Raw genomic sequence first — 45804 nt, 5'->3', positions numbered from 1 at the left:
ATTTAGCACCACAATGAGCTTGCGCATGCAGGCAATGATGGCCACTTTGGGCAGTTTGCCTTGGGCTTTCAGGTGCTTCACCGGACTAGCCGGTGAGCACAGCGTTAGATTTCTGAGTTACCCACGAACAGTAGACACCTTTTATAGTTAGGTTTACCCCTGACGAGGAGGTGCAAGATGGCCAGAAAGCGACGACGCTATTTACTCCCGAATTCAAGCAGGAAGTGGCTGGCTTGGCGGCGGGCCAGGGTTGCATATTCAATGGAAATATTTCGCCTGTGCCTGTTGAGGAAAACTACAAAAGACGGCTCGGGATTGGTTGACAGCAACATTCTGGCCTTGTCGCTGTTAACCGAAGGACACCTTGTAACGGGTGTCCTTCCTATGGGCGGGGGAGTTAAAAATCAGACAGAGGCTTCATCAAGGGCCTCCAGCGGGCCAAAGAACTCATAGTGAATTTGTTCTTCGGGAATGTTGAGCTTCTTAAGATCCCGGTAGCAGTTCTGCATGAAGGCCTTTGGTCCGAGAAAATAGACGTCGGGGTTCTTGTCCAGAGGGATAAGCGCTTCAAGCCGAGTGTGGTCAAAGAAGCCCCTGGGCATATCCTTGTCGTCAGAAAGTGGCTCGCTGTAACAGTAGCTGACATGCAGGTTTTCATGCTCGGATGCCAGCTGGTCGACTGTCTCCCTGAAGGCGTGAGTTGAGCTATTGAGAGCGCCATGAGCGAAATGTACCTCCCGTCCGGAAGCGAGCGCGGGCTGCAGCATACTGATCGTGGGGGTGATGCCAACGCCCCCGGTAAGAAGCACCAGTGGACGTTCACTTTCAGTCAGGACAAAATTCCCGCAGGGCGGCGTCAGTCTGACGGTGTCGCCTTCCTTGAGGCTGTCGTGAAGGTAGTTTGACACCTTGCCATTAGGTTCGCGCTTAACGCTGATCCGGTAGTGAGGCTTTAACGGGCTGTCGGACAGTGAGTAGTTGCGCCGGGTGGTTTCACCCTCGATTTCAAGAATAAGTGTTGTGAACTGCCCCGGCTGAAAATCGGAAACAGGCTTGCCATCAGTGGGTACGAAGTAAAAGGAGGTAATAACCTCGCTCTCGCGCACTTTGCGCACAAGTCGGAATTCACGCTCCCCCCGCCAGCCGCCTGTTTTCTCTTCATTGTTGCGATATACCCCTTCTTCCGCCGTGATCAGGATATCGGCCAATTGTTGGTACGCCTCACCCCATGCATTTAGCACCTCGTCAGTGGCGATATCACCGAATACCTCTTTAATGGCTGCCAAAAGGCATTCACCCACAATGGGATAGTGTTCTGGCAGAATGTTCAACGAAGCGTGCTTATGTACGATGAGTGACACGGTATCGCCTAATAGCTCCAGACGATCCAAGTTGCTGGCGTAAGCGACCACTGCATTAGCCAGAGCCTGGCGTTGGGTGCCTTGAGCCTGGTGCGCCTGGTTGAAGTAGGCTTTGACTTGGGGGTAGCGGCTAAACATTAATGGGTAGAACACCTCGGTAATAGCGCGCGAATTCTCTTTCACAGCAGGCAGTGTTGCGGCGATGATTTCCCGAGTTTGATTCGACAGCATAGTTTCTCCTCGTTGTCTGGCATTGAGCCATCTGTGTTTGCTGCCCTCTATGCGGGAATTGTGCCAACCCTGAAAAGATTGATTTTGTTTACATGTTTTAGGTTTTGTTGTTTAAATGACATCGAAGATGATTGTTTAAATGATGGTGTGATTGTTGAAATGACTTCTCCCTCCATGGCAGGTTCGATGCTGTCGATTGCGTCAGACCTCTCTCGTCAGATTCCAGCGACTGCTCGGTACAAGCGTTTGTTGGAGTCCATACAGTGTCATTTCCACTGCGATGCCGTGGCACTTCTCAAGCTGCGCGGCACAGCTCTCCACCCCTTGGCTGCATGCGGTCTTTCGGACGATACACTGGGGCGCACTTTTCGTGTTGATGATCATCCTCGACTGGCTCGAATTCTGCTGAGCCGGGAGCCGGTGCGGTTTGAAGCCGATTCGGAGTTGCCGGACCCTTATGACGGACTCGTTAACGCGCCTGAGGCAACGCTTCATGTGCATGACTGCATGGGTATTGCTTTGTATGTCGAAGAGAAGCCCTGGGGAGTATTGACGCTTGATGCTCTTGAGCCCGGGGTGTTTGACGGTATCGACCCAATGGAGCTGCGTGCCTTCATTCGCTTGGCTGAGGCTTCAATCAAGGTGGCCGGGCTAATACAGTCTCTCGAGGTTCAGGTTAGAAAAGAGCACGAGGTGGCCAGACTCCTGTCGGAGGATGTGAGGCGGAGTGAGTTGATAGGGGGCAGCCCTGTTATCAAATCGCTGATTGAAGAACTGGACCTGGTTGCAGGGTCCGACTTGTCGGTGCTTATCAGTGGTGAGACAGGGGTCGGGAAGGAGCTTGTGGCCCGACATATACATGTGGCTTCATCGCGTTCCGAAGCGCCTCTGGTCTATGTCAACTGTGCAGCACTGCCGGACAACCTGATAGAGAGCGAGCTGTTCGGACATACCAAGGGCGCTTTTTCGGGCGCGACAGGGGCGCGTACCGGGAAATTTGAGCTGGCCGATGGCGGTACTCTCTTCTTGGACGAGATAGGCGAGTTGCCCTTGGCCATGCAGCCCAAATTGCTACGCGCGCTGCAAACAGGAGAAGTGCAGCGTGTTGGCAGTGATCGTTTTCATCGGGCAGATGTGCGTATTGTCGCCGCCACCAACAGAGAGTTGAAGCAAGAAGTCGTAGCGGGCCGGTTTCGAGCTGATTTATATCACCGGCTGAGTGTTTTCCCTGTTTTGGTGCCGCCTTTGCGTGAGCGAGGGCGGGATGTCTTGCTTCTGGCCGGTCATTTTCTGGAGCTAAACCGCCGTAAGTTTGGGCTGGGTTCGCTGCGGCTCGGCCGCAGCGCTTGTTCAGCGCTGTTGGAATACAGTTGGCCGGGAAACGTGCGTGAGCTGGAGCACCTGATCAGTCGGGCCGTGCTCAGATTATCGGCTTCAAAAAAACAGTCCGGCAGAGTGCTGACTCTCGACGCCGAACTGCTGGAACTGCCAAGAAGCATCGACTTGCAGGGGGCTTCCAGAGAGACAGTCCAAACACCGTGGGAAGGTGCCGGTTCCAATAGAGGGCAGAGCCTCAAGGAGGCGACAGACCAGTTTCAATCCGACTTGGTTACGGCCGTTTTACACAGAACGTCCTGTAACAGGGCTGCTGCGGCACGAGAGTTGGGCGTCGATCCCGGTAATTTTAACCGCTTGCTTAAAAGACTGGGCATTGATGTAGCGGCAATTAAAAGCGGCATTTGACGGCCGGTAGTCGACCTTCAAACCATCAAACAACCCATCAAGGCCTTCTCAACCCGCTGATACTCCAACGGCTGGCGCGTCAGTATTTCCAGCCGTGAATCCCGCCGCCAGGCTGATTCGTTGATGTGGGCAGGCTGGCCGGCGTTGCGGTTATAGCTGACCCAGGCGTGGCCGATTCTGAGTACGGCCTTGAGCCGTACAATACCTTCCATTTCATCCAGCAGGGGCTGGACCCTGTGCCAGTCGAAACGGTCATCGGCATGGAATATCCAGCCGTAGCTGTAGTAGCTGTCATGACTGCCGCTTTGGCGCAGGGGCTTGCCCGGTGCGGCTGTTGCCGGAGGTGTGACCGGGGCGAGCAGATTAGGGCGCAGAGTCTCTGGCGCGTGTGCCTGTGGATAACGTGCCTGGTGGTGGGGCTGGTGATTCAGATCCAGCCACTCGCTGGCCAGCTGTCCCTGAGTGGTGGTGTGGATCGCTGCCTTGGGCGGAAACAGGTTGGCAGACAGTTCTCGGGCTTCGGTGATATCGGCGGCGTCTGCTAGGTCGGTTCGGTTGAGGACGATGATATCTGCCAGGTTGAGCTGGTCGATAAAGCTGGGGTGGCGCAGCACGTCCGGCTGGTGCAGTACGGCGGGGTCGAGCAGGCAGATAATGCTGTGCAGGGCCAGTACCGGTTTGAATTGTTCGTTCTGCAGGGTATCGATGATACGCGCCGGATGGCCGAGCCCGGTCGGCTCGATCAGCACGCGGTCCGGGCGGAAGCGGCGCAACAGGGTGGCGAGCGTGATCGGCAGGCTGGGGCCCAGGGCGCAGCAGAGACAGCCACCGGCCAGCTCTTTTACCTCGATGCCGTCCTGCTGCTCGATCAGGCTACCATCGATGCCGACCTGACCGAACTCATTCACGATTACGGCCCAGCGTTCACCTTCGGGGCGGTTGCGCAGCAGGTGGTTGATGGCGGTGGTTTTCCCGCTGCCGAGAAAGCCGGTAATGATGTTGGTGGGAATGGCACGCAGAGGTCGCTGGCTCACAATCCTGATTCCTTGCAGTTACAGGGATGCGATTGTGAGCCACGGCTTCTGCGGGATCAAGCCAGGACTCAGGCGCAGACTTTTTCGTGCTTGCGCTTGGCTTCCAGGTATCGCGGCGTAGGCCCGATATCTTCGTAGATCGGCTCGTCATCCTCGACCCGAATCACGCGCTTCCCCGCCTTGTAGGGCATATGGGCTTCGATATCGGTCAGAATGGCGTGCAGCAGGATCGGGGTCAGCTCCACAATGTCCATGCCGTAGACTTCCGCCAGTGCCTGTAGCCGGACCATGTCTTCACGGTCGATCGGCAGGGTGACAGTCTGTTGGTGGGCACGCTTGCGGGAGTGCTGTTCCAGTTGCTCAAGCAGAGCAGTGATTTTACGTTCTGGCATGTTGGTACTTCCTCTCACGGGAACAGGACCGCCCCCCTTGGGGGCACTCCCGTTCAGCATAGTTGAGAGTCTGCCGCTCTGCATGCCTCAGCGTTTGAGGAAACCTTTTCCGTTCAGGAAGGGCAGCATGTGCGGGCGTGCTTCCTTGATCAGCATGCCGGAGATCTGCTCGCTCCAGGTCATGTCCTTGGTACCGCCGGTGCGGGTACGGTAATACTCTTTAACGTCCTTGTCGTACTCGGCAATACGTTCGGCATCGGCGCTGTCGTCATAGCGGTCCTGTTTCAGGACCACGTCCAGCGGCAGGCGCGGCTTGATTTCCGGGTTCTGGTCCGGGTGGCCCAGACACATGCCGAATACCGGGTAGACCAGCTCGGGCAACTCCAGCAGGTCGGCAACGGCTTCGATGTTGTTGCGCAGCCCGCCGATGTAGACGCCGCCGAGCCCCAGAGATTCAGCGGCCACGATCACGTTCTGAGCGAACAGGCCGCAATCCAGAGACGCGGTCAGGAACTGTTCGGTGAAGCCGGATTTCATCTCCGCATCATGCATGCCACAGGCGAGCTGGTGGCGCTTCATGTCGGCACAGAACACCAGAAATACCGGTGCTTCCGCCACGTATGCCTGGTTCCCGGCCATCTCGGCCAGCTTATTGCGGCGCTCGCCGGGGCTGACCTGAATGACGGTGCAGGCCTGGATAAAGCTTGAGGTGGCAGCGGCCTGACCGGCCTGTACCAGAGTCTCGACCGTGGCCTGGTCTACCGGCTGGTCAGTGAATTTGCGAATGGAGCGGTGGGACTTCAACAGTTCAATGGTTGGGTTCATCAAGTCGTCTCCGGTCGTTTGTTGGGCACGATTATACATGGATGAAACGGAAGGTCAGGTTGATCCGCGGGGACTGACAGCGCCGTGTACGGGGCAGGCAATGCTGCCAGTGGTGCTGGGTAGGCCCCTGCATCAGCAGCAGCGAACCGGATGTCAGTTCCAGTGCATGGGTCTGGCGCCGTTCGTTGTGCCGCAGTCGAAAGCGGCGCGTGGCACCGAGGCTGACCGATGCGATGGTCGGGTTATGACCCAGCTCCGGCTCATTATCGGCATGCCAGCCCATGGCGTCCTGTCCGTTTCGGTAAAGGTTCAGCAGCACCGCGTTGAAAGGGTGTTCGCACAGCTCTCCAAGCTGCTGCTTAAGGGGCAGAAGTGCCGGCAGCCAGTTGTCCCCCTGCATGGGCAGGCCCGAGTAGGTGTAATGCACACCGGGGTCTGACTGAAATGCCTGCAGTCTTGGAATCAGATGCTCCTTGCCAAACAGGCGAATACGGTCCTGGCGCCAGTGCACAGCCTGCTCCAGCTGATCAAATAACATCCCGGCTTCCTGGCGGGGCAGGAAGTCGGGGTCAAACAGAAGGTCGGCGTCCGGCAGGTCAAGACGGGTCAGCATGGTGCGCTTGCAGCAGCTCGCGGACGGCATCGGCCAAGGGCGCGGCGATGTCGATCTGGTTGCTCAGGTGGGGGATGCAGGCGGTGGTGACCACGTCGGCTACTTCGGTCAGGCGGTTGTAGGCGTCGCCGGCAAAGATGCCGTGTACGCCGATGGCGACTGCACGGGGCAGGCCGGCCGTCTGAAGGTGTCGCAATGTTTCCAGCATGGTGTGACCGCTTGAGATGATGTCGTCGACCAGTACAGGGGTACGCCCGGCGGCTTCATCCAGATCAGGCAGGGAGATACTGACGTCGTAGTCGCCACGGCGTTCCTTTTGCAGCACCTGGAAGGGGGCGCCTGCCAGCTCGGCTACGTGGGACACCCATTGTTCGCTTTCGCTGTCCGGCCCGATCAGCAGGGGCGAAGGGATGCGCTCCTGAATCCACTGGGCGATCAGTGGAGCGGCCTGCACCACCCGTGAGCGCAGATCGTAGAGCTCATCCAGTGAATGGTAGCGGTGCAGGTGTGGATCGACTGTCACCAGGTAGTCGAATGCGCCGGAGAGAAGGCGGGCAAAGGGACGTGAGCTGACACATTCACCGGGCTTGAAGCGCTTGTCCTGTCGCATGTAGGCAAGGTAGGGCGTGATCAGCCCCACGCTGCGAGCGCCGCAGTCTCGCAGGGTGTCTGCCAGAAACAGCAGGCGCAGAATACGGTCGTCCGGGTGAAACAGGTTGCACAGAATGACGCAGTCCTGATCCTGGCAGTCGGAGTGTACCCGCAGGTAGGACTCGCCATCGGGAAAACGGCGCTGCTCCAGCGCCCCGGCCTGAGCGTTCAGCAGCCGGTTGAGTTGGGCCGCCAGTGCGGGGTCCGAGTCTGGGTTGAATAACAGCATGGTACGGCAGCGCCTCCCTGTTAATGGTTGCTCAGTTCAATCACGTGCGGGTGCTCATTCAGATATTCAACGGCGTAGTTGAGTTCCCCGGCATTCTCGGCGTGGATCATCAGCAGCACATCCTGGCACTCCACGCGGTCTCCCAACTTGACGTTGATCTCGACGCCGGCGGCCGGGTCAGCCGGCGCACCGGCCAGCTTGGCGATCTTGGCCAGAATGCGGTTGTCGATCCGGCTCACGGAGCCCGTGTGCTCGGCCACCAGAGCGTAGCGGTAGTGGGCGACGGGTGGCAGTCTAAAGCCGCCCTGTGCATTGCAAATGGCACGGAATTTCTCCCAGGCGCTGCCGTTGGCGAGCGTCTCTCGGGCCAGCCGGGTGCCTTCCTCCAGTGAAATCTGCTTGACCATCGCCAGCATGGCACCGGCTACTTCGGCAGAGCGGTCGCGCAGGTCGGGCGGGGCGCTGTTGTCGTTTTGCAGTACCGCCAGAATGTCATGGGCTTCCAGTGCGGGCCCGATGCCTCGACCCACTGGCTGCGAGCCGTCGGTGAACAGAACCTGAAGCTCGAGCCCCAGGTTGCTGCCCACGGCGCGAAAGCTCGAGGCCAGCCGTTCGGCGGCTTCCTGGCTGCGCACCTTGGCGGTGGGGCCGACGGGAATATCGATCAGAACATGGGTGGCACCGGCGGCGATCTTTTTCGACAGTACCGAGGCGATGAGCTGGCCTTCGCTGTCGATATCCAGCGCGCGCTCCACTTGGATCAGCATGTCGTCCGCGGGGCTCAGGCGCATGGCCCCGCCCCAGGCCAGGCAGCCACCCTGCTGGCTCACCACATCGCGCATTTTCTCCAGCGAGAGGCTGACTTCGGTGAGGGTTTCCATGGTGTCAGCGGTTCCGGCCGGCGAGGTGATGGCGCGGGAGGAGGTCTTGGGTACCGTCAGTCCGCAGGCGGTCAGAATGGAGACCACAATGGGGGTGGTGCGGTTGCCGGGCAGGCCTCCGACACAGTGCTTGTCTACCACCAGGGGCAGTTTCCAGTCCAGCGTACTGCCCGATTTCACCATGGCTTCGGTCAGCGCGGTGATTTCGGTGTCGTTCAGGTTGTCGTCGCCGCAGGCCGTGATGAAGGCCGCCAGGTGTACATCGGCATAGCGGCCTTCCACGATATCGTTGATGATGCTCTGAAACTGCAGGTCACTGAGCGCATGTCCGTAGACCTTGGCACGCACGTGGGACAGGGACTGAACCGGCTTGGGGTGTGACAGCCAGATCGGGTCTTCCGCATTCAGGCTCAGGCGCAGCCAGGCCGACTCGGAGAAACCGACTTCGTCATCGCCCAGCAGTTCACTGGTGACGATGTTGAGCGAGGCGATCAGGTGGCCCCCCTGGTGCGTGGTGACCTGAACCCGCGACAGGCTTTCGAACCCTTCCGAGCGACAGACATGGCTTTGAGCCGGGAGGTACAGAGTCGGCTCGTGATGGGTGTCGATGCCGAGCCGGCGTGCCTTCAGCGGTGCCATGCGCTCGGGAGTCAGCATCATCATTGGGGTCTCTCCTCGTGGTACTGCGGTACTTCAGTGTAACCCATGCCGACGCAGGCGGATAATACGGATTACAGCTGCATGCTGTCAGCCTGCAGCTGCCTTCTGCTAGAATGCGGGATTCGATTTTGATCTAGTTCAGGAAACGAGCAGAGTCTATGGAACGCCGTTATCGTTTGGTTCTTTCCTGCCCCGACCGTGTGGGCATAGTGGCAATGGTCAGTAACTTCATCTCCAGCCATGGCGGCTCCATTGCCGAAGCCAACCAGCATTCGGACCCGATGACGGGGCACTTTTTCATGCGGGTTGAGATCAGTGCCAATACCCTGCAGTTCTCGCTGGAACAGTTGCGCGAAGCCTTCAGCCCGATTGCATCCTCCTTCAACATGGAGTGGCAGATTGAAGACTCGTCACGGCCCAAGCGTGTGGTGCTGATGGCCAGCCGTGAATCCCACTGTCTGGCAGACCTGCTGTACCGTTTTCACAGCAAGGAGCTGTTCTGCGAGATTCCATGTGTGATTTCCAACCATGACGACCTGCGTTCCATGGTCGAGTGGCACGGCATTCCCTATCATCATGTACCGGTCGATCCTTCGGACAAGACGCCGCACTTTCAGAAGGTGAATGAGCTGATTGAGTCGCACGAGGCCGATGCCGTGGTGCTGGCGCGTTACATGCAGATTCTGCCGCCGGATCTCTGTGATCGTTATCCACACCGGATCATCAACATCCATCACAGCTTTCTGCCGTCGTTTGCCGGGGCCAAGCCCTACCATCAGGCGCATGAGCGTGGCGTGAAGCTGATTGGTGCCACCTGTCATTACGTGACTCAGGACCTGGATGCCGGGCCGATCATCGATCAGGATGTGACCCGTATCAGCCACCGTGATCTGCCCGAGGATATGGTACGTCTGGGGCGTGATGTGGAGAAAACGGTTCTGGCCCGCGGCCTGCGCTGGCATCTGGAAGACCGGGTGCTGGTGCACGGCAACAAAACCGTTGTTTTTGCCTGATTGTGTCGCCAGGTTGGACTAGTATCAAGGCAGGGATAACGCCCCCTTTCCAAGCATTTGAACAGGAGTGATCCTAATGCTGAGATCCGTAACCGTTCAGGACTACATGGCTACGAACCTTATTTCGTTCAGCCCGGAAACCGGGCTGTTCGATGCGATCCGGGCCTTTCAGGAGTACGGTATTTCCGGTGCCCCGGTGGTGGATTCAGAGGGGATGCTGGTCGGGATACTGTCCGAGCTGGATTGTCTGCGTGCCATCCTGACCCAGACCTACCATGAAGAGGAAATGGGCAGTGGTGGCCATGTGGGGCAGTACATGTCGTGCTCCGTGGATACCATTCCACACGATGCCGATCTGACTCAGGCGGCCCGTGCTTTCATTGACAAGGGGCGTCGCCGTCTGCCGGTTGTCCACGGCAGCAAACTGGTCGGGCAGATCAGCCGCCGCGATGTGCTGAGGGCGGTTGAGGAGTTTGCGAAAGATGGCTGAGCAATCAGCAGGAGCCGGTAAATGAGTGACTGGCTGCCTGAAACGCCGCTGCTGTTTTATCCGTCACTGGCATACAAGCTGGGCAGTGACGAGGCGTTGCTGCTCTATATTTATCGCGACTACGCACGCCATGCGGGCATGCAGGCCGATGATGGCAGCGTGGAGTGTATTCTGCCGCGCGCTCGCTGGCTGCAGCTGGCCGGCTTCTGGTCGGAAGCGCGCCTGCTGGCGGCAACTGAAAGTCTGGCGCAGCAGGGGTGTCTGAATTTCAGTGCCAATCAGGGCGGCAGTGTTCGCCTGCGTCTGCTGCCGGAACCTGCCGAGCAGCCGGCCGAAGAAGCAGCGCCTGCGGAAGCACCTCCCAAGGTGGATCGACTGCCGGTATATGATGCGCCACCCCCGCCTCCGCCGCCGCCCTCAAACGGCAGCAACATGATTGATCGCAAGGGCCCCGCGCCCACGTTCGGCGGCAGTATCGGCTGGCGACGGCACAAGGATGAACTTCAGGCGATCTTTGAACAGGCCGAGGAGCGCAACCAGCAGTTGCAACCCATGCAGCTGGGCTGGCAGCCATCCGACATGTTTCATGCCATGCTGCCCCGGCACTCGATTCCGGGTGAATTCGCGCAGGCGTGTCTGGATGAGTTCGTGCTGTACTGGCTGGACAAGGACCGCAAGGAAAGCAATTGGGATCAGAAGTTTCTGGCCTGGGTGAAGCGTGAGTGGGTGAAGAAGCAGACCCGCGAAGCGCGCGAACAGCGATATGAACAGGAGCGTGTATCCACGACAGGGGGCAGTAATGAAGACACCCGGAGAGATTCTAGGGAAAACCGCAAGCGGACTTCCCGACTCATCATGGACTTCACCAACACGGACGACTTCTGATACACGCAAGGCTCAGGATGCACCGATCAGCCAGGAAACCAAGCTGACCGTCAACAAGCTGTTCCTGCGCTTCATGGCGATCTACGGCCACAAGTTCAAAAGTCGCTTCGAGAGTGAGGAAGAACTGCGCTTCACCAAGCGTGAGTGGGCCTTGAGTCTGCGCAACTTCAGCGAGAATGAAGTAATGGCCGCCGTTGAGCGCTGCAAGGAAGCCAAGGCCTGGATGCCGGAAATCGCCGAGTTTCTGGATATGCTGCATGATGCCAACGGCGATTTCGGCTTGCCCGGTGTACGCGATGCCTACACTGAAGCCTGCCTGCATGCGGACCACCCCGTGCGCCACCACTGGAGCCATCCGGCGGTGTACCATGCCGGGCGTGAAACCGGCTGGTTTTTGCTGCGTACCGAAGAGGAAAGCCGAGCGCTGCCGGCCTTTCGTTATCACTATGAAGTGATGTGCAGACGGGTGCGGGAAGGAGAAACTCTGGATCAACCGGTGGCACCGGCGCTGGAAGACAAGCAGGCCAACACCGTGGCGGAGTTTATCCAGTGGTTTACCGAGACCCATGAGCTGGCGCCGGAAGAAGGGGCCAGCCTGCTGTATTACCTGACCCTGCCGGAAGGGACGCGTACCCGCACCCGGCTGTATCATCAGGCTCAGGCCAAGGCCGATCAGCGCGGACTGGGCATTCGGCTGCCCGAGTCCACGCGTGACAGGTCAGTGTGAGGTCGGGGCCGTAAAGCTCTGGCCGAACATCTCGCCAATGGCCTGCTCCAGCTGAGGGCTGCGTTCGTTCTGCCGGAACGCCTGCAGAATCAGGGCACGGTGAACCGGCATGAACATCAGTTCAGCCAGAATGCGGCTGAAACCGGTTTGTCCCGCCTCGCCCTGTGCCAGCTGCTCCAGAAACGACTGAAGGACACGCGGTTCAAGCAGAGCCGACTCACAGCGTGTAGCAATGACCGTGATCACTTCTGCCCGTGTCGCATGGTGTGAGTTCAGTACCTCCATAACCCAGTCCTGCTTGGCGGGCTCGTCGGCAATATTGGACAGCGCCCGTGCCAGTGCGGCAACCCGGTTGCTGTCGTCAGAGCTCAGCGCCTGTCGCAGCAGGTCTGTCAGCGCCTGCTGCAGGCGGGGTGAGGGCTGCACGTTTTCCAGCAGCGGACACAGGTTCTCAAGCACGGGCGCCGGCATGTCACCCAGTCGGTTGACCAGTGCATCGGTATTGCCGTCCTGATCCAGTCGCATCACCAGATCCGCCAGCCCCTGATAGGCCAGAGTGGGCCACTCATCAACTGGCAACTGGCCATGCATCCAGGCCTGGGCGCGCTCATAGTGAGCCGATGCGGCGGCTTTCATCTCGCGTGCGGCCAGGGCATGGAAAGCGGCCATGCGGTCCTGCTCGGGGGTAAAGGAGTAGGGGTTGTCCTTGAGTGCATCTTCGTCCAGTTGTCCGCTTTTGCTGTTGACGACGTTCTGAATCAAACGCTTGAGGATGTCATCGCGGGCCGCCGGTGCAACCAGCCCCTGTTCGTCCAGCGGCAGTCGCAAAAACCAGACCGCATTTTCGTCCTTGCGTTTGGGGTTCCAGATCAGCAGGGCGACCCAGGCCAGGTGCTGGAAGGGGCTCGGGTAGGGAAGCTCGGAGTCTTCGATTCGGCGGAACTGATCGAGTGACAGTTTGCCGATACGACGCCCCATATCGAAGACACGCAGTGCCGCTCCGGTTGAGCGCAGCAGTTCAGTCAGGGATTGGGGCAGGGCGTTTTCAGCAGACATAGGGTTCCGGTTGTAAGGCTGTTGACAGAAGGCGCAATGGTATCAGCTTTTGCCCCCGAGCGGCATGCCACTTGAGGCGGGCAGGAGGCGGGCGGGCTATGGTAAATTAGTCCCGAACCCCAAGGAAAGGACAGAACACCGGATGATTCTGACGCTGCTCTTTGCCAGTGCCATGCTGCTGATCAGTATCGTACTGAGCCCTCTATCCAATCGAATCGGCATGCCGGTGCTGTTGCTGTTCCTTGTGGTGGGTCTGGTTGCCGGTCAGTCCGAGCTGGGGCAGCTGGTCTCTACTGATGTGTCCAGCACCTTTCTGGTTGGCAACCTGGCGCTGGCGATCATCCTGCTGGACGGCGGGATGCGCACGCGCATCGAAACCTTCCGGGTGGGGCTGAAGCCGGCCCTGACGCTGGCGACAGCGGGTGTTCTGGTCACTGCGGCCTTAACAGGGCTTGCTGCCTACTGGATTCTCGAGCTGCCCCTGCTGCATGCCCTGTTGATCGGGACCATCATTTCATCCACCGATGCGGCCGCGGTCTTTGCCCTGTTGCAAAACCATGGCCTGCGTCTGAATCAGCGTGTCAGTGCAACGCTGGAGATCGAGTCGGGCAGTAACGACCCGATGGCGATCTTTCTGACCATTATTCTGCTGGAGTTGATTACCCGTGATACGCCGCCCGGGCTGCCGGAAGCACTGGGGCTGCTGATCAAACAGCTGGCGCTGGGCGGGCTGGGTGGACTGGCCGGTGGCTGGCTGCTGTCAAGGCTGCTGTCTCACCTGGAGCTTCAGCCGGCCTTTTATCCACTGCTGGTAACCGCGACCGGCTTGAGTGTGTTTGCGGGCGTAACGCTGCTTGATGGCAGCGGCTTTCTGGCCATCTACCTGATGGGCATCTGGGTGGGGAACCGTGGCCTGCGCAAAATGGATGATATCCTGCAGGTGCATGACGGGCTGGCCTGGCTGGCTCAGCTCAGCCTGTTCCTCATGCTGGGGCTGCTGCTGTCGCCGCATGAACAGCTGACCCTGATACCGGAAGCGATGGCGCTGGGCGTAGTGCTGATTCTGATTGCTCGCCCGCTGGCGATTGGCCTGTGCCTCTGGCCGTTCAAGTTTCGCTGGCGCGAGCAGCTCTTTATCGCCTGGGTCGGGCTGCGTGGCGCGGTACCGATTGTGCTGGCGCTTTTCCCGCTGATGGCCGATGTGGATAACGCGGCCATTTTCCCGACCATCGCCTTTATCGTGGTGGTGCTCTCGCTGTTGTTGCAGGGCACGACGCTGGCGCCCGTGGCTCGCTGGCTGAAACTGGAGCTGCCGGCGGAGCCCTCGGCGCTGCAGCGACTGTCGCTGGACTGGTCCCTGACCCATAACCACCGCCTGATGATTTTTGAGCTGGATGGCGAACACTGGTCACCGCCGCGTACACTGAAGGGCATTCGTCTGCCGCCGGATGTGGTGGTCACGGCTGTACTGCGCAAGGAGTTGCTCCTGCCCTATGAAGATGATCTGGAGCTGCAGGCGGGTGACCGTCTGGCCGTGATCGGCGCGGATGACACCGAGACTCGGCTGGCACGTCTGTTCAGCTCGGTTGAATCGATTCCGGCACTGAAGGAAAGCACATTCTTTGGTGCCTTTGAGCTGAACGGCGCCATCGAACTGGATGCGCTGGCACAGAACTTCGGTGTTCAGGTGGATCCCGGGGTGCGTGAGCAGACGCTTGATGCGTATATCAAGTCTCGCCTCAAGGCACCGCCGGTGGAAGGGGATCGCGTCGGGCTGGGGTCAATCGTGCTGGTGGTGAAATCGGTTGAAGGGGGGCAGGTGACCCGAGTTGGTCTAAAGTTCTGACGCGACTCACTGACACCTGCGGTCTTAAATGGTTTAATGCCTTCGCGTGAAACATGTAAAAAGGAGAGTGCGCGTTGATTGAAGCGGTCTGGATCGTCTTTGCCTACGGCCTGGGTATGGCTGTGAAACTGGCGGGACTGCCCCCCTTGATTGGTTATCTTGCGGCAGGTTTTGCCATTGTGGCTGCCGGTGATTTGGCAGGCATACCGGTTGAAGGAACGGATGTACTGGCCCATCTGGCTCATTTGGGGGTTCTGCTGCTGCTGTTTACTGTAGGGCTGAAATTGAAGGTGCGTAACCTGGTTCGGCCTGAAGTGATCGGTGGAGGTCTATTGCACTTTACGATCTCCGTGCTCTTGTTTATGCCCGGGATTCATTTTTTTATGGATCTGGACTGGCAAACGTCCTTGATGCTGGGTATCGCGCTATCATTTTCAAGCACGGTACTGGCCGCCAAAGTGCTGGAGTCCAAGCGTGAGCTGCGCGCCTTTCATGGCCGCGTTGCTATCGGTATCCTGATTGTTCAGGACCTGATTGCTCTACTCGTCCTGGCGCTGGCCAGCGGTAAAACCCCCTCCATGTGGGCCCTGGTCGTGTTTGGTATCCCGTTGTTGCGCCCGCTCCTGTACAAGGTACTGGATATCAGTGGCCACGATGAACTCCTGGTTCTGCTGGGACTGTTGTTGGCACTCGTGGTGGGCGGACACGGTTTTGAAACCATCGGCCTCAGTTCTGAACTCGGGGCGCTCGCCTTTGGTGCGCTGCTGGCCAACCACAAGCGTGCCGGTGAGCTGTCGCAGTCACTATGGAGCATCAAGGAAGTTTTCCTCGTCGGTTTCTTCCTCCAGATCGGTATGGGCGGGCTTCCGGATATGGACGCGCTCATATTTGCCGTTGTCATGGGCGCCCTTTTACCGCTCAAGGGCATCCTGTTCTTTTTCCTGCTGCTGCTCTTCAAATTGCGTGCTCGCAGTGCCTTTTTATCCGGTCTGAGCCTGACCAACTACAGTGAGTTTGGCTTGATCGTGGCCAGCATTGTGCTGCCCCAGTGGCTAGTGCCTCTGGCCATTGCGGTTTCAGTTTCATTCCTGATTTCGGCGCCTCTATATCGCCTGGCCCATCCTCTGTACGATCGTTTAGGGGCATGGCTTAGCCGCTTTGAGCGTCAGGGTTTTCATCCCGACGAGCAGCCGCTTTCAGTGGGGGATGCGCGTATTCTTGTGATCGGCATGGGACGTACGGGCACTGCGGCATATGATCATTTGAAGCAGCGCAACATCCCCATGGTAGGTCTGGATTCTGACCCGGCCAAGGTGAACCTGCACCAGCAGAATGGGCGCAATGTTGTATTCGCGGATGCAGAAGATGTACAGCTCTGGAAAAACCTGCAGGCACCCGCTCTGGAATACGTGATTCTGGCGGCCAATGATGTTGAGGCCAAGGTCATCGCTGCCCGTCAGTTGCGCCAATCAGGGTTTGATGGCGTGATCGTGGCACACAGTATGTTTGCTGATCACGCAGACGCCATCACCCGTGCTGGCGCAGATCATACCTACCAGACCATGGCAGAAACCGGCGTCGGTCTGGCTGAGCATATTTTCAGCGCCGGTGAGCGCAAGCGTCAGCAAGTGCTTTGATTGAGTTGCATTGAAGCACCTGTCTGGCAGGTGCTTCAATCAATCTCCTTCAGCAAGGTATCGACCATGTCATCCATGGTTACCAGCCCGATAAGGGTGTTATCCTCCAGCACCAGAATACGCTTGATGCGGTGTTGTGCCATAAGCTCCGCTACATGACGTACCGCCAGGCTTTTACCTACGGTAAGAGCTGGCTTGACACAGACGTCGTACACATTCAGCAGATCGATATCACCGCTTTCAGCAATTACGGTCTTGACGATATTCGTGTAGGTAATCAAACCATAGGCATCATGGTCGTGGTTCTTGTCTACCACCAGTGATTTGAGTCCTTTGCGCTTCATCAGGCTTAACGCATCGCGCAACGTCGCAAAGGGGGAAATGGTGACCACATCGCGCACCATTACATCTTGTACCAGCATGTCCTTCTCCTGTCAGAGTGAGTCCTTTAGATGCTGTTCAAACTTCTGAATTTGAGCCATGTCCATGCCGCGAAGGTGCTCCAGGGGCAGGCTGAATACCAGTCCGCGTGAGCCGTCCTTGCCATCGACTTGTAACAGTTTTTCGAATGCTTTCAGAACCTCCAGCGACAATTTGCGCTCCAGGACCATCAGCAGCACGGACTGGTTGCCGTCATAGGCAAACCCGAAAAACGTTTTACGGGTTTCGTTGCTGATGCCTCGCCCCTGGATGATGGTGATGCCGCCTGCGCCCAGGTCGCGGGCCTGATCCACACACTGCTGTTCCATATCTTCGGGCACAATCCCGACTACAACTGTGAACTTCATACGCCCTCCTGTTTGACTATGCGATTGCGCCTGTCGGCCCAGATCGCGTATAGCATGACGGTCACAATGGGAAAGATCGAGGCGAAAGCGATCAGTCCAAAGCCGTCGATCAACACATTGCGCCCTTCGATCTGACTGGCCAGACCAATGCCAAGCGCGGTCACCAGGGGTACGGTGACTTCGGAAGTGGTGACGCCGCCCAGGTCATACGCCAGTGCCACTATGTAGCCTGGGGCAATGAGCGTCAGCACAATCACAAACAGATAGCTGACAATGATGTAATAGTGTAGCGGGTCACCGTGTATCAGGCGCCATACTCCCAGCGTGATACCGATGGCCACTCCAATAGCGACAAGCAGCCGGATCGCGGCCGCATTGATTTGCCCGGAAGCTGCCTCCTCGGCCTGTTTGCCGATGGCCAGGAGAGCGGGTTCTGCCATGGTAGTCGCAAAGCCGATCAGGAAGGCGAACAGATATATCAGGAGATAGCCTTCACGCGCTATCAGTTGTTCTGCCATGCTGGTGCCAATGGGGAATAGCCCCATTTTCAGGCCGATGACAAATGCATACAAACCGACAATGACCAGTATAAAACCCAATACTACCTGCCGTGGGTTGGCCAGAGGGTGACGCAATATCACGTATTGAAAAAACAGAATGGTAATGATGATGGGCAGGACATCCCTCACCATGGTTGCCAGGTCGAGCAGCCCCGTGAGGATTGGGTGAGGGGCGCTGCTTTGCTCGCTGGCAGATGAACTCAACAGCGTGAGTGCCGGGTCCGGTTGAGCATAGACCCAGGCCCCGTAAAGTTGCACGCTGATCATGGGCACCATAACGGCCATGGCCACCAGACCAAATCCATCCTTTAGGGGGCTGCGACCACGGATGGATGCAGCAAGGCCAATCCCCAGGGCGGCTATCAGCGGCACGGTTACCACATTTGTGGTAACGCCACCGGAGTCATACGCCAGGCCGACAATCTCGGGCGGGGCAAAAAAAGTCACTACAACCACCAGAATATATCCGATGATCATATAGTGATGGATGGGGTGGCCAAAAATGATGCGAAATACGCCCAGAGCCGTTACGGTACCTACGGATGCAGCGACCAGCAGGCGAAGCGTCGTGGCATCTATTCGACCCGCGCTGATGACTTCAGCCTGGCTTGCAACAGCAATTAAGGCCGGTTCGGCGACAACGGCAGAAAACCCCAGGCAGAAGCCAAAGCCAAGCAGTACCGGCAGGGAGCCCTGGCGGGCGAACTGGTTGGACAGACTCTTGCCAACCGGGAAAATGCCCAGTTCCAGCCCCTGCAGAAAGAGAGCGACACCCAAGGCAACGATGAGCAGGCCAGCAGCCATGCTGATACTGTTCTCGGGTACTTGCTGCAAGATAATCAACTTGAACAACAGCACCACTGACACGATCGGCAGCAGGTTTTTCAACGCATGCAGCAAGTGCCGCCCAATAGAGTGCAAGTAGCTCAAGGGCTAGTCTCCCTGAGATGAGTCTTCTTTCCGGGATTCGACCGTTCGGGGTGGTGATTGTTCCCTTTCGAGCAGATTTAATGCGCGTTCAAGCTGGGTTTCGATTCGCTCCAGTCGACTTTCCAGCCGCGTGATACGGTTCAGGTTCTGACGTTCACGTTCGGCAATCTGGCCCTCGTCCTTTTCGATAAAGAACACGGAAAAACTGGCAGTGAGCAGTGAAAACATGCATATGCCGATCAGTATCAGCAGGGAGCCGAACAGGCGGCCCTCATTGGTGCTCGGGACAATATCACCGTAGCCCACGGTCGTCATCGTGACCCAGGCCCACCAGATACCATCCAGTGGCCCATCAAAGGCCGGGTCCAATGCAGCGATAAGGAAGCCGGAAATAAACAGGAACAGCAGGCAGACCAGCAGAGTGGTGCCGAGGTTATGTCTTGCCAGGATCAGGCGCAGGTCCCGCGAAACCTTGAACAGGATGCCCAGCATCACCAACAACCGCAGTGAGCGGATGGCACCGGCATAAAAACTGTGTGCGCCCCAGAGGGCGGGCAGTCCACCCAATATGATCACCAGACTCATCCAGTTGGACCTGAGATAACGCTTGCGGTCATCGACCACGTACAGCATCAGGCACAGCTCTGTGGTGAAGCCCAGCCAAATGACCCAATCCGTGACTTGATGGGTGAAGGCAGATCCGAATCCGTCTGCCCGCATATACCAGTCCACCAGTATCCACAGGGCCAGCAGGAGCATGGGCCACTCTAGGCGATTGCTCCAGCGTTTGGCGCGCGGGTTTTCCAGAGGGCTGACACCGCCGAAGCCGAGCCGGAACATCAGCGAGTGGTGTCGTTCATAGCTCATGGCGGTAGTCCCGGTCAGTGGTGAAGGCTGAGCAACTGGTCCAGTTGTGCCAGCAGGTCCAGCAGACGGTCGGTGTCTTCGTCCATCTGCTTGAACACTTCCTCGGCCATCGGATGGATCTGGCTGTTCTGCGGCAGCGGAAGATCGCGTGCGATCATCTCTTCAAGACGCGGAATCAGCAGCCACTGTACCCACTCGGTGAAATCCAGTGTATCGACACAGAAGGGCTGGGTGCTGGCCAGCGCTTCGGGCTTGGGCGGCTGGGCGGACCAGACGCCCAGCTCATCCATCTCGGTGCGAATGTCGATCAGCAGTGCGCTGACATGTTCTACACGAGACATCAGTTCTCCTTGCGTGCTGCTTTCAGGGTATCGGCAATCAGGAAGGCCAGTTCCAGTGACTGGTCTGCATTCAGACGCGGGTCGCACTGGGTATGGTAACGGTCGGCCAGACCCTCTTCCGTGATGCGGTAGGCACCACCGATGCACTCGGTCACATCGTTGCCGGTCATTTCAAAGTGAACACCACCGGCGTGTGTGCCCTCGGCGTTATGGACTTCGAAGAAGCCCTTCATCTCCGCCAGAATGGCGTCCACACTGCGGGTCTTGTAGCCGCTGGATGCCTTGATGGTGTTGCCGTGCATCGGATCTGAGCTCCACACCACATGGTGGCCACTGGCCTTCACGGCACGTACCAGCGGCGGCAGCAGTTCGGTGATCTTGTCGGCGCCCATGCGCGCGATCAGCGTGATGCGGCCGGGGATCTGGGCCGGGTTCAGGATATCCAGCAGGCGCAGCAGGTCATCCACCTGAGTGCTGGGGCCGACCTTGATGCCGATCGGGTTGCGTACACCGCGCAGGAACTCCACGTGGGCATGGTCCGGCTGGCGAGTACGGTCGCCGATCCAGAGCATGTGGGCTGAGCAGTCGTACCAGTCGCCGGTCAGGCTGTCCTGACGGGTCAGTGCCTGTTCGTATCCCAGCAGCAGGGCTTCATGCGAGGTGTACAGGCTGGTTTCCTTCAGCTGCGGAGTGTTGTCGGAGCTGATGCCGCAGGCCTCGATAAACGCCATGGTTTGATCGATCTGGTCGGCCAGGTGCTGGTATTTTTCCCCCTGCGGGCTCTGCTGTACGAAGCCCTGAGTCCACTGGTGGACCTTGTGCAGGTCGGCAAAGCCGCCGGTGGCGAAGGCGCGCAGCAGGTTCAGCGTGGCCGCTGACTGGTGGTAGGCCGACAGCAGGCGCTGCGGGTCCGGTGTACGCGCTTCTGAGGTGAAAGCGATATCGTTGATGATGTCGCCTCGGTAGCTGGGCAGTTCGATGCCGTTAATCGTTTCCGTATCGGCAGAGCGAGGTTTGGCGAACTGGCCGGCCATGCGCCCGATCTTGACCACCGGACAGCTGCCGGCGAAGGTCATGACGACCGCCATCTGCAACAGTACCCGGAAGGTATCGCGAATCTTGTTGGCGTTGAATTCAGCAAAGCTCTCGGCGCAGTCACCGCCCTGCAGCAGGAAGGCCTTGCCCTCTGCTACCTGAGCCAGATCATCGGTCAGAGAGCGGATCTCGCCGGCAAAGACCAGCGGCGGATACTCCCCCAGCACCTTTTCTACCTGAAACAGGGCATCCTGATCGGGGTAGTGGGGGTGCTGTTTGATCGGCTTGCTGCGCCAGCTGTCGGGAGTCCAGTTTTCCATCGTGCTCTCACTGCTTGTTTAACGGTTAGGGTTAGCCTGATGGTACCGCAAAAAGACGGCTTTCGGCAGCCTGCAGGCGGTTCCGGGCAAAGGAAACAGAGTTGTCGGCTTGATTCACCGGTGAAGACTCGCGCAGGATGCTCGGCATCTGATCCAGTGGGCCGGTATACTGGCTTCCTTGACCTCTCATGACTTGCACGGAGACCGAATGTCCACACGCGTTTTCAAGGTGTCCCCTTCCTACAGGCGTCGCCAGCAGGCACGCCAGCTGGCCTGGCTGCTGGCCATGCTGGGGCTGGTGGCCCTCAGTTTGTACTATCTGGTTCAGTCCTTGAGTGGCCCCGTTGAAGTGGCCGAGTTGCTGTTACCCGTGCTGGGTGTTCTGTCCTGCTCCGCTTATGCCGCCAAACTGGTGATGCAGTTGAGGGTCGGCAAGCGCGCCTATCCGGACGTGTGCTGGGATATGGAGCAGGAAGTTCTGCAGTTGCAACAGCCGGAAGGGACGGTGCGAATGGCGCTGGCAGATATGCTCAGTGCACGAGTGCAGGTCGGGCTTGGGCGAGTGCTGTCGCTGACGCTGACCAGCACCACGGGTGAGCAGCTTCGCCTTGAGGGGTACAAGGGGCTGGACGAACTGGTGGATTTGCTGGAAAACCGCATGCCCGAGGGTCAGGTGGTGCGAACACGCCTGCGCTTTTAGTTCCCGGACAGGCAGGCTCAGGCGCTGCGGACCCCGTTGAGGTTCTTGAACGTGATTTCGCGCGCGGTGTTCAGGAAATCGACCATGAAATCGGCATCCTTCTGGTCTTCACGCATGGCCGCGTAAAGGGTGCACCAGAGGCCTTTTTCACCCAGTGGGCGAGACGCAATGTAGTTGCGCTGCAGGTACTCATAGGCAGCCCAGTTGGGCAGGGCGGCGACGCCGCGGCCGCTGGCGACCAGTTGCATGATCATAACCGTCAGTTCTGCCGTGCGAATCTCCTGGGGCTCAACGTCGGCCGGGTCCAGGAAACGGGTAAACACATCGAGCCGGTCCTGTTCTACCGGATAGATGATCAGGGTTTCACTGGACAGGTCTTCCGGGCGCACATAGCGCTGCCCCACCAGACGATGCTGCCGCCCCATCACCAGTACGGACTCGTAGCTGAACAGGGGCACATAGTGAATGCCGGTACGCGGCTCGGGATCCGAGGTGATCACCAGGTCCAGATCGCCACGGCTCAGTGCCGGCAGCGGCTGAAAGCTGAAGCCGGTCGACAGGTCCAGCTCCACTTCGGGCCAGTGTTGCCGGAAGTGATCGATGGTGGGCATCAGCCAGTCAAAGCAGCTGTGGCATTCGATACAGATGTTGAGGCGGCCTGCTTCGCCACCAGCGAGACGCGAGATGTCACGCTCGGCACTGCGGACCATCGGCAGCAGCTCATCGGCCAGTGCCAGCAGCCGTTGACCAGCACTGGTGAAGCAGATGGGGCGTGTCTTGCGGATAAACAGGGAGCAGTTGAGGCGCTCTTCCAGATCCTTGATCTGGTGCGAAAGCGCTGACTGGGTCAGATGAATGCGTTCTGCAGCTTCCACCAGACTGCCTGCATCGCGCAGGGCTGCCAGCGTTTTCAAGTGACGAATCTCAATCATGCCAAGGGTCCTGATCCCGAATTGATGCCAGTATAGTCTCCACTCACGCCCTGTGGCGAGTCCGGCGGCATGCCGTGCCTGCCGCCGGGTCGATCAGGATTTGACCAGCAGGAACTCCAGCAGGGCCTTCTGGGCGTGCAGGCGGTTTTCGGCTTCGTCGAAGACAACCGCGCGCGGATCTTCAAGCATGTCTTCGCTGACTTCTTCACCGCGGTGAGCCGGCAGGCAGTGCATGAAGATGGCGTCCTCTTCGGCCAGATCCATCAGGGCCGGGCTGACCTGGTAGCCGCGGAACTCACGCACGCGCTCTTTCTGCTCGTCTTCCTGACCCATGGATGCCCATACATCGGTCACTACCAGGTGAGCGCCTTTGACAGCCGCTTCGGGGCTCTCAAACAGGCTCACCCGGTCGCTGTTGCGGTTGACCAGATCAGCGTTGGGCGCGAACTCTTCCGGGCAGGCAACGTTCAGGTGGAAATCAAACTGGCGCGCTGCGTTGATGTAGGAGTTGCACATGTTGTTGCCGTCGCCGACCCAGGCAACTGTTTTGCCCTTGATGGAGCCGCGGTGTTCGATGAACGTCTGCATGTCGGCCAGCAGCTGGCAAGGGTGGTAGTCATCGGTCAGGGCATTGATCACCGGGACGCGGGAATAGCGCGCAAAGGTCTCCACCAGCTCATGGCTGAAAGTGCGGATCATGACCACGTCGACCATGCTGGAAATGACGCGTGCGCTGTCTTCAACCGGCTCACCACGACCCAGCTGGGTATCACGCGGTGACAGGAACATGGCATGGCCGCCGAACTGTGCCATGCCGGCTTCGAAGGACACGCGGGTGCGGGTGGATGCCTTTTCGAAGATCATGGCCATGACCTTGTTCTTCAGCGGCTCGTAAGTCTCACCGGCATTGCGCATCTGCTTGAGAATGATGGCGCGCTGAACGATCTGTTGCAGTTCGTCCGGCGTCATGTCCATCAGGGTTAGAAAGTGTCTAGTGCTCATAGGTTGGCTTGGTCGGTGGCTTTGGGGCCACCGGCTCCCGTTCAAAGTGACTGTTTAATTGTCTGTTGCCGAGTCCAGCTCTTCACCGGCATATACGCGAATCAGTTGGGAAACGGTGCTGACCAGCAGGTCCGCTTCCTGGTCGCTCATGATCAGCGGCGGCAGCAGGCGGATCACGCGGCCACCTCCGGTGATGTTGAGCAGAATGCCTTTTACCTTGGCCAGTACGGCCAGCTCGGTTCCGGCTTCGGTCAGTTCGATACCGATCATCAGGCCCTTGTTGCGGACCTCCTGCACATAAGAGGCTTCGCCGATTTCGGCTTCAAACGCGGCACGAATGCGGTTGCCGAGTGCTTCGGCGCGGGCGCAGAGGCCGTCCTGAACAATGGTGTCGACCACGGCGATGCCGACCGCGCAGGCCAGCGGGTTGCCGCCATAGGTGGTGCCATGTGCGCCGGGGGTGAAGACTTCTGCGGCGACACCGCGGGCCAGGCAGGCGCCAATCGGGAACCCGTTGCCAAGCCCTTTGGCAGTGGTGACCACATCCGGCAGGATATCGGTGTGCTGATAGGCAAAGTACTGGCCGGTGCGTCCGTTGCCGGTTTGCACTTCGTCCAGCATCAGCAGGAGATCGTGTTCGTCGCAGATGGCACGAAGCTGGTTCAGGTAGTCGTCGGCGGGAATGTGGACACCGCCTTCGCCCTGGATCGGCTCAACAAGAACGGCCACGACATTGCTGTTGTTGGCCGCGACCTGGCGAACCGCTTCAGCGTCGTCAAAGGGGACGCGCACAAAGCCGCTGACCAGTGGTTCAAACCCCTGCTGCGCGCTGCGGCTGCCGGTGGCACTCAGCGTGGCCAGGGTGCGACCGTGGAAGGACTGTTCCATGACAATGATGGTGGGGGTGTCGATGCCGCGGGCATGACCGTATCGGCGTGCCAGCTTGATCGCCGCTTCATTGGCTTCGGCGCCGGAATTGGCAAAGAAGACGTTTTCCATGCCCGAGATACGTGTCAGGCGCTCAGCCAGCTCTTCCTGCAGCGGGATTGTATACAGATTGGAGCAGTGGATCAGCTTGCCGGCCTGCTCGCTGATGGCACGGGTAACGGCCGGATGGGCGTGGCCTAGGCCGGTTACGGCGATGCCGCAGAGTGCATCCAGATAGCGGTTCCCGTCGGTATCGTACAGCCAGGACCCTTCGCCATGCTCGAAAGCAACCGAGAGGCGGTTGAATACGTTCATCAATGGCTGAGTCGCCATGGGGTCTCTCCCTACAACGCAAAAAGGCAGCCTTGGCTGCCGTTAAAACAACCATTCTATGAGGCGGAACCTCTTTTGGCAATTCGCAGGGGAGCGACCTGTGTCAGTTAAACGACAAAAGCCTTGAAAAACAAAGCCCCTGAACCCATAACGGGTATTGAGCATATTTTAGACGGCTTAAGTTGAGTGAAACGCTTGGGTATATGTTAGAATGGCGGCTTGCCCGGACTCAAGTTTCAAACAAAAGGTGTATTCATGAGCGTAGTTGAAACCATCAAAGAACAGATCGAGAACAATGCGATTCTGTTGTACATGAAAGGCACGCCCCGCTTCCCGCAGTGCGGTTTCTCATCCCGTGCGGTCGAAGCCGTCATGTCCTGTGGCGAGCGCTTTGCATTTGTGAATATTCTGGAAAACCCGGATATCCGTTCTGAACTGCCCAAGTACGCGAACTGGCCCACGTTCCCCCAGCTCTGGATCAACGGCGAGCTGGTCGGCGGCTGCGACATCATCTGCGATATGGCGGCCAGCGGTGAACTCAAGGAAATGATTGTTGCTGCATCCAAGGATGATGAGGGCGAAAGCGCCTGAGCATCAGATTCAGCATATAAACCGGTCGCGTAAAGGCGCGGCCGACATAAATGACCAACACGGAGAGATAACATGGGTGTACTGGTAGGCAAGCAGGCTCCTGACTTTAACGCTGCAGCAGTGCTGGGCGATGGCCAGATTGTTGATAACTTCAATCTGCAGGAAGCGATCAAGGGCAAATATGGTCTGGTCTTCTTTTACCCGCTGGACTTTACCTTTGTATGTCCGTCCGAGCTGATTGCTCTGGATAACCGCATGGACGCCTTCAAGGAGCGCGGCGTTGAAGTGATTGGTGTTTCCATCGATTCCCAGTTCACCCATAACGCATGGCGTAATACCCCGGTCAACGAAGGCGGTATTGGTCAGGTGAAGTACACCCTGGTGGCTGACGTCAAGCATGAAATCTGCCAGGCATATGACGTTGAAGCGGATGCCGGTGTTGCTTTCCGTGGCGCTTTCCTGATCGACAAGGACGGCGTTGTGCGCTCCCAGATCGTCAATGATCTGCCGCTGGGTCGCAACATGGACGAGCTGATTCGTCTGGTTGATGCGCTGCAGTTCCACGAAGAGCACGGCGAAGTGTGCCCGGCTGGCTGGAACAAGGGTGACAAGGGGATGGATGCATCTCCGACCGGTGTTGCCAAGTATCTGGCTGAAGAATCCGGCAAGCTGTAAGGCTTGGCCCAACGAAAAAAACCGCGTAACGACGCGGTTTTTTTATGCGCGCAGGAAAGGATTATTCCCGGGTGGCCAGTACCATGTCCCAGCCGCCCATGTCTTTCCAGCGGTTGACGATGGTGCAGAACAGTTCCGCTGTTTTGACGGTGTCATACAATGCGGAGTGCGCCTGGTCGTTATCAAAGTCGATACCGGCCATGTCGCAGGCCTTGGCCAGAACGGTTTGGCCATAGGCCAGGCCGGCCAGAGACACGGTGTCAAAGGTTGAAAACGGGTGGAAGGGGTTGCGCTTGCTCGCGCAGCGTTCGGCCGCATTGGTGACAAAACTGTGGTCAAAGGACGCGTTGTGGCCGACCAGTACCGCGCGTTTGCAGCCATGTGACTTGATCGATTTTCGGATAGGCTTGAAAATCGATTCCAGTGCGTCTTTTTCGCTCACGGCGTTTCGTGCAGGATCGTCCGGGTCAATGCCGGTGAAAGCCAGTGCTGAAGGTTCCAGGTTGGCACCGGGAAAGGGCTGTACATTGGCATCGTAGCTCTGATCGATCATCAGGTAGCCGTTCTCATCCATCGTCAGTGTGACGGCTGCGATCTCCAGCAGGGCATCGGTGCGTGGATTGAAGCCTGCCGTTTCGACATCGACGACAACCGGGAGAAAGCCCCGGAAGCGGTCAGCCATGGGATGGGGAGAAGCATGATGATGAGGCACGAAAATCCTTACTTGCAAGTTGTAATTGACCGCGGGCATTCTAACAGCCTGGGGTCGGTCGTCAAAACGACGGATTCAAGGTGCTGGCGGCCTGGCCGATAGCAACCAACATCAAGACATACGACCGGAGGCTGATCATTGACCCTGCGTTGCTTCGCTTTATTGCTGTTTCTGATGCTGCCGGTGTCGGTTCAGGCCGTGGTTTTTCGCGCGTCCCTCGACGAGTCGGTATGGGAGATGGAGACCTCACGCTTCTTTTGCCGCTTGAGTCAGACGGTGCCGGCCTTCGGGCGTGCGGTGTTTGAACATGAGGCGGGGGAAACGCTGAAGTTCGAGTTGAAGCCGACACAAAAGTATCAGCTTGAAGGAGATGCGCGTCTGGTGGCGCGAGCCTCTGCCTGGCAGCCCGGAGTGGCCCCGGTTGACATGGGGCAGGTCAGTATTCACACCGAGAGCGGAGGCTTTGTGTTGGGCAGCGAGCTGGCCAATGCGATGCTGGTTGCTCTGCACAAGGGCATGACGCCGACCTTCGCCAGCGACCGCTGGTTCGACAGTGATGAGCCGGTTGAAGTGGGTATATCAGCGGCCAACTTTCAGTCCGCCTATGATGACTACCTGGGGTGTCTGACCAGCCTGCTGCCGGTGAATTATCGACAGGTGGCGCGTACTGCGGTGCTTTTCCCGTCAGCGGCCTGGCGTCTGTCGGATGCCACCCGGGAGCGGCTTGACCTGATTGCGCTCTATGTCAAAACCGACGACAGCGTGAAGTCGATCTATGTGGACGGGCACTCGGACAACTATGGTCGACGTCTGCTGAACCGCGACCTGTCGAAGAAGCGTGCAGAAGAGGTGACACGGTATCTGGTCAGTCAGGGGGTGCCGGAGGACATGATTACCACGCGTTACCATGGTGAGCGCTACCCGGTGGTGCCCAATACCAGTGCCGAGAACCGCGCCCGCAACCGGCGCGTGGCCATCCGTCTGGAGCGTGAGTAGCACAGTTCAGTGAACCGTCGCTTTCTGTTATATTAAGCGGCACTTGTGCCGAGTGAATTATATCGCCGGACAGGGCCCCTCCTGTCCGGCTACTTGTTTCTGGAGCAGCAACATGTCCGATATTAAAAAGGTCGTTCTGGCTTACTCAGGCGGTCTGGATACTTCTGTAATCGTGCGTTGGTTGCAGGATACCTACAACTGTGAAGTGGTCACCTTTACCGCTGACCTGGGTCAGGGTGAAGAGGTTGAGCCTGCACGTGCCAAAGCCGAGGCCCTGGGGGTCAAGGAAATCTACATCGAAGATCTGCGCGAAGAGTTCGTGCGTGACTTCGTGTTCCCGATGTTCCGTGCCAACACCATCTATGAAGGTGAATACCTGCTCGGTACCTCCATCGCGCGCCCGCTGATTGCCAAGCGCCTGGTGGAGATCGCCAATGAAACCGGTGCCGATGCGATCTCTCACGGTGCCACCGGCAAGGGTAATGACCAGGTGCGTTTCGAGCTGGGTGCCTACGCGCTGAAGCCGGGCGTCAAGGTCATCGCTCCCTGGCGTGAGTGGGATCTGACCTCCCGTGAAACCCTGATGGCGTACTGCGAAGAGCGTGACATCCCGGTTGATTTCAGCTCCAGCAAGAAGAAGTCGCCGTACTCCATGGACGCCAACCTGCTGCACATCTCCTATGAAGGCGGCATTCTGGAAGATCCCTGGGCGGAAGCCGAGGAAGACATGTGGCGCTGGAGCGTCAGCCCGGAAGAGGCGCCTGATGAACCGACCTACCTGAACCTGACCTACCGCAAGGGCGACATCGTTGCCATCGACGGCAAGGAAATGACGCCGGCCACCGTGCTGGAGTACCTGAACAAGGTGGGTGGCGCCAACGGTGTAGGTCGTCTGGATATCGTGGAAAACCGCTTTGTCGGCATGAAGTCCCGTGGCTGCTACGAGACACCGGGGGGCACCATCATGCTCAAGGCGCACCGTGCGATCGAGTCCATCACTCTGGACCGTGAAGCGGCTCACCTGAAAGATGAGCTGATGCCGCGCTACGCCAAGGTTATCTACAACGGCTTCTGGTGGTCTGAAGAGCGCAAGATGCTGCAGCAGATGATCGACTACAGCCAGCGCAACGTGAACGGTGAAGTCCGCGTCAAGCTCTACAAGGGCAGCGTGACCGCCGTGGGCCGTCGTTCTGACGACAGCCTGTTTGATGAAAGCATCGCGACCTTTGAAGACGATGCCGGCTCCTACGATCAGAAGGATGCTGAAGGCTTCATCAAGCTGAATGCACTGCGCATGCGCATCGCAGCCAGCAAGGGCCGCGACCTGCTTGAAGACTGAGCATTGCAGGCGCGCAATTGCTCTGAGGCCATGCCGGTGAATCCGGCATGGCCTTTTTCATATTCAGTTGCTCCAAGTGACTGTCATGTGAAGGTTTTTTGCCTGACTTCAAAGCCTCATGCTATGTTCCGGTAACACTCGGTTAATGTAGGCCTATGGATACTCTTTTCTCTGGCAAGTCGGCCTTGATTCTCGATAAGCACCTGAATGATCTCGGTGAGCTGAGATCTATTCTGTCGTCGCTTGGCATCGAGCAGGTGGCCGTGGCTTCGTCAGTGAATATGGCGCTGTCGGTTCTGCGAGAGCAGCCGGTCGACCTCTGCTTCATGGTCTACGATCTGGGCAAGGGAGAAAAGAACGGCCTTCAGGTGCTGCACGAGGCTCAGGCTGAGGGCATCCATCGCTATGCGACCAGTTACATACTGGTGTCGGATCCCGAAATGTCGGAGCTCCTGTTTGGTTCTCTCGAGCACTCCCCCGACCTGTGTATCAGCAAACCCTACGACAGCGCACGCATCCGGCTCAATCTGGAGAAGCTGCTGCGGCTGAAAAATGCCGTCAGCCCTCTCGACGAGCTGATGGATCAGCAGAAATGGGTTGAAGCGCTGAATCTGTGCGATAAAAAGCTCGAATTCTATCCGGCCCTGAAAACTTTTCTGCTGCGTATCAAGGGCATCATCCTGTTGCGGCTGGGGCACTACGCGGAGGCCGCCGATCTGTTCAATGCCTTGCTGGAAATGCGGGATCAACACTGGATGCGGGTAGGGCTGGGGGTGGCCGCCTACCGTATGGGGCGCTTTGAACTGGCGCACACCAGCCTGAATAACGTGGTGAATCAGAATCAGGTCAGTCTGGATGCCTTCAACTGGCTGTCGCGCCTGCATCGCCTCAAGGGCGACTGGGGGCTGTCCATGTCGCTCCTGCGCAAGTCGGTGATGTTGCAGCCTTCGGTGGCGGTGCTTCAGGCCGAGCTGGGGAATGTGGCCGCTCGCATGCAGGACTGGCGGCTGGCGGTCGAGGCGTTCCGGGCAGCCGTGCGTTTTGGACGCTATTCCGCCTTTCAGAACCCGGACTACTACTTTGCCCTGGCCCGCAGTCTGTGTGATTACATGGATGAGCAGCAGCGCGAACAGGCCCAGGAGAGTGAAGGGGAAGCGCTTCAAGTGCTGGAACAGGCGGTCAATGACTTTGATCAGGAGCCGGCGGCCCTGCTGCGATCACGGCTGCTGCAGCATGATATCTTGCGTCGCAGCGGTGAGCGTGTGCGGGCTGATCAGTCGGCCCGTGATGCCCTGGCGCTGTTCAGAAACATGCCGTTGACGGAACAGGCGCTCTGGATCGATCAATTGAGTGATGGCCTTGAAGGGGCAGAGGTAGCGGCCGAAGTGGCTCAGCTGCGCCAGGAGTTGACGCGCAAGATGGTCGGGATTGACTGGGCGCGTGCCAACCTCACCGGGATGATGCAGTTCAGAAAGCACGAGCTGGTGCCGGCGCGAGATGCCTTCTGGCAGGCTCATCAGGCGCAGCCTGAAAGTGCCAGCATTGGCTTGAATCTGGTTCAGGCCGATCTTGAGCTGCTCAGGCGAGGTCAGGCACAGGACCCGGTTGCCACCTTGCGCCGTTGTGACGATGTCCTGCATGACATTCAGTATGCCGCGCTTTCCCACCGCCAGCAGCTTAGGCACAAGGGGTTGGCTGATCGTCTGTCAGAGCAGGTCAAGGCTGGCGATGATCAGAACAGCTGATCCTCGTCGTGCAGAAACAGCTTGTCCTCCTCGACGCTCTCAAACCTGTCGTCCTCATCACTGTTCAACGTACGAGCGACCTTACGGCTCAGCAGTTTGCGCTGTGCGGGAGGGGGCAGGTCAGTGAAGCGAATGACCTGTCGGTCCACCAGCGTGTCGACCAGGTCTTCCAGAATACGGATCGTGGAAAGGTCGGAGTCTTCCAGAAAGTCGGTGGCGCTGGCCATGGCGGACGCGTCCAGAGACAGGAATGACAGGACCTCGGGATCGGCTGCATCCACTGCAGTCGCGCCCGGTATGTTGCGATCAGTCAGGGCCGTGATGTTGCCCGACTCGTCTCTCAGTGCAAATAGCATTTAAGTCAACCTGATCTATGCTGAATTCCTGAAAGCAGTGTAGCCAGAGATTGCGTGAATGTAACCGGCAGAAATGCTTTTAACCATTTAAAACACTTGTTAGAGTGTTGTTTTTGTTCGGATTGCCGGCATGGATGTTGATAAAGACCCGCTTCTGAGTTGCCTGGTACTGCTCACTCAGTACAACCACCGACCCGTCTCAGCACAGGTGCTGACTGATGGGCTTCCGCTCGTGGATGGCCGGCTGACCCCAAAACTTTTTCTGCGTGCGGCTTCCCGGGGCGGTTTTGCAGCCAAGCTGGTGGAGCGACCGCTTAATGATATAGCGGCCCTGTTGCTGCCCGCGGTCATTCTGCTGAAAGACGAAAAGGCCTGCATTCTGCAGTCCATGGACCGGGACGCCGGCGAGGCCGAGATCGTCGAGCCGGAAACCGGTGGTGTTGTGCGCATGCCTCTGCAAGAACTGGAAGCGCTTTACACCGGGCATGTCATCTTCATGCGTCCGGAATTCCAGATGAGTGAGGGTTCAAGGCGTGAGCTGGATGATCGTGATGGACACTGGTTCTGGGGTACGCTTTGGCGTTCTGCGCGTATCTACCGAGACGTGTTGCTGGCGTCCCTGCTGATCAACCTGTTTGTACTGGCCAACCCGCTGTTCGTGATGAACGTCTATGACCGAGTGGTGCCCAACCACGCGGAAGAAACCCTCTGGGTGCTCGCGGCCGGGGTGCTGGTGGTCTACCTGTTTGATTTTGGCCTCAAGATGCTGAGGGCTTACTTCATCGAGATAGCCGGTAAAAAGTCTGATGTGCTGCTGTCCGCTCGGCTGTTCGAGAAGGTGATGGGCATGCGCTACGACGCCATGCCCGCTTCGGTCGGCGCCTTCGCCAGCAACCTGCGTGAATTCGACAGTATTCGCAACTTCCTCAGCTCGACCACCAACACCGTTCTGATCGACATTCCCTTCATGCTGCTGTTTCTGGTGGTCATCAGCTGGATCGGTGGTCCGCTGGTGGTGGTACCGGCGGCCGCTATTCCCATCATTCTCATCTATGCCCTGATGGTGAAGCCTTCCCTGCGTCGCTCGATCGAGCGCACCTTCAGCTCTACGGCGCAGAAGAACGGCACGCTGGTTGAGTCGCTCACCGCGATGGAAACGCTCAAGACCCAGCGTGCCGCCAGCCCGATGCAGGGGCGCTGGGAAGAGTCGGTGGGCTATATCGCTCGCTGGGGCCTGCGCTCACGGATGCTCTCGTCATCCGTCGTCAGTGTGGCCGGCTTCGTGCAACAGCTGGCGTCGGTTCTGCTGGTGATTTTCGGGGTCTACATGATCATGGACCAGACCCTTTCGATGGGTGGCTTGATTGCCTGTGTCATCTTGAGCGGCCGTGCCATTGCGCCTCTGGCTCAGGTGGCCAGTCTCATTGCCAACTATGAGCAATCCCTGAAGGCGTTGAAAACGCTGGATGAGATCATGCAGTTGCCGGATGAATATGACGGTGAACGCCGTTACATCCACCGCCCCGACCTCAAAGGCGGTATTGAGCTCAAAGAGGTCGACTTTACCTACCCCGGCACCGAGTACGGTGCGCTGCACAAGCTCTCTTTCCGGTTACAGGCGGGCGAAAAGGTCGCACTGATCGGGCGGATAGGTTCCGGCAAAAGCAGTATTCAGAAGCTGTTGCTGGGGCTCTATCGCCCCACATCCGGTGCGATTGAAATTGATGGCATCGACATGAACCAGATTGCGCCTTCGGACCTGAGGCGCTGCATCGGTTATGTACCTCAGGATGTCATGCTGTTTGCCGGTACCGTGCGTGACAACATCACCATTGGTCTGCCGCAGGCAAGCGACGAGCAAATTCTGAAAGCGGCCCGGCTGGCGGGTGTGGAGTCCTTCGTCAACAAACATCCTCTTGGCTTCGATATGCCGGTGGGTGAGCGGGGCAGTGCGCTCTCGGGTGGGCAGCGTCAATCGGTGGCCCTGGCCCGAGCCCTGCTGCACGATCCGTCCATCCTGATTCTGGACGAGCCCAGCAACTCCATGGATAACGCCTCCGAGGATGCCCTGCGCCGTCAGCTCAAATCATTCATCGGTGAAAAAACGGTGCTGATGGTGACACACAAGATGTCACTGCTGGACCTGGTGGATCGATTAATTGTGGTGGACGGTGGTCGCATCGTGGCGGACGGCCCCAAGGACAGTGTGCTGGAAGCCCTCAAACAGGGCCGTTTGCAGGTGAGGCGCTAAGATGGGCAAGACGAATCTCTCGTACCCGGAGGATATACGCTACGCTTCCAGTATCAGCGAAGCGATGCTGGAGCAGGTGCCCCGAGGGGCCAGCCTGCTGCTGTGGGCGGGCGGCCTGTTCATGCTGTTGGCCATTGTCTGGGCCAACTGGGCAGAACTGGATGAGATCGCGCGCGGTGAAGGCGAGATCATCCCCTCGCATCAGTTGCAGATCGTGCAAAACCTGGAAGGCGGTATTATTTCTGAAATACTGGTGCGCGAAGGTGAGTTGGTCGAACAGGGCGATGTGCTGATGCGCATCGAAGACAAGCGCTTTGCCAGCTCGTTCAAGGAAAACCAGGTGCGCCGCTGGGAGTTGAAGGCGCGCTCGGCGCGCTTGATGGCCGAGGCTTCGGGCACGGAGTTTACGGTTTCGGAAGAGTTTCCGTCCGAGTTTGTCAGCCTGATTGAGCAGGAGCGACAGCTGTTTCGCTCGCGTGAGACCGAGTTGAAAAGCAACCTGTCCGTGCTGGAGCAGCAGCGTGAACAGCGCGAACAGGAACTGGTTGAGGCACAGAGCAAAATTGACCAGCTCAAGCGCAGCCTGGGTCTGCTGCTGCGAGAGCTGCGCATCAGCGAGCCGCTGGTCAAGGAGGGCGTCATTTCAGAGGTGGAGTACCTGCGGCTGCGGCGTCAGGTGAATGACCTGCGGGGCGAAATCTCCTCGATTGAATTGAGCGTGCCGCGAATAGAGTCGTCCATTGCCGAGATACAGGAACGCATGCAGGAGATGGAGCTGCAGTTTCGCAACCGGGCACGCAGTGAGTTGAATGAAGTGGTGCCGGAGCAGGTGCGCATGGAGCAGGCGTTGACCGGGATGCAAGACCGAATCAGCCGTACGGAAGTGCGCGCGCCGATCAAGGGTACGGTCAAGCAGCTGATGATCAATACCATCGGCGGGGTGGTCAAGCCGGGTGATCCCTTGCTGAGCATCGTGCCGCGTGAAGACAAGCTGCTGGTGGAGGCTCGGATAAAACCGTCGGATATTGCCAATATTCGGCTGGGGCAGCCGGCGGTTGTGAAAATCAGCGCCTATGATTTTGCCATTTATGGCGGCATGGATGCCGAGGTGGTGTTCATATCGCCGGGCACCATTATGGATCAGGAGGCCAAGGTACCTTACTACCTGGTTCGCCTGGAAACAGAGCGCCCTTATCTTGGGACGGAGGAAGCGCCCTTGCCCCTGATGGCCGGCATGACTGTCAGTGCAGATATTCTGACGGGTAAGAAGACCGTCATGCAGTATCTGCTCAAGCCGATCAACCGGGCCAAAGAGCGCGCGCTTACGGAGCGATAACATGACGGTGTTGATGAACGTCAAACGGCATGATCTTGAGCAGCGCTGGAAAGAGGCATTGGCGCGGGCCGGTGAGCCGGCACAGCGGCTGGAGCCCGGTGTGAATATCCGGTCGGACGACGTTGTACTGGTGCACTGGAGTGCACTGGAAGGAGAGGCCAGAACAGCGTGTCTGGCAGATGCTGCGGCCCACCGCGTTGTGGCACTGGTTGACGAACCCCGGCTGGAAGAGGGCGAAGAGCTGCTGCGGCAGGGAGTATATGGCTACGCCAACACCTTCATGCAGCCTGAGCTGCTGCCGGAGGTGGTGAAAACGGTCGACCGAGGGGATCTTTGGATACTGCCTGAGTTGATGCAGCGGCTGCTCAAGCGCCTGCTGCACCGACCCAGCAACCTTCAGCTTGAAACAGCCGACTGGGGGCTGAGCCAGCGTGAGCTGGAAGTTCTGACGGAGCTGGCTCAGGGCAAGGGTAACAAGGTGATTGCACGTGAACTGGCCATCACTGAACGGACCGTCAAGGCGCACGTAAGCTCTATTCTGGAAAAAGCAGGCGTGCAGGACAGGGTTGAGCTAATTTTAAGACTGAGCGGTACACAGCCGCTTAACATGATTGAGCAGGAGCAGGGATATGAACATTAAGCACTCCATTCTGGGCCTCGCCCTGGGTGTGGGCTTTTCAGGCTGGGCAGCGGCTGCCACCTTACAGGAAGTCGTGGCTGACAATATCGAACAGAACCCGCAAGTGCAGCAAGCCCTGCATAACTACGCGGCCGTGATGCAAGAGATCCGTCAGGCCAAGGCCGGCTATTACCCGACCCTGGATGCCACACTGGGCTACGGCTATGAGTGGACGGACAAGGAAAACGGGGCCCAGGATGTGGAGCTGAACCGCCGTGAAGCGCGTCTTAATCTGAACCAGATGATTTTTGACGGATTTGCCACCAGCAGCGAAGTCAAGCGTCAGCAGGCGCGTGCCGCCTCCCGCGCCAGCGGTCTGAAGGATCAGGCGCAGCGCTATGTGCTGGAGGCCAGCCGGGCGTATCTGGAAGTTCAGCGCCGTGAGCAGTTGCTGGAGCTGGCCAAGGAAAGCCTCTACAACCACGTCAAGATTTATGACCAGATCAAGCGCCGCTCCGAATCCGGTATGGGGACTCTGGCATCCATTCAGCAGGCAGAAGGCCGTCTGGCGCTGGCTGAAGTAAATATGCTGGTAGCGGATAACAACCTGCGCGATGCCAAGGCGACCTACCTGCGCGTCGTGGGTGAAGCGGCACCGGAAGATCTGGAGGCGTTCGACAGCAGCACACTGATGTTGCCGGAGACGCTTGAGCAGGCAGTGGAAAAGGGCCTGGCGATGCAGCCGGTTGCAGCCCTGGCTCAATACGATGTGGAAGCGGCCATGGCACAGCGGGATGCGGCCAAGAGCCGGATGTACCCGCGTCTGGACTTTGAGGTGGAGCGTCGCTGGGATGAAAACATCGACGGCACGCCGGGTGATGATGAAGACCTGACCGCCATGCTGCGTCTGCGCTACAACCTGTTCAACGGTGGTGCCGACAAGGCGCGTATCCGCCAGACCGAATACCAGATCGGCGAAGCGCAGGCGATTCAGCGTGATGCCCGCCGCCAGATCCGTGAAAGTGTTGAGCTGTCCTGGAACGCCTACGAGATTCTGCAGCGTCAGCTGGAGCATCTTGAGCGCCACGTGATCTCCAGTGAAGACACGCGCAACTCCTACCAGAAACAGTTCGACATCGGTCAGCGTTCGCTGCTCGACCTGCTGGATACCGAGAACGAGGTGTTCTCGGCCAAGAACCAGCTGGCAGAAGCACGCATCGACTCCGAGATTGCCAAGCTGCGGATTCTGACCGGCACCGGTGAGTTGCTGGAAGCACTGGAAGTATCGGTTCCGGAAGTGGGTGAACCGATGATTACCGAAGAAGCGGGTATGGAAATGGCCGATAGCGGCCAATAATTGCATCACTTGGCGCGGGTAGCTTAAAATCCTGCGCCATCTGAGGCCTCTTGAAAGGGTTGCCGTGCGGGCAGCCCTTTTTTATTCAAAGGACGCGCCACGCATGAAATCACACAAAATACTGCAAGCGCCGATCCCGATGCGTTGGGTTGGCCCGCTCAAGATCAGCGGCCACCTGGTGGACGAAAGTCTCAGCGTACCGCTGGCGACCTACGAGACACCTCTCTGGCCTTCGGTCGGGCGTGGTGCCCGCGTCTCCATGCTGACCGAGAAGGGGATTGTCACCACGGTCGTGGATGAGCGCATGACCCGCTCCATCCTGCTGGAGGCGGAAGATGCTCTGGCGGCACATCAGGCACTGGAGTCGATCAAATCCCGCAAGGACGAACTCAATGCGGTCGTATCCACCAGCAGCCGTTTTGCCAACCTGATCGACATGCACAGCCAGATTGTGGGGAACCTGATCTACCTGCGCCTGGAGTTCACCACCGGGGATGCATCGGGTCACAACATGGTGACCAATGCGGCAGACAAGCTGATTCCCTGGGTCCTGTCACAGTACCCGCAGCTCAGGTACAGCTCCATTTCGGCCAACTACTGCTCGGACAAGAAGGCGACCGCCGTCAACGGTATTCTGGGGCGCGGCAAGTATGTGGTCAGTGAAATTCTGATCCCGCGTGATGTCTGCGAGCGCCGCTTGAAGACCACGCCGGAAAAAGTGGTTGATCTGAATATCAAGAAAAACCTTATAGGCACCCTGATGGCGGGTGGCTTGCGCAGCGCCAATGCCCACTACGCCAATATGCTGCTGGCCTTCTACCTGGCCACGGGCCAGGATGCGGCCAACATCATCGAAGGCTCTCAGGGAGTGGTCCACGCAGAGGTGCGTGAGGGGGATCTGTACTTCTCCTGCACACTGCCCAACCTGATCATGGGGTCGGTTGGTAATGGCAAGGGCATCGATTTCGTTGAAGAAAATCTGCAGCGTCTGGGGTGCCGTGATGAACGCGAGCCCGGCGCCAATGCAAGGCGTTTGGCGGCCATCTGTGCAGCAACGGTGCTCTGCGGCGAGCTCTCCCTGCTGGCCGCGCAAACCAACCCGGGTGAGCTGATGGAAGCCCATATCAAGCTGGAGCGGTCATGACCGACCCGACCAACGAGCGCAAAATCGAGCATATTCGTGCGATCGAGCGTGATCCTGACACCGACCGCAACGCGCGCTGGTTCGATCGTATTCTGCTGACCAACCGGGCCCTGCCCGAAGTGGCGCTCGATCAGATAGATCCGCGCGTGCGCTTTCTGGGCAAGACACTGAGCTTCCCCCTGCTGATCTCCTCCATGACGGGCGGGGATCATGAACTGGTGCGCAGCATCAATATCAATCTGGCCCGGGCTGCCGAGTGTTGTGGTGTGGCCATGGCTGTCGGCTCTCAGCGGGTCATGTTTACCCATCCGCAGGCAGAAGCCAGTTTTGCGCTGCGTGAACATGCCCCCAGCACTGTGCTGATTAGCAATGTGGGCGGCGTGCAGCTCAATTACGGCTTTGATCTGGACAAGTGCCAGCGCGCCGTCGATGTGTTGGGTGCCGATGGGCTCTACTTTCACCTCAACCCCTTGCAGGAGGCGGTTCAGCCCGAAGGCGATACGGACTTTCGCGGCGTAGCCGAGAAGATCGGGGCCGTGCGTGAGCACCTGAGCGTGCCCGTGCTGCTGAAAGAGGTGGGAGCGGGTCTGTCACCGGCCGATATTGCACTGGGGCTTGAGCAGGGGGTCACGCACTTTGACCTGGCAGGAACCGGCGGTACCTCCTGGAGCCGTATTGAACACCATCGCCGTCATGACAGCAGCGATATTGGTGTGCGCTTTCAGGACTGGGGGCTGCCGACGCCACTGGCACTCAAGCAGGCGGCTGCATTCCAGGACCGGGCCACGCTCATTGCCAGCGGCGGCCTCAGAGATGGGATTGATATGGCCAAGTCTGTTATACTCGGCGCCTCGCTGTGCGGCATGGCAGCGCCCCTGCTGAAGCCGGCGATGGAATCTGCCGAAGCCGTGGTCGAGGCGATAGAACGACTGCGGCGGGAATTTATCACTGCGATGTTTCTGCTCGGTACGCCGGATATATCGGCGCTGTTCCGAAACACTGCGCTTATTGTGGAAGAGCGTTGAGGACCCAGGTCACCTATGTCCGTTGGTATTGACGAAATCAGCTTTTACACCTCCAACTACTTTCTCGATCTGAAAACGCTGGCAGAGGTTCAGGGCACGGATCCCGACAAGTATTACACCGGTATCGGTCAGGAAAAGATGGGCATGGCTGCGCCTGATGAGGACGTGGTGACCATGGCGGCCAATGCTGCCCTGCCGTTGATCGAATCCGCCGGCACCGAGGGCGTTTCGACCCTGATGTTTGCAACCGAAACCGGCATTGATCAGTCCAAGGCCGCGGGTATATACGTGCACCGCCTGCTGGGCCTGAACGACAACTGCCGTGTGGTGGAGTTGAAACAGGCCTGTTACAGCGCCACTGCTGCCCTGCAGATGGCCTGTGCGCTGGTGGCGCGCAAACCGGATTCCAAAGTCCTGGTGATCGCATCGGATATCGCCCGTTATGACCTGGATACGCCGGGCGAAGCCACCCAGGGCTGTGGTGCCGTTGCCATGATGGTGACCGCCAGTCCGCGTCTGGTCAGCATCGATCCGGAAGTGGGCAACTACGCCGAAGATGTGATGGACTTCTGGCGCCCCAACTACCGCTCTACCGCGCTGGTCGATGGCAAGTATTCCACCAAGATCTACCTGAAAGCGCTGAAAAAGGCCTGGGATCACTTCCGCTATGTCAGCCCGCTGACCTTCAGCGACTTCAGCCATTTCTGTTATCACCTGCCGTTCAGTCGCATGGCACAGAAGGCCCATCAGCAGCTGGTCCGTCACAACAAGGCAGGGCTGAGTGCCGAGCAGCAGAACGCCCAGATCGACAAGACCCTGGTCTATAACCGCACCATCGGCAACAGCTACACGGCATCCATGTATATCGGCCTGACCTCGCTGCTGGACAACACGGCAGAGGATCTGTCCGGTAAGCGGATCGGCTTTTTCAGCTACGGCTCGGGCTGCGTGGGCGAGTTTTTCTCCGGCACCGTCGTGCCGGGGTATCGTGACGCCCTGCATGCAGCACGCCACCACGAGATGCTGACTGCCCGTCAGGAGATCAGCCACGACGAGTATCTTGAACTCTACCGCCACCAGGTCCCGACCGATGGCGGGGAGCACCGCTTTGCCGAGGGTACGACCGGACGCTTCCGGCTGGCCGGTATCAGCCATCATAAACGCGAGTACGTGCCCCGCTAATGCCCACGGCCAGCGCACCGGGCAAGATCATCCTCAGCGGTGAGCACGCCGTTGTGTACGGTGCCCCTGCGCTGGCGCTGGCGGTGGATCGGCACATGCGGATTCACTATCGCCCCGATCAGCTGCCACGGCTGAGCTGGCATACCCGGGAGCGCACCCATGTGCTGGGGCTGGACAAGCTGGCGGGGCTGCGGCGCCGTCTCGACAGCCATTTCGAGCGCTATCTGCGCGGTGAACTGCCCATTACCCGCATTCTGCAAAAACCCGCCGAGCTGGCGTTTTACGCCGTGGATATGGCGCGGGTACTGTCCGGGCTGGATATTCGCCCACAGGGCAGTCTGCGCATTGATTCGGATATTCCCATTGGCGCCGGTATGGGCTCTTCCGCTGCGTTGATTGCAGCCCTGCTGAAACTCTTTGGCCATTTTGATGATCTGGACGAACTGATCCGTCAGGTGCGTTACTGCGAGCGGCTCCAGCATGGGCGTGGCAGCCTGATTGATGCAGCGGCGGTCTGCTCGGGCGGTCTGGTGCGGGTCGAAGCGGATCAGGTGACAAGGCTTCGTTTGCCTGAGCATGGCCTGGGTGCCGGCTTTTACTGGCTGTTCACCGGAACACCTGCCTCCAGTACGGGAGCCTGTGTGGATCAGGTGCGGCGCAATTTCGCGGATTCTGCTATCTGGGATGAGTTTGGCGAGGTTACCCGCGCCCTCGAGTCGGCACTGCTGTCAGGCCAAAGTCTGGTGGAGCTGATACGGCAGAACCATCGCCTGCTCACCCGTATCGGGGTAGTGCCGGCACCGCTGCAGCGCTTGACCGAGCAGGTTGAACAGGCCGGCGGGGCTGCCAAGGTGTGTGGCGCCGGTGCCGTGTCCGGTGATCAGGGTGGCCTGATGCTGCTGCAGCTGCCTGAGGGCATGACGCCCGCCCGGCTGCCGCTGCAGCCCGACTGGCACTGGGGTGAGTTGAAAGAGGATAGACAAGGTGTCCGCATACTCGAAGATTGAAGTCAGCGCGCCCGGCAGCATTATGCTGATGGGCGAGCATGCCGTTCTGTTCGGAGAGCTGGCTCTGGCCTGTGCCGTGGATGTTCGCCTCAGTGTGACGTTACTACCGCGCAGGGATCGCCGCGTTAGTATCGACAGTGCACTGGGGCAGTATCAGGGCAGCCTGGATCAGCTTGAGCCCATGCCGGCACTGGGGTTTGTACTGGCCGTCATCGAGGGTTACACACCGGTTCTGGAGCGGGGCTTTGACCTGGTGATCCGTGCCGGTTTTTCGCATACCGTCGGGCTGGGGTCATCGGCGGCTGTCACGGCCGCCACCACAGCGGCTCTGGCCGCGTTTGCCGGTCAGTCCACCGCCCCCGAAGATCTGTTTGACCACGCGCTGGCGGCTGTCCACCGGGCGCAGAGCGGGCGTGGTTCGGGCACTGATCTGGCCGCCAGCATTTTTGGTGGCGTGATTGCCTATCGGGTCCAGCCGCGCGAGTTGACCCCCTTGTCCGGACTGCCGCCGCTGGCACTCTATTACAGCGGCTACAAGATGAAGACCCCGGAGGTTTTGCAGTTGGTGGAGCAAAAGGCCGCGCGTCATCCGGCCCTCTATACTGAACTCTACCGCCTGATGGGGCAGGTATCCGAAGCGGCACAGGATGCAGTGGAACATGCCGACTGGTCAGCACTGGGCGAGCAGATGAATCTCTATCAGGGGCTGATGGACGCGCTGGGCGTGTGTGATGCCACCCTGGCCGAGATGGTGTACCGGCTGCGTGCCGAGCCGCATGTTCAAGGCGCGAAGATCTCCGGGTCCGGCCTGGGGGACTGTGTGCTGGCGCTGGGTGAGGTTAAATCCGAGCTGCCCTGGGAGTCGATTCCCGTTTCCGTGGCAGCCACAGGGGTAGAGGTTCGATATGAAACGCACTGATGTCACGGCACGGCTGCTGCCGAAGCTGGTCAAGGCTTCCGCCTCGGCAGAGCAATTTGCACCGAGCAACATCGCCTTATGCAAATACTGGGGCAAGCGCGATGCCGAGCTGAATCTGCCGATCAACGCTTCCCTGTCCGTGTCGCTGGACTATCTGGGGACCCATACCCGCCTGATTCCGATTGAGGGGCAGGTGGACGAGGTCTGGCTCAATGGTCAGCAGCTTCAGCCCGGTGCCCGGTTCAGCCGAAAAGTCAGTGCCTTTATTGATCTGTTCCGCCGTGATCAGACGCTGTGCTTCAAGGTGGAAACCCGCAACAACATTCCCACGGCGGCGGGGCTGGCTTCGTCCGCCTCCGGTTTTGCGGCCCTGACGCTGGCGTTGAATGATGCGCTGGCGCTGGACCTGCCGCCCGAGGCGCTGTCCATTCTGGCAAGGATGGGCAGTGGCAGTGCCTGTCGCTCCCTGTTTGAGGGGTTTGTCGAGTGGCGTATGGGGCAGCGCGAGGATGGCCTCGACAGTCATGGTATTCCGCTGGACGCCAGCTGGCCCGGGTTCTGTATCGGACTGGTGGAGGTGGATGCCGCTGAAAAGGCGGTGGACTCCCGCTCCGGCATGCAGCGCACGGTCGAAACGGCCCACCTCTATCAAAGCTGGCCACTGCAGGCCGCGGCGGACATGAGCAAACTGCAGCAGGCCATACAGGAACGTGATTTCAGCCTGCTGGGCCAGACGGCCGAGCAGAACGCGCTGTCCATGCATGCCACGATGATCGCTTCCTGGCCGCCGCTGCTCTACTGGCAGCCGGATTCGGTGGCGGCGATGCAGAAAGTCTGGCAGCTCAGAGCCCAGGGGCTGGAGCTCTATTTCACCATGGATGCCGGGCCCAACCTCAAGCTGCTGTTTCAGCGTCAGGACCGTGATGTGGTGCTGCAGCACTTCCCCAATCTGGAAACCGTAGAGCCCTTCGGGAGCGAATGAGCACAGGGGCCGGGCTGCCGCTGACACGGCGTCAACGGGACCATCAGGGGCGCCTGCAGCTCAGCTATTGGCTTCGCACCGCCTCGGGGGCGGAAGAGGTGGTGATTGAAGGGGAGTCGGCCGTTGCGTTCCTGCGTGAGCAGGACCGCGAACGCGCTACCACCCTGCTGGCAGACCTCACCGGCTGCACCCTGCGCCCGCTGGCGCTTTCCACACTCGCCCACGAACCGGTATGTGGCCTCTACGCCGATAATCTGGCGCACTGGTATGAGGCCCTGAGCCGTCTTGAACAGGCGGATATCGGATTGATGGAAGAGGATATTCGTCCGGTTGATCGTTACCTGATCGAGCGCGGTATCTTCGCCGGTGCGCGGGTTATCGAGCGGGAGGGGCGAACGGCACTGATGCGGGACCCTTTTCTGCCGCCACTTCGCCTGCTGTCGCTGGATATCGAAACAACCCTGAGAGCTGACCGGATTCTCTCCATTGCACTTCAGTGCGCAGAGGAGGAAGTGGTGCTGTTCAATGGCTCGATCGCCGCAAGGCCGGGACTGATCCCCTGTGCCGGTGAGCGGGCGCTGCTCCTGGCGTTTACGGAGCAGGTCAGGCGACTGGACCCGGATCTGCTCATCGGCTGGAACGTAATCGGCTTCGATCTGCGGGTACTGGAGCGTCGAGCCCGGGCGCTGGGTATTCCGCTGTGTCTGGGGCGCGATGACCAGCCTCTGCGTGTTGAATCCTCCCAGAACGGGCGCTGGTATGCACGCCTGAACGGGCGTGTGGTGCTGGATGGCATAGACACCCTGAAAGGTGCCACTTGGCAGTTTGAGCGTTACAGCCTCGAGTTTGTGGCGCGTGAACTGTTGGGACGAGGCAAGCTGATTCATGATCCGGATGACCGCGGCGAGGAGATCCAGCGGCTCTATCGTGAAGATCCGGACGCGCTGGCGCGATACAACCTGGAAGACTGCCGGCTGGTCACGGCGATATTCGACAAGGCAGAACTGATTCCCTACCTGCTTGAGCGCGCCCGTCTGACCGGCCTTGCACTGGACAAGGTGGGAGGCTCGTCGCAGGCATTTGACAACCTCTACCTGCCACGGCTGCATCGTGCAGGCTTCGTGGCACCCGAGTACGCCTCGGGGCAGGGGGATCTGGACGTGCCGGGGGGCTTCGTGATGGATTCGCGCCCCGGGCTTTATCGTCATGTACTGGTGCTGGACTTCAAAAGCCTGTATCCGAGCATCATCCGCAGTTTCCAGATCGATCCGCTGGGCCTGGCCATGGGGACACGGGGAGATGCCCCGCCCGAGGCACTGGTGCCGGGGTTTCATCACGCCATTTTCGACCGTCGACATGCCCTGTTGCCCGGCATTATCGAACGCCTCTGGCAGGCACGGGATGCGGCCAAACGGGAGGGCAACTCGGCCCTGTCGCAGGCGATCAAGATCCAGATGAACGCCTGCTATGGTGTGCTGGGCTCGAAAGTGTGCCGTTTCTTTGATCAACGCCTGTCCGGTTCCATCACCTTGCGCGGCCATCAGATCCTGCAGCAGACGGCACAACGGATTGAATCCGCCTACGGTCACACCGTCATCTACGGTGATACGGACTCGGTGTTTGTCTGGCTTGGAGATGACTGGGCGGACCGGAATACGGATGCCTATGGCACCCGGCTGGCCACCGAGTTGAATGCCTGGTGGGCCGAGCAGCTGCAGGAACGGTTTGACGTGAACAGTGCGCTCGAGCTGCAGTACGAAGCTCATTACAGCCGCTTTCTGATGCCGCGCATGCGCCATTCCGACAAGGGCAGCAAAAAACGCTACGCCGGGCTCAAGCGGCAGTCCGATGGCAGTGAGACACTGGTGTTTCGCGGGCTGGAGTCGGTGCGCACGGACTGGACGCCACTGGCACGCCGGTTTCAGCAGGAGCTCTATGCTCTGATCTTTAACGAGCAGCCCTGGCGTGCCATGTTGCAGCAGCGGGTGCAGGCCGTGATGGCGGGCGAGTGCGACGACGAACTGGTGTATCGCCGGCGCATCCGTCAACCGCTCGATGCCTACACGCGGAATCGACCGCCCCATGTGCGGGCTGCTCAGCAACTGGAGCAACAGCGTCGGGACGAGGGGCTGCCGCCCTGTTACCGGGTTGGTGACAGTGTGGCCTACGTGATGACGGTGAATGGGCCCGAGCCCGCCGAGAAGCGCCGTTCACCCATCGATTATCAGCACTACATCGACCGTCAGCTGCTGCCGGTGGCCGACAGTATTCTGCCATTCATCGGTGAGTCCTTTGCCCAGCTTGTGGCACCGCAGATCGATCTGTTCTGACTAGAGTTCGAACGGGTTGCCCGGCATGAAGTCCTTGTAACGGATGATCCGCTCCAGTTTTCCGTCGTCATCGGGGCGAAACTTGTAGATACGCTCGCCCACCTTGCCGATATAGCGGCACGAGCGAGAGTTCACGTTCAAGCAGATCGCACCGTCCGGTTCGACAGTCCACCGGCCCTGCCGCTTTTCCCAGAAACGTTCCTGAAACAGCTGGCCGTCCGCCCGGTAA

Annotated in this window: 44 protein-coding genes (1 of these 44 running past the window's edge); 24 read left to right on the top strand and 20 right to left on the bottom strand. The window is 58.9% G+C overall.

Features of this window, described 5'->3' with window-relative positions:
- Positions 1 to 404: 404 nt before the first annotated feature.
- Positions 405 to 1592 (bottom strand): NO-inducible flavohemoprotein, encoded by a 1188-nt coding sequence (gene hmpA / locus H9C73_RS03370; RefSeq protein WP_209286363.1) that lies wholly within the window; start codon positions 1590 to 1592, stop codon positions 405 to 407.
- Between hmpA and norR the strand changes: the two genes are divergently transcribed.
- A complete protein-coding gene (gene norR / locus H9C73_RS03365; RefSeq protein WP_328797932.1) occupies positions 1578 to 3335 on the top strand; it encodes a nitric oxide reductase transcriptional regulator NorR in 1758 nt (585 codons plus the stop codon). The two genes, hmpA and norR, sit on opposite strands and share 15 nt — an antisense overlap.
- Positions 3336 to 3352: 17 nt before the next feature.
- Here norR and H9C73_RS03360 read toward each other — a convergent pair whose 3' ends face one another.
- The 6 genes from H9C73_RS03360 to H9C73_RS03335 form a co-directional block, all read right to left on the bottom strand.
- Entirely contained in the window at positions 3353 to 4369 is a 1017-nt protein-coding gene (locus tag H9C73_RS03360) for a CobW family GTP-binding protein (protein WP_328797931.1), read from the bottom strand.
- A gap of 68 nt (positions 4370 to 4437) precedes the next feature.
- Complete coding sequence (locus H9C73_RS03355) at positions 4438 to 4761, bottom strand: hypothetical protein (protein WP_209286362.1); 324 nt, start codon at positions 4759 to 4761, stop codon at positions 4438 to 4440.
- An 87-nt stretch (positions 4762 to 4848) separates the two neighbouring features.
- Positions 4849 to 5586: an oxygen-insensitive NADPH nitroreductase gene (nfsA, locus tag H9C73_RS03350; RefSeq protein WP_209286361.1), complete on the bottom strand. Its 738-nt coding sequence runs from the start codon at positions 5584 to 5586 to the stop codon at positions 4849 to 4851.
- Positions 5587 to 5617: 31 nt separating this feature from the next.
- Positions 5618 to 6199 carry an alpha-ketoglutarate-dependent dioxygenase AlkB family protein gene (locus tag H9C73_RS03345; protein WP_209286360.1) on the bottom strand — a complete coding sequence of 194 codons (582 nt, stop codon included), beginning with the start codon at positions 6197 to 6199 and terminating at the stop codon, positions 5618 to 5620.
- On the bottom strand, positions 6183 to 7079 hold the full coding sequence (locus H9C73_RS03340; protein ID WP_209286359.1) for a ribose-phosphate pyrophosphokinase: 897 nt from the start codon (positions 7077 to 7079) through the stop codon (positions 6183 to 6185). The genes H9C73_RS03345 and H9C73_RS03340 overlap by 17 nt, the downstream gene beginning before the upstream one ends.
- A gap of 20 nt (positions 7080 to 7099) precedes the next feature.
- Positions 7100 to 8620 carry a thymidine phosphorylase family protein gene (locus tag H9C73_RS03335; RefSeq protein ID WP_209286382.1) on the bottom strand — a complete coding sequence of 507 codons (1521 nt, stop codon included), beginning with the start codon at positions 8618 to 8620 and terminating at the stop codon, positions 7100 to 7102.
- Between the two features lie 158 nt (positions 8621 to 8778).
- Between H9C73_RS03335 and purU the strand changes: the two genes are divergently transcribed.
- The 4 genes from purU to H9C73_RS03315 all read left to right on the top strand — a co-directional run bounded on the left by purU (position 8779) and on the right by H9C73_RS03315 (position 11735).
- The gene (gene purU, locus H9C73_RS03330; RefSeq protein WP_209286358.1) at positions 8779 to 9633 is read left to right on the top strand and encodes a formyltetrahydrofolate deformylase; all 855 of its coding nucleotides are present in this window, start codon (positions 8779 to 8781) and stop codon (positions 9631 to 9633) included.
- Between the two features lie 76 nt (positions 9634 to 9709).
- Positions 9710 to 10123: a CBS domain-containing protein gene (locus tag H9C73_RS03325; RefSeq protein ID WP_209286357.1), complete on the top strand. Its 414-nt coding sequence runs from the start codon at positions 9710 to 9712 to the stop codon at positions 10121 to 10123.
- 21 nt (positions 10124 to 10144) lie between these two features.
- Positions 10145 to 11008 carry a DnaT-like ssDNA-binding domain-containing protein gene (locus H9C73_RS03320; RefSeq protein ID WP_209286356.1) on the top strand — a complete coding sequence of 288 codons (864 nt, stop codon included), beginning with the start codon at positions 10145 to 10147 and terminating at the stop codon, positions 11006 to 11008.
- A complete protein-coding gene (locus H9C73_RS03315) occupies positions 10923 to 11735 on the top strand; it encodes a replication protein P (RefSeq protein WP_209286355.1) in 813 nt (270 codons plus the stop codon). The genes H9C73_RS03320 and H9C73_RS03315 overlap by 86 nt, the downstream gene beginning before the upstream one ends.
- Here the strand turns inward: H9C73_RS03315 and H9C73_RS03310 are convergent.
- Positions 11727 to 12791 carry a DUF3549 family protein gene (locus tag H9C73_RS03310; RefSeq protein ID WP_209286354.1) on the bottom strand — a complete coding sequence of 355 codons (1065 nt, stop codon included), beginning with the start codon at positions 12789 to 12791 and terminating at the stop codon, positions 11727 to 11729. The two genes, H9C73_RS03315 and H9C73_RS03310, sit on opposite strands and share 9 nt — an antisense overlap.
- 142 nt (positions 12792 to 12933) lie before the next feature.
- Between H9C73_RS03310 and H9C73_RS03305 the strand changes: the two genes are divergently transcribed.
- Both H9C73_RS03305 and H9C73_RS03300 read left to right on the top strand, forming a co-directional pair.
- On the top strand, positions 12934 to 14637 hold the full coding sequence (locus H9C73_RS03305; RefSeq protein ID WP_209286353.1) for a potassium/proton antiporter: 1704 nt from the start codon (positions 12934 to 12936) through the stop codon (positions 14635 to 14637).
- A 74-nt stretch (positions 14638 to 14711) separates the two neighbouring features.
- Positions 14712 to 16274, top strand: a complete 1563-nt coding sequence (locus H9C73_RS03300; protein ID WP_209286352.1) for a cation:proton antiporter family protein — start codon at positions 14712 to 14714, stop codon at positions 16272 to 16274.
- Between the two features lie 35 nt (positions 16275 to 16309).
- On the opposite strand, the gene H9C73_RS03295 is transcribed toward H9C73_RS03300, so the two are convergent.
- The 6 genes from H9C73_RS03295 to H9C73_RS03265 are packed head-to-tail and all read right to left on the bottom strand — an operon-like array spanning position 16310 to position 21115.
- Positions 16310 to 16696, bottom strand: a complete 387-nt coding sequence (locus tag H9C73_RS03295; protein ID WP_209286351.1) for a CBS domain-containing protein — start codon at positions 16694 to 16696, stop codon at positions 16310 to 16312.
- A 12-nt stretch (positions 16697 to 16708) separates the two neighbouring features.
- The gene (locus H9C73_RS03290) at positions 16709 to 17062 is read right to left on the bottom strand and encodes a transcriptional regulator (protein ID WP_209286350.1); all 354 of its coding nucleotides are present in this window, start codon (positions 17060 to 17062) and stop codon (positions 16709 to 16711) included.
- Entirely contained in the window at positions 17059 to 18552 is a 1494-nt protein-coding gene (locus H9C73_RS16315) for a DUF1538 domain-containing protein (RefSeq protein ID WP_328797930.1), read from the bottom strand. The genes H9C73_RS03290 and H9C73_RS16315 overlap by 4 nt, the downstream gene beginning before the upstream one ends.
- 3 nt (positions 18553 to 18555) lie before the next feature.
- Complete coding sequence (locus tag H9C73_RS03275) at positions 18556 to 19419, bottom strand: potassium channel family protein (RefSeq protein WP_209286349.1); 864 nt, start codon at positions 19417 to 19419, stop codon at positions 18556 to 18558.
- A 14-nt stretch (positions 19420 to 19433) separates the two neighbouring features.
- On the bottom strand, positions 19434 to 19760 hold the full coding sequence (locus H9C73_RS03270) for a YqcC family protein (RefSeq protein ID WP_209286348.1): 327 nt from the start codon (positions 19758 to 19760) through the stop codon (positions 19434 to 19436).
- Positions 19760 to 21115 carry a class II 3-deoxy-7-phosphoheptulonate synthase gene (locus H9C73_RS03265; RefSeq protein WP_209286347.1) on the bottom strand — a complete coding sequence of 452 codons (1356 nt, stop codon included), beginning with the start codon at positions 21113 to 21115 and terminating at the stop codon, positions 19760 to 19762. Before H9C73_RS03265 ends, H9C73_RS03270 begins: the two co-directional genes overlap by 1 nt.
- 208 nt (positions 21116 to 21323) lie before the next feature.
- Here H9C73_RS03265 and H9C73_RS03260 point away from each other — a divergent pair, with 208 nt between their 5' ends.
- The gene (locus H9C73_RS03260) at positions 21324 to 21815 is read left to right on the top strand and encodes a hypothetical protein (protein ID WP_209286346.1); all 492 of its coding nucleotides are present in this window, start codon (positions 21324 to 21326) and stop codon (positions 21813 to 21815) included.
- Between the two features lie 17 nt (positions 21816 to 21832).
- Here the strand turns inward: H9C73_RS03260 and H9C73_RS03255 are convergent, their stop codons facing one another.
- From H9C73_RS03255 to H9C73_RS03245, 3 genes are all read right to left on the bottom strand, one after another.
- Complete coding sequence (locus H9C73_RS03255; RefSeq protein ID WP_209286345.1) at positions 21833 to 22747, bottom strand: LysR family transcriptional regulator; 915 nt, start codon at positions 22745 to 22747, stop codon at positions 21833 to 21835.
- A gap of 93 nt (positions 22748 to 22840) precedes the next feature.
- Positions 22841 to 23749, bottom strand: a complete 909-nt coding sequence (gene argF, locus H9C73_RS03250) for an ornithine carbamoyltransferase (protein WP_209286344.1) — start codon at positions 23747 to 23749, stop codon at positions 22841 to 22843.
- A 54-nt stretch (positions 23750 to 23803) separates the two neighbouring features.
- Positions 23804 to 25009 (bottom strand): aspartate aminotransferase family protein, encoded by a 1206-nt coding sequence (locus H9C73_RS03245; protein ID WP_209286343.1) that lies wholly within the window; start codon positions 25007 to 25009, stop codon positions 23804 to 23806.
- 255 nt (positions 25010 to 25264) lie between these two features.
- Here H9C73_RS03245 and grxD point away from each other — a divergent pair, with 255 nt between their 5' ends.
- Together grxD and H9C73_RS03235 are read left to right on the top strand one after the other, a co-directional pair.
- The gene (gene grxD / locus H9C73_RS03240; RefSeq protein WP_209286342.1) at positions 25265 to 25600 is read left to right on the top strand and encodes a Grx4 family monothiol glutaredoxin; all 336 of its coding nucleotides are present in this window, start codon (positions 25265 to 25267) and stop codon (positions 25598 to 25600) included.
- Between the two features lie 72 nt (positions 25601 to 25672).
- Positions 25673 to 26275: a peroxiredoxin gene (locus H9C73_RS03235; RefSeq protein WP_209286341.1), complete on the top strand. Its 603-nt coding sequence runs from the start codon at positions 25673 to 25675 to the stop codon at positions 26273 to 26275.
- Positions 26276 to 26336: 61 nt separating this feature from the next.
- On the opposite strand, the gene rnt is transcribed toward H9C73_RS03235, so the two are convergent.
- Positions 26337 to 26957, bottom strand: a complete 621-nt coding sequence (rnt, locus tag H9C73_RS03230; protein WP_209286380.1) for a ribonuclease T — start codon at positions 26955 to 26957, stop codon at positions 26337 to 26339.
- A gap of 168 nt (positions 26958 to 27125) precedes the next feature.
- On the opposite strand from rnt, the gene H9C73_RS03225 reads away from it, so the two are divergent.
- The 3 genes from H9C73_RS03225 to H9C73_RS03215 all read left to right on the top strand — a co-directional run bounded on the left by H9C73_RS03225 (position 27126) and on the right by H9C73_RS03215 (position 31067).
- A complete protein-coding gene (locus H9C73_RS03225; RefSeq protein ID WP_209286340.1) occupies positions 27126 to 27983 on the top strand; it encodes a flagellar protein MotY in 858 nt (285 codons plus the stop codon).
- Positions 27984 to 28095: 112 nt separating this feature from the next.
- Complete coding sequence (locus H9C73_RS03220) at positions 28096 to 29322, top strand: argininosuccinate synthase (RefSeq protein ID WP_209286339.1); 1227 nt, start codon at positions 28096 to 28098, stop codon at positions 29320 to 29322.
- A gap of 155 nt (positions 29323 to 29477) precedes the next feature.
- The gene (locus H9C73_RS03215; protein ID WP_209286338.1) at positions 29478 to 31067 is read left to right on the top strand and encodes a tetratricopeptide repeat protein; all 1590 of its coding nucleotides are present in this window, start codon (positions 29478 to 29480) and stop codon (positions 31065 to 31067) included.
- Here H9C73_RS03215 and H9C73_RS03210 read toward each other — a convergent pair.
- A complete protein-coding gene (locus H9C73_RS03210) occupies positions 31055 to 31423 on the bottom strand; it encodes a hypothetical protein (RefSeq protein ID WP_209286337.1) in 369 nt (122 codons plus the stop codon). The two genes, H9C73_RS03215 and H9C73_RS03210, sit on opposite strands and share 13 nt — an antisense overlap.
- A gap of 130 nt (positions 31424 to 31553) precedes the next feature.
- Between H9C73_RS03210 and H9C73_RS03205 the strand changes: the two genes are divergently transcribed.
- The 11 genes from H9C73_RS03205 (at position 31554) to H9C73_RS03155 (ending at position 45575) form a co-directional block, all read left to right on the top strand.
- Positions 31554 to 33674, top strand: a complete 2121-nt coding sequence (locus tag H9C73_RS03205) for a type I secretion system permease/ATPase (RefSeq protein ID WP_209286336.1) — start codon at positions 31554 to 31556, stop codon at positions 33672 to 33674.
- 1 nt (position 33675) lies between these two features.
- On the top strand, positions 33676 to 35010 hold the full coding sequence (locus H9C73_RS03200) for an HlyD family type I secretion periplasmic adaptor subunit (protein ID WP_209286335.1): 1335 nt from the start codon (positions 33676 to 33678) through the stop codon (positions 35008 to 35010).
- A gap of 1 nt (position 35011) precedes the next feature.
- Positions 35012 to 35650 carry a helix-turn-helix transcriptional regulator gene (locus H9C73_RS03195; protein ID WP_209286334.1) on the top strand — a complete coding sequence of 213 codons (639 nt, stop codon included), beginning with the start codon at positions 35012 to 35014 and terminating at the stop codon, positions 35648 to 35650.
- A complete protein-coding gene (locus tag H9C73_RS03190) occupies positions 35640 to 36986 on the top strand; it encodes a TolC family outer membrane protein (RefSeq protein ID WP_209286333.1) in 1347 nt (448 codons plus the stop codon). The genes H9C73_RS03195 and H9C73_RS03190 overlap by 11 nt, the downstream gene beginning before the upstream one ends.
- A gap of 103 nt (positions 36987 to 37089) precedes the next feature.
- Positions 37090 to 38130 carry a hydroxymethylglutaryl-CoA reductase gene (locus H9C73_RS03185; RefSeq protein ID WP_209286332.1) on the top strand — a complete coding sequence of 347 codons (1041 nt, stop codon included), beginning with the start codon at positions 37090 to 37092 and terminating at the stop codon, positions 38128 to 38130.
- On the top strand, positions 38127 to 39155 hold the full coding sequence (fni, locus tag H9C73_RS03180; protein WP_209286331.1) for a type 2 isopentenyl-diphosphate Delta-isomerase: 1029 nt from the start codon (positions 38127 to 38129) through the stop codon (positions 39153 to 39155). Before H9C73_RS03185 ends, fni begins: the two co-directional genes overlap by 4 nt.
- Positions 39156 to 39170: 15 nt before the next feature.
- Positions 39171 to 40337 (top strand): hydroxymethylglutaryl-CoA synthase, encoded by a 1167-nt coding sequence (locus H9C73_RS03175; RefSeq protein ID WP_209286330.1) that lies wholly within the window; start codon positions 39171 to 39173, stop codon positions 40335 to 40337.
- A complete protein-coding gene (locus H9C73_RS03170; protein WP_209286329.1) occupies positions 40337 to 41344 on the top strand; it encodes a mevalonate kinase family protein in 1008 nt (335 codons plus the stop codon). Before H9C73_RS03175 ends, H9C73_RS03170 begins: the two co-directional genes overlap by 1 nt.
- Complete coding sequence (locus H9C73_RS03165) at positions 41322 to 42263, top strand: mevalonate kinase family protein (protein WP_328797928.1); 942 nt, start codon at positions 41322 to 41324, stop codon at positions 42261 to 42263. Before H9C73_RS03170 ends, H9C73_RS03165 begins: the two co-directional genes overlap by 23 nt.
- The gene (mvaD, locus tag H9C73_RS03160) at positions 42250 to 43245 is read left to right on the top strand and encodes a diphosphomevalonate decarboxylase (RefSeq protein ID WP_209286328.1); all 996 of its coding nucleotides are present in this window, start codon (positions 42250 to 42252) and stop codon (positions 43243 to 43245) included. Before H9C73_RS03165 ends, mvaD begins: the two co-directional genes overlap by 14 nt.
- Positions 43242 to 45575: a DNA polymerase II gene (locus H9C73_RS03155; protein ID WP_209286327.1), complete on the top strand. Its 2334-nt coding sequence runs from the start codon at positions 43242 to 43244 to the stop codon at positions 45573 to 45575. The genes mvaD and H9C73_RS03155 overlap by 4 nt, the downstream gene beginning before the upstream one ends.
- Here H9C73_RS03155 and H9C73_RS03150 read toward each other — a convergent pair whose 3' ends face one another.
- On the bottom strand, positions 45576 to 45804 hold the 3' portion of the coding sequence (locus H9C73_RS03150; protein ID WP_209286326.1) for a toxin-antitoxin system YwqK family antitoxin. The gene runs 176 nt beyond the window's last position; 229 of the gene's 405 nt are visible here — the last part of the coding sequence; the start codon falls outside the window, past its right edge; the stop codon is at positions 45576 to 45578.

This window comes from Marinobacterium alkalitolerans, from assembly GCF_017776525.1.
Taxonomy (GTDB): Bacteria; Pseudomonadota; Gammaproteobacteria; order Pseudomonadales; family Balneatricaceae; genus Marinobacterium; species Marinobacterium alkalitolerans.
This window is presented reverse-complemented; position numbering and strand designations above follow the sequence as displayed.

Bases quoted from the DNA above. Each gene is read 5' to 3' on its own strand.
- hmpA (WP_209286363.1), bottom strand. From the start codon at position 1,592: ATGCTGTCGAATCAAACTCGGGAAATCATCGCCGCAACACTGCCTGCT.
- H9C73_RS03355 (WP_209286362.1), bottom strand. From the start codon at position 4,761: ATGCCAGAACGTAAAATCACTGCTCTGCTTGAGCAACTGGAACAGCAC.
- nfsA (WP_209286361.1), bottom strand. From the start codon at position 5,586: ATGAACCCAACCATTGAACTGTTGAAGTCCCACCGCTCCATTCGCAAA.
- H9C73_RS03345 (WP_209286360.1), bottom strand. From the start codon at position 6,199: ATGCTGACCCGTCTTGACCTGCCGGACGCCGACCTTCTGTTTGACCCC.
- H9C73_RS03340 (WP_209286359.1), bottom strand. From the start codon at position 7,079: ATGCTGTTATTCAACCCAGACTCGGACCCCGCACTGGCGGCCCAACTC.
- H9C73_RS03335 (WP_209286382.1), bottom strand. From the start codon at position 8,620: ATGATGCTGACTCCCGAGCGCATGGCACCGCTGAAGGCACGCCGGCTC.
- purU (WP_209286358.1), top strand. From the start codon at position 8,779: ATGGAACGCCGTTATCGTTTGGTTCTTTCCTGCCCCGACCGTGTGGGC.
- H9C73_RS03325 (WP_209286357.1), top strand. From the start codon at position 9,710: ATGCTGAGATCCGTAACCGTTCAGGACTACATGGCTACGAACCTTATT.
- H9C73_RS03320 (WP_209286356.1), top strand. From the start codon at position 10,145: ATGAGTGACTGGCTGCCTGAAACGCCGCTGCTGTTTTATCCGTCACTG.
- H9C73_RS03315 (WP_209286355.1), top strand. From the start codon at position 10,923: ATGAAGACACCCGGAGAGATTCTAGGGAAAACCGCAAGCGGACTTCCC.
- H9C73_RS03310 (WP_209286354.1), bottom strand. From the start codon at position 12,791: ATGTCTGCTGAAAACGCCCTGCCCCAATCCCTGACTGAACTGCTGCGC.
- H9C73_RS03305 (WP_209286353.1), top strand. From the start codon at position 12,934: ATGATTCTGACGCTGCTCTTTGCCAGTGCCATGCTGCTGATCAGTATC.
- H9C73_RS03295 (WP_209286351.1), bottom strand. From the start codon at position 16,696: ATGCTGGTACAAGATGTAATGGTGCGCGATGTGGTCACCATTTCCCCC.
- H9C73_RS03290 (WP_209286350.1), bottom strand. From the start codon at position 17,062: ATGAAGTTCACAGTTGTAGTCGGGATTGTGCCCGAAGATATGGAACAG.
- H9C73_RS03275 (WP_209286349.1), bottom strand. From the start codon at position 19,419: ATGAGCTATGAACGACACCACTCGCTGATGTTCCGGCTCGGCTTCGGC.
- H9C73_RS03270 (WP_209286348.1), bottom strand. From the start codon at position 19,760: ATGTCTCGTGTAGAACATGTCAGCGCACTGCTGATCGACATTCGCACC.
- H9C73_RS03265 (WP_209286347.1), bottom strand. From the start codon at position 21,115: ATGGAAAACTGGACTCCCGACAGCTGGCGCAGCAAGCCGATCAAACAG.
- H9C73_RS03260 (WP_209286346.1), top strand. From the start codon at position 21,324: ATGTCCACACGCGTTTTCAAGGTGTCCCCTTCCTACAGGCGTCGCCAG.
- H9C73_RS03255 (WP_209286345.1), bottom strand. From the start codon at position 22,747: ATGATTGAGATTCGTCACTTGAAAACGCTGGCAGCCCTGCGCGATGCA.
- argF (WP_209286344.1), bottom strand. From the start codon at position 23,749: ATGAGCACTAGACACTTTCTAACCCTGATGGACATGACGCCGGACGAA.
- H9C73_RS03245 (WP_209286343.1), bottom strand. From the start codon at position 25,009: ATGGCGACTCAGCCATTGATGAACGTATTCAACCGCCTCTCGGTTGCT.
- grxD (WP_209286342.1), top strand. From the start codon at position 25,265: ATGAGCGTAGTTGAAACCATCAAAGAACAGATCGAGAACAATGCGATT.
- H9C73_RS03235 (WP_209286341.1), top strand. From the start codon at position 25,673: ATGGGTGTACTGGTAGGCAAGCAGGCTCCTGACTTTAACGCTGCAGCA.
- rnt (WP_209286380.1), bottom strand. From the start codon at position 26,957: ATGGCTGACCGCTTCCGGGGCTTTCTCCCGGTTGTCGTCGATGTCGAA.
- H9C73_RS03220 (WP_209286339.1), top strand. From the start codon at position 28,096: ATGTCCGATATTAAAAAGGTCGTTCTGGCTTACTCAGGCGGTCTGGAT.
- H9C73_RS03215 (WP_209286338.1), top strand. From the start codon at position 29,478: ATGGATACTCTTTTCTCTGGCAAGTCGGCCTTGATTCTCGATAAGCAC.
- H9C73_RS03210 (WP_209286337.1), bottom strand. From the start codon at position 31,423: ATGCTATTTGCACTGAGAGACGAGTCGGGCAACATCACGGCCCTGACT.
- H9C73_RS03205 (WP_209286336.1), top strand. From the start codon at position 31,554: ATGGATGTTGATAAAGACCCGCTTCTGAGTTGCCTGGTACTGCTCACT.
- H9C73_RS03200 (WP_209286335.1), top strand. From the start codon at position 33,676: ATGGGCAAGACGAATCTCTCGTACCCGGAGGATATACGCTACGCTTCC.
- H9C73_RS03195 (WP_209286334.1), top strand. From the start codon at position 35,012: ATGACGGTGTTGATGAACGTCAAACGGCATGATCTTGAGCAGCGCTGG.
- H9C73_RS03190 (WP_209286333.1), top strand. From the start codon at position 35,640: ATGAACATTAAGCACTCCATTCTGGGCCTCGCCCTGGGTGTGGGCTTT.
- H9C73_RS03185 (WP_209286332.1), top strand. From the start codon at position 37,090: ATGAAATCACACAAAATACTGCAAGCGCCGATCCCGATGCGTTGGGTT.
- fni (WP_209286331.1), top strand. From the start codon at position 38,127: ATGACCGACCCGACCAACGAGCGCAAAATCGAGCATATTCGTGCGATC.
- H9C73_RS03175 (WP_209286330.1), top strand. From the start codon at position 39,171: ATGTCCGTTGGTATTGACGAAATCAGCTTTTACACCTCCAACTACTTT.
- H9C73_RS03170 (WP_209286329.1), top strand. From the start codon at position 40,337: ATGCCCACGGCCAGCGCACCGGGCAAGATCATCCTCAGCGGTGAGCAC.
- mvaD (WP_209286328.1), top strand. From the start codon at position 42,250: ATGAAACGCACTGATGTCACGGCACGGCTGCTGCCGAAGCTGGTCAAG.
- H9C73_RS03155 (WP_209286327.1), top strand. From the start codon at position 43,242: ATGAGCACAGGGGCCGGGCTGCCGCTGACACGGCGTCAACGGGACCAT.